The following is a 57,671-nucleotide window of genomic DNA, read 5'->3' on the forward strand; positions in this document are numbered from 1 at the left end:
CCGAGATGAGCTCGATCAACCCGGTGTTCCTGCTGCCGGAAGCGCTGAACAACCGCGGCCGCGATCTCGGCGAGGCCTTCATCGGCTCGCTGACCATGGGCGCCGGCCAGTTCTGCACCAATCCCGGGCTGGTGATCGCCGTGAAGGGCGAGAGCCTGGACGCCTTCGTGGCGTCCGCCGCCGAGGCGGTGAAGGCTTCCGCGGCCCAGACCATGCTGACCCCGGGCATCCATGAGGCCTATACCCAAGGCGTCGACGGCCTGGTGGCCAGCAGCAAGGCCCGCGAGGTCGCCCGCGGCAACGCCGGCGAGGGCCCCAACGCCTGCCAGAGCGGGCTGTTCGTGGCCTCCGCCGAGGACTTCATGGGCGACGAGGCGCTGCAGGCCGAGGTCTTCGGCGCCACCTCGCTGGTGGTCGAGTGTGCCGACCTCGACGAGGTCAAGCGCGTGGCGGAATCCCTGGAAGGCCAGCTCACCGCCACCCTGCAGATGGACGACGCCGACCTGGACGCGGCCCGTGCGCTGCTGCCGACGCTCGAGCGCCGCGCCGGCCGGGTGATGGCCAACGGCTGGCCGACCGGCGTCGAGGTGTGCCACGCCATGGTGCACGGCGGCCCGTACCCGGCCACTTCGGACTCCCGCACCACCTCGGTGGGCAGCGCGGCGATCCATCGCTTCCTGCGCCCGGTGTGCTACCAGAACCTGCCCCAGGGCCTGTTGCCCGAGGCCCTGCGCGACGGCAATCCGGCCGGCGTCAGCCGCCTGGTCGACGGCCGGCGCGAGGCCTGAGGAGATGCCCATGCCCGATAGCATGACCTTCGCCCTGCCCGAGGATGCCGACCGCGCCCTGCTGGTCGGCCGGGTCTGGCGCGATGCGCCCCACCCGGGCCCGGCCCTGGTCGTCGTCCGCGACGGCCGGGTGGTCGACATCTCGGCGAGCGTCGCCTGCATGGCCGACCTGCTCGAGCGCGACGATGCCGCCGCGCTGGTGGCCACGGCCGAGGGCGAGGACCTGGGCCCGGTCGAGGAACTGCTGGCGCGTTCGCTGGCGGAGACGCCCGAGGCGCCCTACCTGCTCGCGCCCTGCGATGTGCAGGCGATCAAGGCCTGCGGCGTGACCTTCGCGGTCAGCCTGATGGAGCGGGTGATCGAGGAGCAGGCCGGCGGCGATCCGGCCCGCGCCGGCGAGCTGCGCGAGGAGCTCAGGCAGGTGATCGGCGGCGACCTGTCGAAGATCGTGCCCGGCTCCGAGGCGGCCATGGCGCTCAAGGCCGAGCTCCAGGCCCGCGGCGCCTGGTCCCAGTACATGGAGGTCGGCATCGGGCCGGACGCCGAGGTGTTCACCAAGGCCCAGCCGCTGTCGGCGGTGGGCTTCGGCCGCGGCGTGGGCCTGCATCCGGCCTCCGCGTGGAACAACCCGGAGCCGGAGATCGTGCTGGCGGTGGACGCCGCCGGCCGGGCCCGCGGGGCGACGCTCGGCAACGACGTCAACCTGCGCGACGTGGAGGGCCGCAGCGCCCTGCTGCTGGGCAAGGCCAAGGACAACAACGCGTCCTGCGCCATCGGCCCCTTCATCCGCCTGTTCGACGACGACTTCACCCTGGACACGGTGCGCGAGGCCACGGTGTCGCTGCGCATCGAGGGCGCCGACGACGCCTTCGTGCTGGAGGACTCCAGCGACATGCGCCAGATCAGTCGCGATCCGCTGGATCTGGTGGGCCAGACCCTCGGCGCGCATCACCAGTATCCGGACGGCTTCCTGCTGTTCCTGGGCACCATGTTCTCGCCGATCCAGGACCGCGACGGCAAGGGCCAGGGCTTCACCCACCACCTGGGCGACGTGGTGACCATCGCCACGCCCTCGCTGGGCGCGCTGGTCAACCGCGTCGACCGGTCGGACCGGCTGCCGCCCTGGACCTACGGCATCCGCCAGTGGATGGCGGATATGGCGAAGCATCGATAAGCCGTAAACACTCCGCCGGCACACAAAAAGGGGCGGCCCCGCCGGGTCGCCCCTTTCTTCTTTCTCTATTTATCTTTCCTCTCCCGTCTTGCCAGACACGGCTACCCGCTTTCCCGCCACACCTGCGCTGCTTCCTCGACGTTCACCCGGAACGGCGTGGCCGCCAGCCCCCGCACGCCGGGATCGACCCGGAACAGCCCGCCGGCCAGGCCCTCGGCGTCGCGGTCCTCCGCCGCGGTGGTGATATAGAGCGTATCGAGATCCGGCCCGCCGAAGGCGCAGGAGGTGACCCGCGAGGCCGGCAGCGGCAGCGTCTCGTCGAGGCGACCGTCGGGGGCGAAGCGGCTGACGCGCCCGCCCTCCCAGTGGGCCACCCAGAGTCCGCCCTCGGCATCGCAGGCCATGCCGTCGGGAAAGCCCTGGGTCTCGCCGAAGCGGATGTGCGCGCGCTTGTTCGCGAGGCTTCCGTCGGCAGCCAGGTCGAAGGCGTGGATCACCCGCCGCGGGGTGTCGCTGTGATAGAGGGTACGGCCATCGGGGGCGATCGCCGGGCCGTTGGCCACCCGATAGCCCGCATCGAGGCGCCGCAGGTGACGGCCTTCCAGGCGATAGAGCGCGCCGCTGGACTCCTCGGCGGCGTCGTCCATGGAGCCGAACCACAGCCGCCCCGCGGGATCGACCTTGGCGTCGTTGAAGCGGTTGCCGGCCGGCTCGTCCTGCGGCGTGGGCCAGGCGGCGACGATGCGCGGCCCGTTTTCCTCCAGGCGCAGATGGACCAGGCGCGAGCGCAGCCCGGCGATGAAGCCGTCGCCGTCGTCGCGGGGCGCCAGCCAGCAGCAGGCCTCGTCCAGCGGCCAGACGCGGGTCTCGCCGCGAGCCGGATCGAAGGCCTGCAGGCGAACGCCGAGGATATCGACGAACAGCAGCTGGCCGGCGTCGCCGCGCTCGGGGCACCACAGCGGCCCTTCGCCGAGTCGGGCACGACCGGCCCAGACGCATTCCAGTGTCGAGGCATCGACCATGGGAATCTCCGTGCTCGAGAGTCAGCCAAGCGCGGCCCCGCCGGACGACGGGGCCGCGGCGGGTCAGGCGCGCTGTCGGCGGGTCTGCTTCCAGCGGTCGAACATCACCGCCAGCAGCAGGATGGCGCCGCGCACCAGGTACTGGTAGAAGGTCGGCACGTTGAGCAGGCCCATGGCGTTCTGCACGCAGCCCATGATCAGCACGCCCACCAGCACCCCGGTGATCGAGGCGATGCCGCCGGACAGCGCCACGCCGCCCAGCACGCAGGCCGAGATCACGGCGAGCTCCAGCCCCTGAGAGGTGTTGGGATCGCCGAGGCCCATGCGCGAGGTCAAGAGCACCCCGGCGATGCCGGCCACCACGCCCTGCAGGCCGAAGACGATGATCTTCAGCCGGCGCACGTTGACCCCGGCCAGGGCCGCGGCCTCGGCGTTGCCGCCGGTGGCCAGCACGTTGCGGCCGAAGGCGGTCATGTTGAGCAGCACGCCGAAGATCACGAAGCAGGCGATCATGGTCCACACCGGCAGGGTCAGGCCGAGGAAGGAGGCGCTGCCCAGCTCGAAGAAGGCCGGCACGGTGATCATCACCGCGTCGCCGCCGGAGGTGATGTAGGCCAGGCCACGCACGAACTCCATGGCCGCCAGGGTGGCGATCAGCGAGTTGATGCCGAAGCGGGCCACTACGAAGCCATTGAAGGCCCCGACGGCGCCGCCGGCGACCACGCCGCCCAGCACGCCGATGATCACGCTGCCCGAGGCCGAGGTGGCCACGGCGGCGACCACCCCGGCGAAGGCCACGATGGAGGCCACCGAGAGGTCGACCTCGCCCAGCGCCAGCACCAGCATCATGGTGGTGGCGATGGTGCCGATCAGCGTCACCGAGAGCAGCAGGCCGACCATGTTGCGGCCGGTCAGGAAATCGGGGATGAATACCGACAGCGCCACGAACAGCACGGCGAAGATGGCGATCAGCCCCGAGGTGTCGAGCAGGGTGCGCAGCGGCTTGGTCAGCCCCTGGCGGCCCTCGGGGCGCGCCGGGGCGCCGCCCTCGTCCTGCGCGATTTTTTGCGTCGTCATAGCGATTTCTCTCGCGATTGTTGTGATATCGAAAGGCGCTCGTTCAGGCCGGCAGCGCCAGGCCCAGCAGGCGTTCCGGGGTGGCCTCGTCGCGTTCCACCACGTCGACCAGGGCACCGTCGCGCATCACCCCGATGCGGTCGCAGATCGAGCTGACCTCGGCCAGGTCGCTGGAGATCACCACCACGCTCTTGCCCTGGTCGGCCAGGTCGTAGAGCAGGGTGTAGATGTCGCGGCGGGCGCCGACGTCGATGCCGCGGGTCGGCTCGTCCATGACGAACAGCTCGATCTCCTCGGACAGCCAGCGGGCCAGGATCACCTTCTGCTGGTTGCCGCCGGACAGCGTGCTGATGCGGGTGCGCGGCCCCGGCGTCTTGATGCTCAACCGATCGATGTACTCGCGGGTGTTGGCCAGCTCCCGCGCCGGCTGGCGGAACAGCCCCCAGCGCTTGTAGAAGCGTCGGCAGCTGACGTTGAGGTTGTCGGTAACGCTGGCAATGGGAAAGATGCCCTGGGACTTGCGGTCCTCCGGGCACATGGCGATGCCGGCGCGGATCGCCTCGCCGGGCGTGCGGAAGCGCCGCGGCGCGCCGGCGAAGCGCACCTCGCCGGCGCGCGGCTTCTCCACGCCACACACCAGCCGCATCAGCTCGCTGCGCCCGGCACCGACCAGGCCGAACAGCCCGAACACCTCGCCGCGCCGCACGCTGAAGCTGACCGGCTCGCTCAGCCCCTTGCCGTCGATGGCGTCGATGGCCATCAGCTCGTCGCCGGCCTCGCGGGCGCGGTAGCCGTAGACGTCCTCGATGTCGCGGCCGACCATCTCGCTGACCAGGGTGTCGTGATCGAGCGTGGCGAGGCTGTCGTGGGTGCGAATGTGCTTGCCGTCGCGGAACACCGTGACGGCGTCACACATCTCGAACACCTCCTCCATGCGGTGGGTGACGTAGAGCACCACCCGGCCCTCGTCGCGCAGCCGCTGGACGATGCGCTTGAGCTGGCGGGTCTCCTGCACCGACAGCGAGCTGGTCGGCTCGTCGAAGGCGATCACCCTGGCGTCGCGCAGCAGGGCGCGGCCGATCTCGATCATCTGCTGCTGGCCGATGGACAGGTCGCGGACCTTGGTCGACGGGTGGATCTCGTCCTCGCCCAGCTCGCGCAGGATGCGCAGCGCCTCGTCGCGCAACCGGCGGCGGTCGACGAAGCCGCGCCGGGCCGGCAGCTGGCCGAGCAGCAGGTTCTCGGCCACCGAGAGGTTCGGCGACAGCGTCAGTTCCTGGTAGATGATCGCGATGCCCTGGCGCAGCGCCTGGCGGGCGTTGGCGAAGACGTGGCGCTCGCCGCCCAGCCACAGCGCGCCCTCGGTGACGCGATTGACGCCGCTGAGCACCTTGAGCAGGGTCGACTTGCCGGCGCCGTTCTCGCCCATCAGGGCATGCACCTGGCCGGCATGGGCGGCGAAGCTCACCCCGTCCAGGGCGCGAACGCCGGGGAATTCGACGCTGATGCCGTCGAAACGCAGGTAGGGGTCTGACATGGCAGATGACTCCTGGGCGGAAGACGCGCCCGGCCCCCCGCGGCCCGGGCGGGCGGGATCAGAGGCCGAGCTCATCGCGCACGTCCTGCCAGTTGTCGCGGGTCATCAGGGTGCCGGAAGTCACGGTATTCTCCGGCGGCTTCTCGCCCTCGGTGATCCAGGCGTAGAGGTCCTCCGCGGTCTGGCGGCCGTGCATGGTGGAGCTCACCGCCACGGTGCCGTGGAAGCCGGTGGGTTTCTCGCGGGAGAACTCGGCGAAGGCCGCGCCGGAGCCGTTGATACCGACGCCGATCACGTCCTCGGCGCCCAGCCCGTACTGCTCGCTGGCGCGCACGCCGCCCAGCACGCTCTCCTCGTTGAGGGCGTAGATCACCCAGTGCTCGTAGTCGCCGCGCTTGGCGAACACCGGTGAGGCGGCCGAGAAGGCGCTGCTGGTGTCGGTATTCTGCTGGGGCGCGTCGAAGATGTTGTCCTCTTGGAACCCGGCATCGAGCAGCGCATCGGTGGCGCCGTCGGTACGTTCCTTGGCGGTGGGCAGCTCGTAGTTGGTGATGCGAAGCGCGGCGACCTCCTGCGGGTCCCAGCCGCGGGCCTTCATCTCGTCGGCGATCGCCTCGCCCACCTGCTGGCCGATCTTGTAGCCGGACATGCCCAGGTGCGGCACGCCCTCCATGGGCTCGCCATCGGGGCCGACGAAGCGGTCGTCCACGGTAACCACCTTCATGCCGTACTGCTCGGCGCGGTTCATGATCGCCGGCCCCAGGCGCACGTCCGGCGGGCAGATCACGAAGCCCTGGGCGCCCTGGGAGTTGAGGTTGTCGATGGCGCTGAGCACCTGCTGGCCGTCCTCGCCGGCCAGGCGCACCACCTCGAAGCCCTTTTCCTCACCGACGGCGGTGGCGGCCTGCTGCTCGTTGATGAACCAGGCCTGCTCGGGCTTCTTGACGATGAAGCCCATGGTGACGTCGTCCTGGGCCTGGGCACCGCTGAGGGCGGCCATGGCGATGGCGCCACCAAGCGCCAGACGTGCGAATCGAGACGTGAGAGTCATGCCGTGCTCCTTTCGCCCCTGTCGGGGTCATTGTTGTTGGAGGTCGTTGTCGTGGGAAATCGAGTCGGTCGAAAGACGCCTTCACCCTAGCCAGCTCACGGCATAACCCTCTAATACCCAAACCCAGCGATAGCGATACAAGTTTTGCTATCACGACGCGGCAAACGACGCCGTCAGGCGACACCGATGCCGGCCGGCGCTCCTTCCGGGCGAGACTAAAGTTGCGTTTGCCCTACCCTGGCACCGCGGCCGCAAACGAAAGAAGCCGCCCACCGGCGGCTTCACATCGAGCATGAAACGGCGGCAATGCCTCAGTCGTCGTCGGCATCCGTCGAGAAGCGGTAGACCGTCAGCGAGCGATAGGTCTCGTCGGGTTCGAGAATCGTCGAGGGGAAATCCGGCCGATTGGGCGAGTCGGGAAAGTGCTGGGTTTCCAGCGCGAAGCCGGAACGTTTCAGGTAGGGCTCACCGCCCTTGCCAGTCACGCTGCCGTCGAGGAAATTCCCCGAATAGAACTGCAGGCCGGGCTCGGTGGTGGCGATCTCGAGCACGCGGCCGCTGTCGGGATCGACGACCCGGGCCGCCGATCGGGGCGCGTCCAACGGGGCGTTGTCCATGGCCAACACGAAGTTGTGATCGTAGCCGCCGCCGCGGGCCAGCTGACGATTGTCGTCGCCGATGCGCCGGCCGATCGGGGTCGGCTGACGGAAGTCGAAGGGCGTGCCCGCCACGTCGCGGATCTCGCCGGTGGGAATCAGCGTCTCGTCGACCGGTGTAAAGGCATCGCCGTGGATCGTCAGCACGTGATCGAGAATGCTGGGATCGCCCTCGCCGGAGAGATTGAAGTAGCTGTGCTGGGTCAGATTGACCGGCGTCGCCCGGTCGGTCTCGGCGCGATAGCTCACCTCCAGGGCGTTGTCGTCGGTCAAGGTATAGGTGACCGTTGCCTCGAGCCGGCCGGGATAGCCCTCCTCGCCGTCCTCGCTGACATAATGCAGGATCACGCCCTCGCCATTCTCGTCGCTGAACGGCTCGGCCTGCCACAGCCGCCGGTCGAAGCCCTCTTCGCCACCGTGCAGATGGTTGTCCCCGTCGTTGGTGGCCAACTGGTAGGTCGTGCCGTCGAGGCTGAAACGCCCCTGGTCGATGCGGTTGCCGTAGCGACCGATCAGGGCGCCGAAGTAGGGGTTCAGCCGACGGTAGGCCTCGGACAGATAGCCGTCGAGGGTGTCGAAACCGAGCACGATATCCTCGACATTTCCCTCTCGATCGGGTGCCTTCAGCGAGACGATGATCCCGCCATAATTCATGACCTCGACCGTCATGCCGTCGGCATTGGTGAGGCGATAGAGCGTGACCTCTCGGCCGTCGGGCAGTTCGCCGAACGGCGCCGCCTCGACGCCCCTGTTCCCCACATGGTGCGCCATGTCGTCTCCTCTTCCCTGTGATATGTCGTCGGCCATGGCAGCGCCACCGCCGATCATGAACAGGCCGATGGCCCCGCCAAGGGCCCGGCATCGTGTCGCGTCGAACATAGCAGAAAGTCCACTTTTTCCGGGTCGGCACGTTGCGTTAGAACGGAGCTAGTGCAACGGGAGGGCGCCGGATGCGCCCTCCATCGCCAACCTAGGCAAGGCCCATCGGAAAGGACCAATAATGTTCGCCACGACAGTCGATATACAAAGCGTTATCGCCCCATGAAGGCATCGCACGCTCCCGACGCCCTGCCCCCGGACTGGTTCCTGCGCGTTCGACTAAAGTTCCGCCATCTACAGCTGTTCGTCGCCCTCGACGAACAGCGCAACCTGCATCGCGCCGCTGAGAGCCTGGGCATGAGCCAGCCGGCGGCCTCCAAGCTGCTCGGTGACCTGGAGTCGCAGCTCGGCGTGGCGCTGTTCGAGCGCCACTCCCGCGGCCTCACGCCCAACTGGTACGGCGAGTGCCTGATCCGCCATGCCCGGGGCATCGTCTCCCAGCTGCAGCACGCCGGGGAGGAGCTCAACGCCCTGGAGGCAGGCAACGCCGGGGTGGTCTCGGTCGGCACGGTGATGGCGCCGGCGGTGACGCTGTTGACCAGTGCCATCGAGCGCGTGCATCGCGACCTGCCCGGCCTCAAGATCGGCGTCGACGTCGGCGTCAGCCGGGGCCTGGTGTCGCGACTGCTGGAGGGCGAGCTCGACTTCGCCATCACCCGCATCCCCGCCGGCTTCCCGGCGGAGCGCTTCGTGTTCGAGGAAATCGGCGAGGAGGCGCTGTGCTTCGTGTGCCGCGAGGGGCATCCGCTGACCGGGCAGGCGCCGCTGACGCTGGAGGCGATGGCCGCCTATCCCTGGGCGCTGCAGCCGCCGGGGGCGCTGATGCGCCAGCGGGTCGACGGGCTCTTCCTGCAGCACGGCGTCGTGCCGCCGCGCCAGATCGTCGACACCGCCGACGTGCTGGTGGCCCTGGCGCTGGTCGACAAGTCGGATACCCTCACCGTCACCACCCGCGAGACCGCCGACTTGCTGTGCGCACCCCAGCGCTTCCGCCGGCTGCCCTTCGAGGAAGCGCTGAGCGTGCAACCCTACGGCCTGGTGAGCCTGCGCGACCGGCGCCTGTCCCCCGGCGCCGCGGCGCTGATGGCCAGCCTGCGCGAACTGGTGGCGCATCAGCGCCGGCTAGTCGAACCTCAGCCCTCGAACGGCTCGACGCTCTCGCGACGCCCGTAGAGGAAAACATCCGCCACCTGGCGCAGCGGCGCGACGTCGACGTCGGAGCGGCCGGCGGCGGCGAGCTCGGCGAAACGCGCGTAGAGCCCGGCGTATTCCTGGCCGACCATGGCCGCCAGCCGCGACGGCTCGTCATCGCCGTCGCCGGTGGGCGCGTCCACCATCACCTCATCGTCGATCAGCAGACGATTGCCGCCGTGGGTCAGGCGCAGCCGGCCGGCGTCGGTCGTCACGCGTACCTCCCAGGTCACCTCGCCGGTCTGGCGGAAGTCGAAGTCGGCCTCGATCGGCGTCTCGTCGGCGTCCATGAAGGCCAGCTCAGCGGCGATCGGCGTCTGGCAGTTGGCCGGCACCTCGAGGGTCGCCCGGCGCAGGAAGAACGGCCGCGGCAGCACCTTGGTGACCACCGAGAGGGCGTTGATGCCGGGGTCGAACACACCCATGCCGCCGGGCTCCCACAGCCAGGACTGACCGGGGTGCCAGACGCGCACGTCCTCCTTCCACTCGATCTCGACGCTATCGATGCGGCGCTCGGCCAGCCACTCGCGCGCCCTGGCCACGCCGGCGGCCTGCTGGGAGTGCCAGGCGGCGAACAGCGTGCCCGGGCAGCGCTCGGCGAGTTCGACCAACGCCGCGACCTCGCTGAGCGTGGCGCCCGGCGGCTTCTCCAGCATCACGTGCTTGCCGGCCTCCAGCGCCTGGCGCGCCTGGGCGTAGCGCAGGTGGGTCGGGGTGCAGATGGCCACGGCATCGAGGTCGGGCTCGGCGGCCAGCATCGCCTCGAGCGAAGAATAGTGCGGCAGGCCGTCGATGCCCGCCACGGGGTCGGCACCGGCAGTCAGACGCAGGGTCGGATGAGCCTGGATGGCCGGCAGGTGCTGGTCTCGGGCGATCTTGCCGAGGCCCACGAGACCGATGGAAAGGGTAGACATGGCGATTCCTGAACGAAGGGGAAACGATGAGCGGACCATACCAGAGCATATGTAGAACATACAGTCTCACCCGGCGCCGGGCTCAGTGCGGCCCCGGCGCCTCCGCCCGACGGGTGCCGACATCGGTCGTGTCGGCATCGGCGGTTTCGCTCCCGGCGGTCTCCTCGATCAGCTCGCGCTCGTCAGGCGCGCCGGCGGCGGCCTTCTGGCGCTGGCGGCGCAGGTCGCGCAGGGTACTGATCAGCATCGCGGCGACGATGATGCCGCCGCCGATGAAGGCCGCCACGGTCGGCACCTCGCCGACCCAGACCCACACCAGCAGGGTGCCGACCAGGGTCTCGAGCAGCATCACCAGGCTGACCTCGGCGCCCGGCAGATAGCGCGGCCCGGTCTGGATCAGGAAATAGGCGATCGGCAGCAGCACGCCCATGGCGGCCAGATAGCGCATGTCTTCCGCCGAGGGCAGCTGAATTCCGCCCATCAGCGCGCCCGGTATCAGCATGGCCAGGCAGCCCAGCGGCAGGATCACCGTGGTGTCGACGCCGCGCCGACGCTGGCCCTTCTGGGCGCTGGCCACGGTGGTGTTGATGGCGATGCACAGCGGCACGCCCAGGGCCACGGCGAGCCCGAGCAGACTGCCGCCGCCGATCTCGCCCGAGGCCATCAGGCAGGCGCCGGCGACGCAGAACGCGATCACCACCCAGGTCTGGCGGCGCAGCCGCTCGCCGAACACCACCAGGCCGATCAGCGCGGCGACCAGCGGCGCCAGGTTCATCATCACCAGCACGTTGCCGGCGGCGGTGAGGCGGCTACCGATGACGAAGGCCCAGGCGCTGGTGCCGAAGGCCAGCGGGCACCACCAGGCCGCTGGGCCGCAGGCCTTCACCGCCGCCGGCAGCTCGCGGCCGTAGCGCAGCAGGGCGATGGCGAGCAGCACGACGCCGAGCAGCAGGCCGCGCCAGAACATGAAGGTGGCCACATCCACCGAGGTGGCCTTGATCAGCAGGGCATCCGGCGACAGCAGCAGCACCCCGGTCATGGTGATCAGGTAGCCCCGCAGGCGAAACGGCAAACGCTGCCACATCTTCGCTTCCCCCCTCGGCGCAAGCGCCGACGACACAGTGATAAACAGGCGGTAAAAACGACGAGCAGGCCGGGGTTTCCCCCGGCCTGCTCGGCTTGGCGATGCGAGCGACGCTCACTCCTGGGTCAGGAGCGACGCCTCACGCTGGCGAGATCGCCTCAGGCGCGTTCGCGACGCGGCACCGGACCGTCGTCGTCGCGACGGCGACGCGGCGCACGCTCGGCGGGAGCGCGGTCTTCGCTGATTTCCAGCGGACGACCGGCGACGCGGGCACGCCCCATCTTGTCGAGGATGCTCGACGGCAGGTTGTTCGGCAACTCGACGACGGAAAACGCATTGCGGATGTCGATCCGGCCGATGCGGTTGCCCTCGATGCCGCCTTCGTTGGCCAGGGCGCCGACCAGCTGACCCGGCTTGACGCCGTCCTTGTGGCCCACGGAAACGCGGTAGCGGGTCATGCCCTCGCGCGGCGCACGGTCGCGGGGACCGTTCTCGCGACGCGGCTTGCCGTCGCGGCGGTCGTTGCGATCGTTACGCTCCTTGCGCGGCGCCTGGAGGCGACCGATCGGCGCCTCGTCGGCGCGGGCCAGGGCGGAGAAGGCACAGGCCAGCTCGACCGGATCGTAGCCTTCGCCGATCAGCTGCTCGATCAGGGCGCGCTGCTCCTCGGCGCCTTTGGTCACGGCGGCGACGGCGCGCTGGTGGAAGACCTGATCGCGATGGGCGCGGATGGCGGCCTCGTCGGGCAGTGCCATCTCGCTCATCTTCTGGCCGGTGGCCTGCTCCAGCCAGCCCACCTTGCGGCTCTCGCGGTTGCCGGCGAAGGTGATCGCCACACCGCTGCGACCGGCACGACCGGTACGGCCGATGCGGTGGGTGTAGGCCTCGCTGTCCTGGGGCAGGTCATAGTTGATGACATGGGTGATGCGCGGCACGTCGAGGCCGCGGGCGGCCACGTCGGTGGCGATCAGCACGTCGACCTTGCCGCGCTTGAGGCGGGTGATGGTGCGCTCGCGCAGGCTCTGGTCCAGGTCACCGGACAGGCTGGCCACGTTGACGCCACGGGCGGAGAGCTGCTCCATCAGGGTGGTGCAGGCGGCCCGGGTGCGCACGAAGACGATAGCGGCATCGACCGGCTCGACCTCGAGGATGCGCGCCAGCGCCTCCTGCTTGGCACCGCCCTCGATGCGCACGCGGCGCTGCTCGATGTTCTCGCCGGTGGTGGTGCGCGACTCGATGGTCACCTTGACCGGCTCGACGAGATAGCGGTTGACGATGCGCTCGATCTCGGTCGGCAGGGTGGCGGAGAAGAACACGCGCTGGGCGTCCTGCGGGGTGTCGGCGACCACGCGCTTGACGTCGTCGATGAAGCCCATGCGCAGCATCTCGTCGGCTTCGTCCAGCACCAGGGCGGAGAGGCCATCGAGCTTGAGGCTGCCACGATCCAGGTGATCGATGATGCGACCCGGGGTGCCGACCACCACCTGGGCGCCGCGGCGCAGCGCCTGCAGCTGGTCGCGATATTCCATGCCGCCGCACAGGGTGGCGACTTCCAGGCCCTTGAGGTTCTGGCCGTACTTGGTGAAGGAGACGGCCACCTGCTGGGCCAGCTCGCGGGTCGGCGCCATCACCAGCACCTGGGGAGCGCGCTTGTCGAGGTCGAGGCGCGAGAGCAGCGGCAGGGCGAAGGCGGCGGTCTTGCCGGTACCGGTCTGGGCCTGGCCCAGCATGTCGCGGCCTTCCAGCAGTGCCGGAATGGTCTGTGCCTGGATCGGCGACGGAGTCTGGTAGCCGAGGGTCTCGATGGCGGAGAGAACGGCAGGCAGCAGGGCCAGATCGCCGAAACTCGGCGAGGCGACGGAAGTCGAGGTCATGAATCACACCTTGGTAGGCCGGCATCGCCGGCAAGAAACATCATGGCGCCCCTGACGCGGTCACACGGTCAAGGTTCCTGCACGAGGGCAGGTCGTCGTCAACATCGGAGTCGGGGACGCCGGTCGCACCTGGCATCGGTTCGAGCCCGCCATGGCAGGCGAACCGTCGTGGCGACCGTTTGCGCCGAATTCGCCCGGGTGGCGAACTCTCGGCGGCGCTCCATCTTCACAGTTCGAACGCATTGGGCGGTAGGCCCGGCGTCTTCGCGAGCGTCGCGGTCACGATGCGTGACGCGGCGCTGAGTAGGATGGTGGGGTCAGCACATGCGAGGAGCGCGCATGCTACCATCGTCCCGTTGATCTGGCCAATCTTTTCCGGCGAGACGCCGCATCGACATCGGGGCTGACCCGGCGACAGGTCTCCGAAGGGGCGCTGTAAACCCGTCCCTGGGCGCTACCGACGCCATCCCTGGCGTAGGCCCCCTTCTGCGACCTGTCCCCGGCGCCCCTCGCATGGCCAGAGATCCCCGCCCTTTTTCTTTCTTCAGGAGCCTTCATGCCGAACCTCTGGGTCGACGCCGATGCCTGCCCGCGGATCGCCCGCGAGATCATCGTGCGCGCCGCCGAACGCACCGCCACCCCGACCACCTTCGTCGCCAATCACCAGGTGCCGCTGCCGCCCTCGAAATGGGTGAAGGGGCTGGCGGTCAGCCACGGCTTCGACGCCGCCGACGACGAGATCGTCGACCGCCTGGCAGCCGGCGATCTGGTGATCACCTCGGACCTGCCGCTGGCCCTGGCCGCCATCGAGCGCGGCGCCAGCGTGATGACCAGCCGCGGCGAGGCGCTGAACGAGAGCAACATCCGCGCCCGCGTGCAGATGCGGGACTTCATGGAAACATTGAGAGCCAGCGGCGAACACACCGGCGGGCCCAAGGGTTATTCGGACGTCGACCGGCGGGAATTCGCCAACGCGCTGGATCGGTGGTTGGCGAAGAGAAAGTAAGGAGTATGGAGTGAGGGGTAAGGAGTGAGGCGTTACCCCCTCACACCTCGTCTCCTCACGCCTCACCGACCTGATCGCGAATCCCCTGCCCCGGCAGCCGCTCGCGGTCGTGGGGACGGTCGAGGCCGAGCAGCGGGCCGGCCGGCACGATACCGTTGGGATTGATGGTCTTGTGGCTCATGTAGTAGTGGCGCTGGATATGGTCCATGTTCACCGTCTCGGCCACGCCCGGCCACTGATAGAGCTCGCGCACGTAGTTCGAGAGGTTCGGGTAGTCCTCGAGGCGGCGCAGGTTGCACTTGAAGTGGCCGTGATAGACGGCATCGAAGCGCACTAGGGTGGTGAACAGGCGGATGTCGGCCTCGGTGAGCCACTCCCCGGCCAGGTAGCGCCACTCCGAGAGCCGCGTCTCCAGCCGGTCGAGGGCGGCGAACAGCGCCTCGACGTGGCGTTCGTAGACGTCCTGCTCGGTGGCGAAGCCGGCCTTGTAGACGCCGTTGTTGACGTTGTCGTAGACGTCGGCGTTGACGGCGTCGATGGTCTCGCGCAGGTCCTCCGGGTAGAGGTCCAGGCGGTTGCCGGTCAGCTCGTCGAAGGCGTCGTTGAAGATGCGCACCAGGTCCGCCGACTCGTTGCTGACGATGCGGTCGTCACGGCGATCCCACAGCGCCGGCACCGTGACGCGGCCGGTGTAGTGCGGGTCGGTCAGGGTATAGAGCTGGTGGTGAAAATCGACGCCGTTGAGCGGGTCGCCGCTCGAGCCCTCGTCGCGATGATAGCTCCAGCCCTGATCGAGCATCAGCGGGCTGGTGTGCGAAACGCCGATCAGCGACTCGAGCCCCTTGAGGCGACGCATGATCAGCACGCGGTGCGCCCAGGGGCAGGCCAGCGAGACGTAGAGATGATAGCGGTCGGCCTCGGCGGTGCGCGCCGGCCGGCCGTCGGGGCCGGGACTGCCGTCCGGAGTGATCCAGTCGCGCAGCTTGGCGGATTCGCGCACGAACTCACCGCCGTGCGCCTGGGTGTCATACCACTGGTCGTGCCACTGGCCGTCGATCAGCAAGCCCATCTCGAATTCCTCTCTCAGAACGTTTACGCCTAGCGTAAACCGAGAAAATCGAAGCTCAAGCGCAGTTTTTGGCCGTTGTCATTCGTTTTCTTCGAACGGTTAACTGGCGTTGCGCCCTCGCACGCTGTCGCGCAGCTGCTGGGCCATGGCGCGGGTGGCCGGCCCGGCACGGTCCTGATCGCGGTGAATGAGCTGAATGGGGACCTCGCGCACCCCGCCGGCCGACAGCGGCAACGGCTTGAGACGCCCGGCCTCGAGGCTGTCGCCCAGGCGCGTCTCCGGCACCCAGGCGAAGCCGAGGTTGCGCTCCAGCATGCCGATGGAGGTATCGAGATGGCTCACCGTCCAGCGCTGCTCGGCCTTGAGCCAGCCGGAATCCTGCGCTCGTCCCTGGGCGGAATCGCGCACCACCAGCTGGCGATGCTGCTCCAGGTCGCGCAGGTCGAGCGGGCGGCCCAACCGGTGCAGGGCGTGATCGGGATGGGCCACGGCGATGAAGCGCACCGTCACCAGCGGCTCGCCGAGGAAGCCCTGGGCGCCGAGCCCCGAGATCAGCAGATCGGCCTCGCCGTCCTTGAGCATCTCGACGCCGCCGTTGAGCACCGTCTCGTGAAGCTGCACGCGCACGTAGGGGAAGGCCGCGGAGAAGGCATCCAGCGCCCGCGCCAGGGCATCCGGCGGAAAGAGCTGGTCAATGGCCAGCACGATCTCGGCCTCCAGCCCCTCGCCCAGGCGTGCGGCGACATCTTCCAGCGAGGCGGCGCTGTCGAGCAGCTGGCGGGCGCGCCGCAGCAGCAGCTCGCCGGCTTCGGTCAGCCGCACCTGTCGCCCCACCGGCTCCAGCACCGCCACACCGAGCTGTTCTTCCAGCTTGTGCACCGCATGGTTGAGCGTCGAGGGGCTCTTGTGAATGGCCTCGGCGGCGCGTGAGAAGCCGCCATGGTCGACCACGGCGGCCAGCATCTGCCACTGGGCGAGGGTGACGCGAGACATGTTCGATTTCCTCGAATATAACAGGCGAAAAGTTGCGCTTAATCTTCGAAAAAATCGGCCTAGAATGCCAGACATTCCATCACCGCCAGGGAGATAGAAACGATGCCCCAGCCCCTCGACCGCCGCATCCAACGTCGCCTCAGGAGTCAGCCCAGCCAGGACGGCGACGGCGTCGCCATTCGCCGCCTGCACGACTTCGGCGGCGGCCTGGACCCGTTTCTGATGCTCGACGAGCTCGAGGCAGCGCCTCACGACGAGGCGATCGGCGGCTTTCCGCCCCATCCGCATCGCGGCATCCAGACCCTGACCTACGCCCTGCACGGCGGCCTACGCCACGAGGATCACCTCGGCCACCATTCGAGCATCGGCGCCGGCGACGCCCAATGGATGCATACCGGCCGCGGCATCATTCACGGCGAGACGCCCTTCGCCGACGCCCGGGGCCTGCATGCCTTCCAGCTGTGGCTCAATCTTGCCGCCGCCGACAAGCTGAGCCCCCCCACCTATCGCGACGTGCGCCGCAATGAGATGCCGCGGCTGGACCGGCCTGGCGTGAGTCTGACGGCACTCGGAGGCGACTGGCAGCTGGCCGACGGCGAGCGCGTCAGCGGCCCGCTCGAGGCCCTGGCCGGCCAGGGCAGCGTGGCCCATGCCACGTTTGACGCCGGCGGCACACTGTCACTCGCATCAGACGCCACCACCCTGCTGGTCTTCGTCTTCGACGGCGAACTGACGGTAGGCGGCGACGGCGTCACCCAGGGCGAGCTGGTACGCCTCGGCGAAGGCGGCCGCTTGACCTTGACCAGCGCCGGCGGGGCCCAGGCGCTGCTGCTGGCGGGAGAGCCTCACAATGAGCCGATCGCCCACTACGGGCCCTTCGTGATGAATCATCGCCATGAGCTCGACCAGGCGCTGCGCGACTATCAGAACGGGACCTTCGTCGACTGATCCCGCTCGTGGCGGGTTGCCAGACGCCCGCGGCGCATGGCAGAGTCAATTAACAAACACTGTTCACCATGCTGGGCCCCGTGTCAGGGGGGCCGAGCATGGCCTTGCTGTATAGGTGTACAGCCTAGGCACCCTCAGCATCATGGGTTAAGGTTCTACTGCCTTTTTATGCGTTATACACCTATTCACCACGGCCGAAACCATCATGCGAATCCTTAATTCGCTGCCCCGCACGCACAAGTTGCTGCTGTTGCCCGTTGCCACCATGGTCACCGTGCTGGGCGCTCACAAGATTCTCACTTCCATCGAGGATGCCCATCAGGATGGGCAGCGTCAGGACACCGTTCTGGTCCCCCTCGGTGAAGACGCCAGCCCCGGCGTACCCTCTCTCGCCTTGGACCGCGCCCCGGTCGCCGAAGCCATCGCACTCGCCTCGCGGGCCAAGGACGCCACCCAGGATGCCATTCCGCTCTCCCAGCTGAAGCCCTCCGAGATCGTCGACGTCTCCTTCGCCAAGGCCGCTCACGCCGATGTCGACGTCGACACCTCCGACGCCCCGCAGCTGGACGACGCCGCGCGTCATCTGGCGATCGTGATCGGCACGGTCGCCAGCGGCATGCTGAACGACGACGAGCGGGTGGTGGCCGATGCCACCTCCTACGAGAACGTGTCCTCCGACGAGCTGGAACTGTTCGACGACGGCCCGATCGTCCTCGACCAGGAGATCGACGCCGAAGAGCCTTACGTGCCCGAATGGCTGACCTATACCGTCGAGTCCGGCGACACCTTCGCCCTGATGGCCCAGAACACCCTGGGGCTGGGCTACAGCGAGGTCACCGCTCTGCTCGACAAGCTGCCCGAGCCGGAGCTGCTGACCCGCTGGCGGGCCGGTGACCATTTCGAGTATCAGCTCGACGAACAGGGCAAGCTGCTGTCTCTGCGGCTGATGAAGAACGCCCGCGATGGCTACCTGATCGATCATGACGACGACGGCCAGCTCGAGGTGGCCACCATCGAGCGCGCCGGCGAGGCGACACAGCGGCTCTATGCCGGCACGGTCAGCGGCAGCTTCGCGCGCTCGGCCCAGGCTACCGGCCTGAACAGCGCCGAGGTCGCCGAACTCTCCCACGTGCTGGAGAAGAAGCTCGATTTCCGCCGCGACACCCGTCGCGGCGATCGTTTCAGCGTGCTGGTGGAATCCGACATCATCGACGGCGAGAGCCTCGACCCGCGCGTGCTGGCGGTCAGCTACGAAGGCTCCCGCATGGACCTGACCCTGGTACGCAACGCCGAGGACAACCGCTTCTACACGCCGAACGGCGAGAGCCTCGATCCGGCCTTCGACCGCTACCCTTTCACCGGCCACTACCGCATCAGCTCGTCCTTCAACCTGCACCGTCGCCACCCCGTGACCGGCCGCATCAGCCCCCATAAGGGCACCGACTTCGCCATGCCGAGCGGCACGCCGGTCGACGCCCCGGCCGACGGTCGCGTGGTGCGGGTCGGCAACCATCCGCTGGCCGGCCGCTACATCGTCATTCAGCAGGACAACGGCTACAAGACGCGCTTTCTGCACCTCTCGAAGCCGATGGTCAGCCGCGGTGACCGCGTGACCCGCGGCGAGGAAATCGGCCTGTCCGGCAGCACCGGCAGGGTCACGGGGCCGCACCTGCACTACGAGATCCTGGTCAACAATACCCAGGTGAACGCCATGACGGTCGACCTGCCACAGAGCAAGAGTCTTAGCGGCGATGCCCTGGTCGCCTTCAAGCAGGAAGCCCAGCCCATGCTGGCGGCCCTGCAGAGCGGCGAAACCGGTACCACCTCGGTGGCCAGCACCGACACGCAGCCGGCCGACGCCTCCGACGACGAGAGCTGATCGCCCGAGCTTTCCGCTCGGCCGACACGACGACGCCCCGCCCCGTGCGGGGCATCGTCGTGTCGTCACTCTCTTTCGTCGGCCGCGTCCTCCGCTAGACTGGGGCTCTCTCGCCGACACGGAGCCCGCCCTTGTCCTCGCGCGCCGTACCGCCCTCCTCCGTCTCTTCGCCCCTGGCCATGCTCGGCGTCTTTCGCTACAGCCATCGGGCCCTGGGGCTGGTGTGGCAGACCTCGCGCCGCCTGACCCTCGGCCTCGCCCTGTGCACCCTGGTCGCCGGCGTACTGCCCGCCGTGGCCGCCTGGGTCGGCCAGCTGATCGTCGACGGGATGGTGGCCGCCATGGATCGACACGAGCAAGGCGCGGCGCCGCTGACCGACCTGCTGTGGCCGGTGCTGCGCTATGTGCTGCTGGAAGCCGCGGTGGTGGCACTCATCGCGCTGGCCCAGCGCGGCCTGGCGGCCCAGCAGTCGCTGCTGCGGGCGCTGCTCGGCCAGAAGGTCAACGTCATGATCCTGGAGAAGGCCGGCACCCTGTCGCTTGCCCAGTTCGAGGACTCGGAGTTCTACGACAAGCTGACCCGCGCCCGGCGCGAGGCCTCGACCCGCCCGCTGGGGCTGGTCAACAAGACCTTCTCGCTGCTGCAGAACGCCATCTCGCTGGCGAGCTTCGGCGTGCTGCTGGTCGGCTTCTCGCCCTGGGCGCTGCTGGTGCTGGTGGTCGGCGCCCTGCCGGTGTTTTTGTCCGAGGCGCGCTTCTCCGGCGACGCCTTCCGGCTGTTCCGCTGGCGCTCGCCCCAGACCCGCATGCAGATGTATCTGGAAACCGTGCTGGCCCGCGAGGACAGCATCAAGGAGGTCAAGCTGTTCGGCCTCGAACCGCTGCTGCTCGACCGCTACCGGCGCATCTTCGAGACCCTCTACGCCGAGGATCGACGGCTGACGATCCGCCGCGAGACCTGGGGCTTCCTGCTCGGCCTGCTGGGCACCCTGGCCTTCTACGCCGCCTACGCCTGGGTGGTGGCGGACACCGTGGCCGGCCGGCTGACGCTGGGCGAGATGACCATGTACCTGATGGTCTTCAAGCAGGGCCAGGCGGCACTGTCGGCGAGCCTGACCGCCATCGGCGGCATGTACGAGGACAATCTCTACCTCTCCAACCTCTACGAGTACCTGGAGCAGCCGGTGCCCGAGGAAACCGGGCATCTCACCGAGGGCGACAGCCCCGGTGACGGCATCCGCTTCGAGGACGTGGGCTTCACCTATCCCGGCGCCGAGAAGGCCGCGCTCTCCGGCATCGACCTGCATCTGACGCCCGGCCGCAGCCTGGCGCTGGTCGGCGTCAACGGCTCGGGCAAGACCACCCTGATCAAGCTGCTGACCCGCCTCTACGATCCCACCGTGGGGCGCATCCTGCTCGACGGCAGCGACCTGCGCGACTGGGACCGGGCGACCCTGCGCCGGCGCATCGGGGTGATCTTCCAGGACTTCGTGCGCTATCAGCTCAAGGTTGGCGAGAACCTGGGCGCCGGCGACGTGGCCGCCTTCGAGGACGAGACCCGCTGGCAGGAGGCCGCCCGCCGCGGGCTGGCCGAGGACTTCATCGCCGACATGCCGGGCGGCTATCACACCCAGCTGGGGCGCTGGTTCAAGGGCGGCCAGGAGCTCTCCGGCGGCCAGTGGCAGAAGATCGCCCTGGCCCGCGCCTACATGCGCGAGGAGGCCGACATCCTGGTGCTCGACGAGCCCACCGCAGCCATGGACGCCGCCGCCGAGGCGGCGGTCTACGCCGACTTCCGCGACCACGCCCGGGACAAGATGACGGTGCTGATCTCGCACCGCTTCTCCACCGTCCGCGCCGCCGACCAGATACTGGTCATCGACGGCGGACGCATCCTCGAGCGTGGCGACCATGCGAGCCTGATGGCGCTCGACGGCCGCTATGCGCGCCTGTTCCGGCTGCAGGCCCAGGGCTACGAATAGCGCCGAAGGCAGACGCCGTCAGATGGCCGGCGCACTGGCCAGCGCGGCGATCAGCGCCGGATCGCGGCCGTAGACGTCCGGGCGGAAGCTCGCCAGACCGCCCGCCTCGCCCCAAGCGGTCCAGTAGGTCAGCGCCAGCGGCACCGGACGAGCCAGGGAGACGTTGTCGGTCTCGCCGCCGGCCAGCCGTGCGTCGAGATCGATGCGCGAGCCGCTGTCGGCGATCAGCAGGCGCGCCAGCTCGGCGACGTTCTCCACGCGGATGCAGCCGGAGCTCAGCGCCCGCTGCGACTGCTGGAACAGCCCGCGGGCCGGCGTATCGTGCAGATAGACCAGGTGATCGTTGGGGAAGCGCAGCACCAGCCGCCCCAGCGGATTGTGGGCACCGGCACGCTGACGCAGCATCACCGCCCCCGGGCGACGCCAGTCGATCTCCCGGGGATCCAGCCGCCGTCCCTGCGGGTCGAGCACCTCCATGTCATGCTCGGCCAGATAGCCGAGATCGCGACGTACCCGGGGCAGCACGTCCTCGCGCAGGATGGTCGGCGGCACCGTCCAGGTAGGGTTCAGGGTCAGGTAGGTGATCTCGGAGCGCAGCACCGGAGACTCGCGGCCCGGCTGGCCGACGATCACCCGCGCCTGCCAGCGCTCGCCGTTCGGACGGCGGTAGTCGAGCCGCTGCCCGGCCAGATCCACCGTCAGGTGCCAGTCGGGCAGCCCGCCGGACAGCCAGCGGGCCCGCTCCAGATTGGCGCGCAGGGTCTCGAGACGCGCGCTGGCCGGCACGTTGAGCGCCGCTCGGGTGCGCGGGCCGATCACGCCGTCGTCGGCCAGCATGTGGCGGCGCTGAAAACGCCTGACCGCGGCCGCCAGGGCATCGTCGTAGCGGTTCCGGGCCGGCGCCTCCAGCGCGATACCCGGCAGCTGAGCGGCATAGTGGCTCGCGTCGGCGGCCATCACCTCGAGCTCGCCGATCATCGCCAGGCGCCGGCGCAGCAGCGCCACCTCGTCGTCGACGTCGCCCGGGCGCAGCGGTTCCTGGCGCGCCGGAAGCGTCGGCCACCCGCCCAGCAGGACGATATGACGATAGCGCGCCAGCGCCTGACGCAGGCCGGCATAAGCCTCGCCCTCGGGGCGCGCCAGGGCCAGCGCCGCGCCCGCGTCACCGTCCTCGAGGGCCCGCTCGATGCCGGCCAGATCCAGGCGCGGCGGCGCCACCGGGATCTCCCAGTCGGGATAGACGTCACGCGGGTCGAGACGCCCGCGCTGCAGCTGGGTCAGGGCGGCCAGCAGGGTGCGGCTGGCCTCCAGGTCGAAGCGCATCCGCTCGGCCTCGCCGGCCGCCGGATCCAACGCCGCCTCGGCCCGCTGCGAAAGCCGCGTTGGATGATAGTCGGCGGGTACCAGCCCGTCGCCATCGAGGGACTCGAGCAGCTCGACCAGGGTGGCCAGCGTCTCACGGTCCTGCCAGAACGGCGCGTCATCGTTCAGCGCGTAGAAGCGCGCCAGACGCGGCGAGGTCGAGGCGAGCCGCTCGCTCAGCGGTGCCGTAGAAGCCGCAGACGGCGACGAAGCCATGGCCAGCGATGACGTCGCGGCGGCCGCTTCGAGCGGCAGCCATGCCGCCAGCAGCAGCATGCCGCCGTACCATAGACCTCGGGTCAGTGTTTCCGCATGCCGCATGACGTGCCTCCTGCATCGAGATGACGGGGCTGAACTTCCTGTCCATCATGCTCATAATACGTCAGGCTTTCCGCCTCGCACGGCCACGACCGACATCGGAGGCCCGCACGCCGACAGACAACGCCCCTCGTTCACTTCATGAGACGCCCTATGCCACCGCTGCGTTCCAGACGCCGATGCCTGCCCCCGCTACTCGCCGCGGCCCTGTTGCTGCTCGCCCTTCCCGCTTCGGCGCGGGACTTCCTCACCCAGGCCGTGACGCCGCACTTGCCGCCGTCGCCGCTGGCGAGCCGCCTGACGCACCTCGCCCCTACCGCCGACCCTCGGATGCTGCGCCTGGCCGCCCGGGCCCTCACCTGCGCCGACTCCGGCGCCGAGCGGCTGGCGGTGATCGACTTCTCGCTGCCCTCCACCGAGCCGCGACTATGGGTGTTCGATCTGGCCCGCGACCGCCTGCTGTTCCGCGAGCTGGTCTCCCACGGCCAGGGCTCCGGTGACGCCCTGGCCAGCCAATTCTCCAACGTGCCGGACAGCCATCAGTCCAGCCTCGGCCTGTTCCGCACCCTCAACAGCTACGAGGGGAGCAACGGCTATTCGCTGCGCCTGGAAGGCCTCGAGCCCGGCATCAACGACAAGGCCTTCCAGCGCGCCATCGTCATGCATGGCGCCGACTACGTCAGCGAGTCCTTCATCGAGCGCACCGGACGGCTGGGACGCAGCTACGGCTGCCCCGCCGTGCGCGAAGCGATCGCGGTACCGCTGATCGACAGCCTCAAGGACAGCCAGTACCTGTTCACCTACTATCCCGATCCCGAGTGGCTGGCCGAATCCACGTTCCTGAGCTGCCCCCGCAATGACCGGCGACTGGCGGCCATGACACGCTGATCCCCCGTTCGCGGGCACCATATCGGGGCATGGCCGGGCCAGCACGACCCGACCATGCCCCACAGCGCGTCGCCCTCGGCGCCCCTCTCCTCCCGTTAAATACCTAACACGCTGAAAAAGCGGAATTCCCGGCATCCTGGCAGCGCGTATGCATTAACATCGGCAGTGAGCGCCAGACGTGGACCAGGCCCCTCGGGGTACGAGTGCGTCGGACCCGACCTTCAACGGCGAAGGCCCAAGAGATCGCGTGTTCGACCGTCATTCGACGAGGTACCCCCATGGAAATCCGCCACAAGGCCAACAGAATTCGTCTGCTCAGCGGGAAGATGCCGCAGATGCGCGCCTTCCACTTCTCCTGGTTCGCCTTCCACCTCTGCTTCTTCGGCTGGTTCGGCATCGCCCCGCTGATGGCGGTGGTGCGCGACGACCTCGGCCTGACCAAGACCCAGATCGGCAACACCATCATCGCCTCGGTGGCCATCACCGTGATCGTGCGCCTGGCCATCGGCGTGCTGTGCGACCGGATCGGCCCGCGCCGCGCCTACACCTGGCTGCTGTGCCTGGGCGCACTGCCGGTGATGTCGATCGGCCTGGCCGACAGCTTCGAGACCTTCCTGCTGGCCCGCCTGGCCATCGGCGCCATCGGTGCCTCCTTCGTCATCACCCAGTACCACACCTCGGTGATGTTCGCGCCCAACGTGGTCGGCACCGCCAACGCCACCTCGGCCGGCTGGGGCAACCTGGGCGGCGGCACCACCCAGATCCTGATGCCGCTGATCTTCTCCGGCATCCTGATGCTCGGCGTCAGCGAGACCCTCGGCTGGCGTCTGGCCATGGTGGTGCCGGGCGTGGTGATGCTGCTCACCGGCATCGCCTACTATCGCTTCACCCAGGACGCGCCGGACGGCAACTTCGACGAACTGCGTGCCCGCGGCGAGCTGCCGCCGGCCAGCGGCGAGCACGGCATGGGCGCCAGCTTCAAGGCCGCCGCCAAGGACGTTCGCGTGTGGGCCCTGTTCGTGGTCTACGCCGCCTGCTTCGGCGTCGAGCTGACCATCAACAACATCGCCGCCATCTACTACTTCGACAACTTCGACCTGAGCCTGGCCACCGCGGGCATGATCGCCGGCCTGTTCGGGCTGATGAACCTCTTCGCCCGCACCCTGGGCGGCATCTTCTCCGACCTGTTCGCCAGGCACGGCGGCCTCAAGGGCCGGGTGCGCTGGCTGTTCATCGCCATGCTCTGCGAGGGCGTGGCGCTGATGTTCTTCTCGCAGATGCAGGTGCTGGCGCTGGCCATCGGCATCATGCTGGTGTTCAGCCTGTTCGTGCAGATGGCCGAGGGCGCGACCTTCGGCGTGGTGCCCTTCATCAACAAGAAGGCGCTGGGCGCGGTGGCCGGCATCGTCGGCGCCGGCGGCAATGCCGGCGCCGTGGCCGCCGGCTTCCTGTTCCGCTCCGAGTCGCTCTCCTACCAGCAGGGGCTGTTCTATCTCGGCATCGCGGTGATCCTCGCCTCGCTGTGCGCCCTGGTGGTGCGCTTCTCGCCCGCGGTCGAGGCCGAGGAGCAGGCCGCCTATCGCGACGCCGCCCGCGACACCGGCGAAGGCGCGCTGTCGCTGCGCTGATGCCCGCGGCACGCCGGCCCGTCGGCGCCCCCGTCGTTCCGCGACGGGGGCGCCGCCGTTTACAGGCCGCGGGTTTACAGACCGAAAGGGTTATGGCCATTCTGAAAGCGACTCTGTCCCGACAAGGAGTGCGGAATGGAACAGGTACTGTTGATCACCGGCGCGTCCAGCGGCATCGGCGCGGCCACCGCGCGGGCGGCGTCACGCGAGGGCTACAAGCTGGTGCTGACGGCCCGGGCGCGCGAGCGCCTCGAGCCCCTGACCCAGGAACTGGGGCCGGAGAACGTGCTGAGCGTGGCCATGGACGTGACCGACATGGACGCCCAGCAGGCCATGGTGGAGCAGGCCCTGGAACGCTTCGGCCGCCTCGACGCGGTGTTCGCCAACGCCGGCCGCGGCGGCTCGCCCGGCGGCTTCAGCGGCGCCGACCACGAGGCCTGGCGCGAGATGATCCTGACCAACATCTACGGCGTGGGGCTCACCGTCCAGGCGACGCTGCCGGCGCTGCGCAAGACCCGCGGCCATGTGCTGCTCACCGGCTCGGCCGCGGGCCGTGCCACCATCCCCGGCTCCATGTATGGCGCCACCAAGTGGGCGGTGACCGGGCTCGGCTACAATCTGCGCGAGGAGTTGCGCGGCAGCGGCATCCGGGTGACCCTGATCGAGCCGGGCATGGTCGACACGCCGTTCTTCGACGAGGCACCCGAGCATGCCCTGGCGGCCCGCGACATCGCCTCGGCCGCGCTCTACGCCCTCGGCCAGCCGGCCCACGTGGACGTCAACGAGATCCTGGTGCGCCCCACGCCGCCGCTGGACGCGCCCTGAGCCCGACTTCAACCGACCGACAAGGAGTTTCCCCATGACCATCGCCATCGGTGACCGCCTTCCCGACGTCACGATCAAGACCAACGGCGACAAGGGTCCCGAGGACCTCGCCACCGGCAGCTTCTTCGCCGGCCGCCGCGTGGTGCTGTTCGCCGTGCCCGGCGCCTTCACCCCGGGCTGTTCCAACACCCACATGCCCGGCTTCGTGGTGCATGCCGACGAGATCCTCGCCGCCGGCGCCGACGCCATCGCCTGCATGGCGGTCAACGACGCCTTCGTGATGGGCGCCTGGCAGCAGGACCAGAACGCCCAGGCGATGACCATGCTGGCCGACGGCAACGCCGAGTTCACCCGCGCCCTGGGCCTCGACATGGACGCCAGCGCCGGAGGCATGGGCACGCGCAGCAAGCGCTTCGCGCTGATCGCCAACGACGGCGTGGTGGAATACCTCGGCGTCGACGCCAAGGGCGTGCAGGAAAGCAGCGCCGAGACCGTGCTCGCCCAGCTCAAGGGCTGATCCGCCCCGAGGAGGCACACCATGCAAGACGCCATGACCCTGACCGGCAACTGCCTGTGCGGCGCCGTGGCCCTCGAGGTGCAGGCCTCGCGCCAGAACATCGGCGCCTGCCACTGCCAGATGTGTCGCACCTGGGGCGGCGGGCCGCTGCTGGCACTGGAGTCGGTCTCGAGCGTCCGTCTCGAGGGCGAGGACAGCGTCACCGTCTTCGCCTCCTCGGACTGGGCCGAACGCGCCTTCTGCCGCCACTGCGGCACGCACCTGTTCTACCGCCTCAGGACCGGCGATCACTACGCGGTGCCGGCGGGACTGGTCGACGCAGGCCAGGCCTGGACCTTCGACAGCCAGATCTTCATCGACGAGAAGCCGCCCTGGTACGCCTTCGCCAACGACACCCGCAACCTGACCGGCCGCGAGGTGTTCGAGGCCTTCGAGCGGGGCGACGACTGAGGCCCCATCCAGGCCGCCGTCGCCCGCCCGACGAAACGAAGCGCCCCCGGCAGATGCCGGGGGCGCTTCGCATGGTGGGCGGGAAACGCGAGACGATCAGGCGCCGATGGTGCCGCCGTCCTCGCGCTGGATCACCACGGTGGAAGCCCGCGGCCGCACCCTCCCCTGAGTCTCGGCGGTGGCGTCGTCGCCGGCCGGCCAGTTGCCCGGATGCTGGATGTTGATGAACATCGCGGTCTTGTCCGGGGTGATGACGATGCCGGTCACCTCGCAGCCGTTGGGGCCGACGGCGAAGCGCCTGAGCTGGGCCTGGTCGCCGGCGCCGATCACCGAGGCATCGCCCTCGGCGCGGCCGACGTTCTGGGGCACCACCGCCAGCACCTGGTCGTTGGTGTACTCCGTCACGTTGGCGTAGCCGTTGTCGGTCTCGATCCACAGGATGCCCTGGCCGTCGCCACGATCGTCGTAGTGCAGACCATCGGGGCTGGCGAACTGGTTGAGCTCGGTCAGGCCGGAGACGTTCCCGGCATCGCCGGCCGCCGCGCCGAACACGAACACCTCCCAGTCGAAGCGGTTCGCCCCGACGCGTTCACGCCAACGAATCACCTGGCCGCCCTCGTTCCCGGCCCGCGGATTGGCGGCGTTGGTCGGCGCCGTGGCATAGCCGACGCCCAGGTCCTCGATCTCGGTGCCGTCGTTGTTGAAGGTCGGCGCGGTGCCCTCGGCGGTGCGGTCGGAGTTGTTGGTCAGGGTCATGTAGACCTCGCCGGAGGCCGGATCCACCGCCCCCCATTCCGGGCGATCCATGGGCGTGGCGCCCATCAGGTCGGCGGCGTCGCAGGTGTGAATGATCACGCCGGCCTGATCGTCGGCGGCCAGGCCCAGGGCCTCGGCCAGGGTGCGGCCGTCCCGGGTCTCGGCATCCGGGGTCAGCGGCAGCCATTCGCCGGAGCCGTCCGCATCGAAGCGAGCGACGTAGAGGGTGCCCTTGTCCATGTACTTGTCGCCCAGCGCCAGGCGATCGACCTCGGCGCCGGGACGATTGGCATCCGCCGGATCCCAGAGGGCCTCGGAGACGAACTTGTAGATGTACTCGTTGCGCGAGTCGTGACCGGTGTAGAACACCACCGGCTCACCGGCCACCAGCTTGCCCGGCCAGCAGCCTTCGTGGCGGAAGCGGCCCAGGGCGGTGCGCTTGACGGCGCGCGCGCCGGTATAGGGGTCGATCTCGACGATGTAGCCGAAGGTGCGCGGCTCGTTACGGTAGTCCTCGGTGGCCGAGGCGCCGGCCGGGGTGGCATTGAAGCGGGCGAACTCGTCGTTGCGCTCGCCGGCATCGCCGGCGGCGGTTTCCCAGCCGTAGCGGCCGCGTTCAGTGGCCACGCCGAGACGGTCGTCGTCCCGCTCGCGCCCCTCGTCCTTGACGAAATAGCCCGGCCAGTTCTCCTCGCAGGTCAGGTAGGTGCCCCAGGGGGTGTAGCCGTTGGCGCAGTTGTTGTTGGTGCCGCGGGTCAGGGTGCCGTCCTTCGAGAACCGGGTCCTGACGTAGTCGCTGCCGGCCACCGGGCCGCTCAGCGCCATCTCGGTGGCGCTGGTGTAGCGACGGTTGTAGGCGGAGTCGGCCACGTGCCGCCAGCGGCCGCCGTCGTCCTTCGCGAGCTCGACCAGGGTCACGCCGTGGGCGTTGATCTCGGTGCGCACCTCGTCGGCCGGGCGCTTGCCTTCCTTGGCGTTGGTGGCCCCGCCCTGCGGCGCCCAGAGGGCGTCCTGGTCGATGTATTCGTTGTTCATCGCCAGCACGAAGCGGCGCGAGGCGGAGGCCTCGTCCAGGGCGAAGTGGTGCATGCCGTCGTGGTGCATGCCGACGCTGTTGGCCTGGATCTCGGGGGTGAAGGCGAGATCCTCGCGCCAGCCCGGCGCCTGGCCGTTGAGCGGCGTGCCCCAGGGAATCAGCACCTGGGCGGTGTAGCCTTCCGGCACCACCACCGCGTCGGTGCGCGAACCGCGAATGGCATCGAAGGCCAGCGACAGCGGCGTCTTCTCGGCGCCCGCGGCCTCGGCGCGCCCGGCAAGCCCGCTCAGACCGAAGCCGCCCAGCATCGCCATGGCGGCCATGCCGAGCCCACCCTGCATCACGCGGCGGCGCGAGACATGCGTCTCCAGCACCGAGGAGAACGGCTCGTTGGCACTGCGGTTCAACAGGCGATGGTCTTCGATTTCCTTGCTCATCCTGGTCTCCTCACGGTCAGACGTCATTATCCGTCCGGCATGTCGGCGCCTTCCTGCGCGTCGCTGCCGGCCTCGGTCAGCCATGGGAGGATGCGCGACAAGGGTGACAGAACGATGACGCACGACTCGCCGTCGCGCCACCCCAGTCGCGTGAGTGCTAGGGCATCAGCGCCTCGCACCCGCCGGTGACCGCCGGGGTCGTCTCGACCATGCGCACCACGCTGCCCACCACGATCAGGCACGTCGACGGCAGCGGCGTCTCGGCGAGGCGTGCCGGCATGTCCGCCAGGGTGCCGGTCAGCGCCGCCTGCTCGGGCAGGCTGGCGTTGGCCACCAGCATGATCGGCCAGTCGCCGGGCAACCCGGCGCCGCGCAGCCCGGCGCAGATCGCCTCGACCTTGGCCAGGCCCATGTAGAACACCAGGGTCTCGTCGCGGCGGGCCAGTGCAGTCCAGTCCGGCGCCCCGCCCTCGCGGCATAGCTGGGCGGTGATGAAGCGCAGCTGCTGGGCGTGGCCACGATCGGTGAGCGGAATGCCCATCGAGGCGCAGGCCGCCGAGGCGGCGGTGATGCCGGGGACGATCTCCGCCGAGACGTCGGCCTCGGCCAGGGCGGCGAGCTCCTCGCCCATGCGGCCGAACACGCCGGGATCGCCGCCCTTGAGGCGCACCACCGACTTGCCCTGCCCCGCCAGCGAGACCAGCAGCGCGCCGATCTCGTCCTGGGGCACGCTGTGGTGGCCGCGGGCCTTGCCGACATCGTAGCGCTCGCGGCCGGCGGGGATCAGCGCCAGCACCTCCTCGCCGACCAGCCGGTCGTAGACCACGGCATCGGCCTGGGCCAGCAGCCGCGCGGCCTTCAGCGTCAGCAGCTCGACGTCGCCGCTGCCGGCGCCGACCAGATAGACGCGGCCGGGACGGCACTCGCCGCCCCGCGAAGGGCCGCTGGCCCTGCCGGCCGGCTGGCCTGCCGGACGCCACGATCTGCCCCCCGCGACATGCTGGACCAGCCGGGCCAGGGCAGAGAACGCGCGGCGCAGGGCGTCAGGCGACGCGAACGGTTTTCTTGGCTTGCTCAGAGCGCGCATGGCCACTCTCCTCGTGTGGGATATGGGAATCGTCGGCTGCCGGAGCATGCTCCTCGACCAGCGACTTGAGCTCGGGGATGCAGCTGCCGCACTGGGTACCGCAGGCGAGCCGCGCGCCCAGCGCCTCGACGCTGGCGTCGCCGGCGCGGATGGCGTCGACGATGGTCGTCTGGCCCACCTGATGGCAGCTGCACACCAGCGGGCCGACATCGGCCTCGCCGGCGTCGCAGCCGGCCAGCAGACGGCGGCGCACCTCGCCCCCGAGCGCCGCTTCGGCGAAGCGCGCATCGAGCCAGGCCAGGCCCGGCAATTCGGCGGGCGGCGCCACCATCAGCCACCAGCGCAGCCGGCCGCCTTCGTCGAGCCCCGCGGCGCGCAGCCGGCCAGCAGCGGGGTCGTCGCTCCACAGGTTCGGCGCCGTGGGCAGCCATTGCTGCACCCAGGCCAGCCAGTCGCGTGGCGTTTTATCGCCCCCGCCGCAGGCGCTCCGCGGTTCGCCGCCGGCCAGCTGCCAGCGCTGGCAGTGGGCGAGCGGGATGCGCGCCCAGTAGGCGCCGTCGTCGCGGCCCTCGAAGTCGCCGGCTTCGCCGGGGGCGATCAGCAGGGTCGCCTCCCAGCCCACGTCGAGGGGCGCCAGGCTCACCGCGCCGTGCTTGGCTTCCGGCTGGCCGGAGATCGGATCGAGATGGGCGGCGAGCAGGCCGCCGGTGCGCGCCGCGCCGGTGAAGCGGTCGGTCCAGTGCATGGGCACGAAGGCCTCGCCGCGGCGCTGGCCCCTGGTCAGTCTTACCCGGGCGCGGTACTCGCCGTCGGCGCCGGTCAGCTTCGCCAGCTGCTGGTCGCCCACGCCGAACGCCGCCGCGTCTTCCGGAGAGATCTCGATGAACGGCTCGGCGCGGTGGTTCATCAGCCGCGGCGCCCGGGCGGTGCGGGTCATGGTGTGCCACTGGTCGCGCACCCGGCCGGTGTTGAGGCGCAGCGGGCGCTCGGCGCTGAGCGCCTGCTCGGGGCCGCGTGGGCGCACCGGCAGCAGCCGGGCCCGGCCGTCCGCAGTGGCGAAGCAGCCGTCCTCGAACAGCCGTGCGGTGCCACGGGGCGATGCGGCGGTCACCGGCCACTGGATCGGCGCCAGGGCGTCATAGCCGGCGCGGTCGAGCTCCGCCAGCGCCGAGATGTCGAACAGCCGCGCCTCGCTGCCCGGCTGCCCGGGGGCGTTCTCGAAGCCGGAGAGCCTGGCGTGCTCGGCGAAGATCTCGCCGGGATGGGCGTAGTCGAAGGCCTCGCCGAAGCCCAGCCGGCGCGCCGCCTCGCACACGATCCACCAGTCGTGGCGCGCTTCCCCGGGCGGCGGCAGCATGCCGCGCTGGCGCGAGATCCGCCGCTCGGAGTTGGTCACGGTGCCGTCCTTCTCCGACCATGACGTGGCCGGCAGCACGATGTCGGCGTAGGGCAGCAGATCGGTGTCGGCCATGCATTCGGAGACGATCACCAGCGGGCACTTCTCGAGCGCCGCCCGCACCCGATTGGCGTCGGGCAGGCTGACCGCGGGATTGGTGGCCATCACCCACAACGCCTGGATCTCGCCGCGCTCGATGGCCTCGAACAGCGCCACCGCCTTGTGCCCCGGCGCCTCGGGCAGGCTCGGCGTCAGCTGGTCGGTAGACCAGAAGCGCGTCACGCGGTCGAGGGCGCCGGGCGAGTCGTAGTCCATATGGGCGGCGAGCTGGTTGGCAAGCCCCCCCACCTCGCGGCCGCCCATGGCATTGGGCTGGCCGGTGATCGAGAAAGGTCCGGCGCCGGGCAGGCCGATCTTGCCGCCGGCCAGGTGGCAGTTGATGATCGCCTGGCACTTGTCGGTGCCGCTGGACGACTGGTTGATGCCCTGGGAATAGAGGGTCACCACGTGCAGCTGACTGGCGAACCAGTAGAAGAAGGTCTCGAGGCGCTCGGCGTCGACGTCGCAGTCGGCGGCGATGGCCTCGATGGACACGTCATCCTCGCGGGCCGCGGCCAGGGCGTCCTCGAGCCCGTCGGTGTGCTGCGCCAGATAGACGTCGTCGAGCCGGCCCTTGTCGGCCATCCACGCCAGCAGGCCGGTGAACAGCCGGGCATCAGTGCCGGGCTTGAGCCCCAGGTACAGGTCGGCGATCTCGCAGCTGTCGGTGACCCGCGGATCGATCACCACCACCCGCATCAGCGGATTGCGGCTCTTGGCGGTGCGCAGGCGCTGGTAGAGCACCGGATGGTTCCAGGCCAGGTTGGAACCCACCAGCACCACCAGCTCGGCCTCCTCCAGGTCCTCGTAGTGGCACGGCACGGCATCGGCCCCCAGCGAGCGCTTGTAGGCGGCCACCGCCGAGGCCATGCACAGCCGCGAGTTGGTATCCAGGTGCGGCGTGCCGAGAAAGCCCTTGAACAGCTTGTTGGCGACGTAATAGTCCTCGGTCAGCAGCTGGCCGGACAGATAGGCCGCCACGGCGTGATCGCCGGCGGATGCGCTGGTGGCCTGGAGGCGCTCGGCCACCGCCTCGAGGGCGGTGTCCCAGTCGACCTCGACGCCGTCGACCCGCGGCCGGGTCAGGCGGCCATGATCGCCCAGGGTCTCGGCCAGCGCCGAGCCCTTGACGCATAGCCGCCCGTAGTTGGCCGGGTGGTCGCCGTCGCCCTCCACGCCGGTGATGCGCCCGCCCTCGATGTCGGCCGTCACGCCGCAGCCGACGCCGCAGTAGGGGCAGGTGGTACGCGCCTGTTGCATGGTGCTCTCCTCGATCGCAGGTCCCGACACGACGACGCCCACCGCCACGCCGGAAGGGCATGGGGTGGGCGTCGTTGCCGTGGATCGCCGCCGTGGCGATCCGGGATGTCTGCCCAGTACCAAGCAAGCGGCGTGCCAGCCGGCAAGGAATCCCGCCTCGGCGGGACACCCGGCCGGCGAACGGACACGACTTGCACCACCTCATCGCATTTTGCGGCCCCGACTGCGCGATCCAGGTGCAGAACGCGGCGCCGTCGTGATGCCGATCACCCGATGCTGCGCCGCGACGGTGCTGGAACGGTTGTTGCATGACCCTTCCAGACCGTTCACGCCATCACGAGCCATGCCCATGACCCCATCCCCGCCCTTGCGCATCCTGCTGGTCGACGACGAGAGCGTCCGCGCCGCCATGGTCGAGGAGGCCCTCGGCCAGGAGGGGCACGAAGTGATCTGCCACCTGCAGAGCCCGGCCAGCCTCAACGACATGGTCGAGCGCCACGCGCCCGACGTGGTCATCATCGACATGGAATCCCCCGACCGCGACACCCTCGACAGCATGTCGCAGCTGCATCGCCAGAACCCGCGGCCGGTGGTGTTCTTCGCCGACCAGCACGATCCCGAGTCCATGCAGGCCGCCCTCAAGGCCGGCGTCAGCGCCTACGTGGTCGACGGCCTGGTGCCGACCCGGGTCAGGGCGATCCTCGAGGTCGCCGTGGCCCGCTTCGACGCCTTCCAGTCGATGCGCCAGGAGCTCGACCGCACCCGCAACCAGCTGGCCGAGCGCAAGCGCATCGAGAAGGCAAAGGGGCTGCTGATGAAGCACCAGAACTGTGACGAACCCCAGGCCTACCAGACGCTGCGCAAGCTGGCCATGGATCGCGGCCAGCGCATCGGCGAGGTGGCCGGCAACGTGATCGATATCCTCGAAGGACTGGAGAAAGGCCTATGAGCATGCCCCAAGCCGCCGAGCGGACCCATCTGGCGCTTGGCTTCGTCCCGCTGCTGGACGCCGCCCTGCCGATCGTCGCCCGGGAGGGCGGCTTCTTCGCCGCCGAGGGGCTCGAGGTCACGCTGTCTCGCGAGAGCGCCTGGTCGACCCTGCGCGACAAGCTGGCCGCCGGGCTGCTGGATGGCGCCCAGCTGCTGGCCCCGCTGCCGCTGGCCATGAGCCTCGGCGCCTCCGGGCCCGCCTGCGACACCCTCGCGCCGCTGGTGCTCGGCCGCCACGGCAATACGCTGGTGCTGTCGGCCTACTGGTCGGAGGGCATGGCCGCGCCCCTGGACGACTCCCCCGGCGGCCACGACCCGGCCGTCAACGCCCGGGACTTCGCCGAACGGCTGCGTCGGCGCGGCACCACACGCCCGCGGCTGGCCATGGTCCACCCCTTCTCCAGCCACCACTATCAGCTGCGCGACTGGCTGACCCTGGGCGGCCTCGATCCCGATCGCGACGTCGAGCTGGTCGCCCTGCCGCCGTCGCGCATGGTCGAGGCCCTCGAGCAGGGGCGCATCGACGGCTTCTGCGTCGGCGAGCCCTGGGGCAGCCAGGCCGCCCATCGCGGCGGCGGGCGCATCGTCGCCACCGGCGCTCAGCTGTGGCCCGACCACCCCGAGAAAGTGCTCGGCGTCACCCGCGACTGGGCCGAGCGGCATCCGGCCACGCTTCAGGCCATGATCCGTGCCCTGATCGCCGCCGCCGGCTGGCTGGCCGAGTCGCCCGAGCACCGGCGCCAGGCCCGCGACTGGCTGACCCTGCCGCCCTACCTGGACCGCGCCATGGATCACCTGCCGACTCTGCCGCTGGGCGAGGCGCCGGTGGATCAGCGCCTCACCGGGCTGCGCCCCGCGGCCGACGAGCTGGCCCCGGTGGTCGAGCACCTGGCCCGCCAGCTCGGCGAGCCGCTCGAGCGCGCCGCGGTCGAGGCCTGCTACAGCCCCGTGCATGTCGACACCGCCACGCACCAGGAGCGTGCATGACGGCGCTGCCAGGGACCGCCTCGCCAGCGATCATCGCCCGATGATGATTGCCTAACGTTCTGAGTTTTCTGATTTTCACCGCGTCCTGGCCCGAACCTTGATAGGTAAAGACCAGAACGGAGGGCGCGGCCCTCCGGCGGTCAACGGCGACCGCACCTCGAAGTCCAGACGAAGACGTCTCCACGCTCCCCAAAGTCGGGGAGCGTCGAGGCGTCTTCTGCGTTTATGGAGGGAATCCGAGATGAATCCCGATGACCCGACAGCCACAGAGGCAGTGCTCGATGATTCGGCGCCATTGCCCATCGGTCACCTGGTGATCGTCGGCAACGGCATGGCCGGCCAGCGGCTGGTCGAGGCGCTGGTCCAGCGCCACGGCGCACCCCGCCGCATCACCCTGATCGGCGCGGAACCCTGCCCCGCCTACAACCGCATCCTGCTGTCGCCGCTGCTGGCCGGCGAGATGGAGCGCGAGGCGCTGACCCTGCGCGCCGCCGACTGGTACGCCGAACGCGGCGTCGAGCTGATCCTCGGCGAGCGGGTCGAGCGCATCGACCGCGCCGCGCGCCGCCTGACCACCGCCGGCGGCCGCGAGATCGCCTACGACCGCCTGGTGCTGGCCACCGGCTCCACCCCCGCCCTACCGCCGGTCGATGGCCTCGAACTCGACGGCGTGCATGCCTTCCGCGATCTGGACGACGCCGCCGCCCTGACGGCGGCCGCCGAACGCGGCGGCCGCGCGGTGGTGATCGGCGGCGGCCTGCTGGGCCTGGAAGCCGCCGAGGGGTTACGTAAAAGAGCGCGTGCCGGCATGTCCGTGAGCGTGCTCCAGCGCGCCTCCCGGCTGATGAACCGCCAGCTCGACGCCACCGCCGCCGGCCTGCTCGAGGCCGAGCTCGCGGGCCGCGGCCTCGAGATCATCACCGGCGCCGACCTGGAACGCCTGGAGGACGACGGCCGGGGGCGCGTCTGCGCCGTGCGCCTGGCCGACGGTCGCCGGCTGGCCGCCGACTGCGTGGTGCTGGCCATCGGCATCGCGCCCAGCGTCGAACTGGGTCGCCAGGCCGGTCTCGAGGTGGAGCGCGGCATCGTCGTCGACGACCGGCTGACCAGCAGCGATCCCGCGATCCACGCCCTGGGCGAATGCTGCGAGTTCGAGGGCCGCACCTATGGCCTGGTCGAACCGATCTGGCGCCAGGTCGAGGTGCTGGCCGCTTGCCTGTCATCACGCTCGGCCGACGACACGACGCCCGACGACGAGACGCCGCGTTACGTCGAACAGCCATGTGCCGCCAAGCTCAAGGTCAGCGGCATCTCGCTGTATGCCTTCGGCCCCATCGAGTCCGACGACGACCACGAGACGCTGACCTACCACGACCCCGAACACGGCGACTATCGCCGGGTGCTGCTGCGCGACGGCCACCTCGAGGGCGCCGTGCTCTACGGCGACACCGCCGCCGGCCCCTGGTACTTCGAGCAGTCGCTGGCCGGCCGGGACCTTAGCGCCTGCCGTCAGGCGCTGCTGTTCGGCCAGGCCGATGCCAGGGCGCTGCTCGACGCCACGCATTCCGCGACACCGCATCCCGCCACGCCCCACGCCCAGGACCGCTCCCCGCAGGAGGAAGCCGCATGAACACGCCCACCCAACGTCCCCCGCTGATCATCATCGGCAACGGCATGGTCGGCCATCATCTGGTCGAGCAGCTGATCGAACGCGGCGCCACCGAGCACTACCGCATCACGGTGTTCGGCGAGGAGCGCCACCGCGCCTACGACCGCGTGCACCTGTCCGAGTACTTCGCCGGCCGCGATGCCCAGTCGCTGGCCCTGTGCGACGCCGACTTCTACGCCGAGCACGGCATCGAGCTGCGCCTGGCCGAGGAAGTCACCGCCATCGACCGCGACGCGAGCGAGGTGGTCACCGACCGGGGCCGCTATCCCTATGCGCGGCTGGTGCTGGCCACCGGCTCCACTCCCTTCGTGCCGCCGGTGCCCGGCCACGAGCGCGACCACTGCCTGGTCTACCGCACCCTGGACGACCTGGACGCCATCCGCGCGGCGGCCGAAGACGCCACCACCGGCGTGGTGGTCGGCGGCGGCCTGCTGGGCCTGGAGGCGGCCAACGCCCTGCGCGGCCTGGATCTCGACACCGCCGTGGTCGAGTTCGCCTCCCGGCTGATGCCGATGCAGGTCGACGCCGAGGGCGGCGATCTGCTGCGCGAGAAGATCGAGGCGCTGGGCGTGCAGGTACTCACCGACCGCGCCACCCAGCGCATCGAGGACGGCCAGGCCAGCCGCCACCGCATGGTGTTCCAGGATGACAAGGTGCTGGAGACCGACCTGATCGTGTTCTCCGCCGGCATCCGCCCCCGTGACCAGCTGGCCCGCGACTGCGCGCTGGACATCGGCGAGCGCGGCGGTGTGATGATCGACGACCGCTGCCTGACCAGCGACCCGGCGATCCTCGCCGTCGGTGAGGTGGCGCTGTGGCAGAACAGCATCTTCGGCCTGGTGGCCCCCGGCTATCAGATGGCCAAGGCGGCCGCCGATACCCTGCTGGGCGGCGAGCTGACCTTCGAGGGCGCCGACATGAGCACCAAGCTCAAGCTGCTCGGCGTCGACGTGGGCGCCATCGGCGACGCCCACGGCAACCGGAATCCCGGCGCACGGACCTTCCGCTACCTCGACGAGCTCAAGCAGGAATACCGCAAGCTGGTGGTCTCCGGCGACGGCAGGAAGCTGCTCGGCGCCATGCTGGTGGGCAACAACGACGCCTACGACACCCTGATGCAGGTCTACAGCAACGGCCTCGAGCTGCCCGAGGATCCGGCGGCGCTGATCGTGCCGTCCTCAGAGGGCGCGCCGACCCTGGGCGCCGATGCCCTGCCCGACGACGCCACCCTCTGCTCGTGCCACAACGTCACCAAGGCCGCGATCTGCGAGAGCCTCGACGCCGGCGCCATGGACCTCGGCGCGGTCAAGGCCGAGACGAAGGCCAGCACCGGCTGCGGCGGCTGTGCGGCGCTGCTCAAGAACGTGGTCGACCACGAGCTCGAGGCCCGCGGCGTGGAGGTCGACTCGTCGATCTGCGAGCACTTCGCCCATACCCGCCAGGCGCTCTACGACATCGTGCGCGTCGAGGGCATCCGGACCTTCGGCGAGCTGATCGACAAGCACGGCCACGGCTCACCACACTCGCCAGGCTTAGGCTGCGATATCTGCAAGCCGGCGGTGGCCTCGATCCTGGCCTCCTGCTTCAACGAGCCGATCACCGACGCCGCGCACATCCCGCTGCAGGACACCAACGACACCTTCATGGCCAACATGCAGAAAAACGGCACCTACTCGGTGGTGCCAAGGGTCCCCGGCGGCGAGATCACCCCGGACAAGCTGGTGGTGCTGGGCCAGGTCGCGCAGAAATATGACCTCTACACCAAGGTCACCGGCGGCCAGCGCATCGACCTGTTCGGCGCCCGGCTGGAGGACCTGCCCGACATCTGGGGCGAGCTGATCGCGGCCGGCTTCGAGACCGGCCACGCCTACGGCAAGTCGCTGCGCACCGTGAAGTCCTGCGTCGGCAGCACCTGGTGCCGCTACGGCGTGCAGGACAGCGTGGGCATGGCGATCCGACTCGAGCATCGCTACAAGGGCCTGCGCTCGCCGCACAAGCTCAAGTTCGCGGTCTCCGGCTGTACCCGCGAGTGCGCCGAGGCCCAGAGCAAGGACATCGGCGTGATCGCCACCGAGCACGGCTGGAACCTCTACGTCTGCGGCAACGGCGGCATGCGCCCGCGCCACGCCGAGCTGTTCGCCACCGACCTCGACGACGCACAGCTGATCACGATCATCGACCGCCTGCTGATGTTCTACGTGCGCACCGCCGACCGCCTGCAGCGCACCTCGGTATGGCGCGAGAATCTGGAGGGCGGCCTGGACTACCTCAAGGCCGTGGTGCTCGAGGACAGCCTGGGGATCAATGAGGAGCTCGAGGCCCAGATGCAGACCGTGATCGACGCCTACGAGTGTGAGTGGGCGGGCGCCATCAACGACCCGGAGAAGCTCAAGCGCTTCCGCAGCTTCGTCAACGACGCACGGCCCGATCCGGACATCATCGTCACCGAGGAGCGCGGCCAGCTACGACCGGCCTAAATCGGTTGTGCTCGACACCGGGATGAGCTGATCCGGCGACAAGCCCCGCGAGGGCGCTATGAACCCATCCTTGGGCGCTACTTTGGCCATCCATGGCCAAAAACCCCTCGCTTGGCCTTGTCCCCGGCGCTCATCCCTCCAGAGATCCGGAAATACGTTCTCGAGGAATCCTCCATGACCACCGCAACCGCAGCAGCCCCGACCATGACCCAGACCTGGCAGACCCTGTGCACCAAGGCCGACCTGGTCGCCCACTCCGGCGTCGCCGCCTGGATCGAGACCGCCGAGGGCACGGCCCAGGCAGCCCTCTTCTACCTTCCCGGCCACGCCACCGAGTTCTACGCCGTGGATCATCGCGATCCCTTCTCCGGCGCCAACGTCATCGCCCGCGGCATCGTCGGCGATATCCAGGGCGAGCCGGTGGTGGCCTCGCCGCTCTACAAGCAGCACTTCCGTCTCAAGGACGGCCAGTGCCTGGAGGACGAGGCGGTGCGCCTGCGCACCTGGCCGCTGCGCCTCGAAGGCGACGAGGTGCAGATCCTGATCTGAGGACCGCGCGGGCCACGAGCACGGCCGGTGCCGAATGCACCGGCCGTGCTCGTCGAGACGTTGACAAAACGTCGATTGTGCAAAGCAACAGCATTGGCCCATGCTGGAATCGAAATCTGCCTGTGACGGTCTGATGAACAGACCGCTATCCAACACGAGGAGGTGAGCGCCGAGCCCAGGCCTGCACGTCGCGTCTGTCACGGAACCGACATCCCGCGCTGACAGTGTCGACATCGAGGCGTCATCTGTTTTGACGTCGTCCCGGTGACAATCAGGAGAGCCGCGCCGATGGTACGCATCGACAAGAAAGCCACCCGGCTTTACGTGCTGGACACCAATGTCCTGATCCACGACCCCGCCGCCCTCTACCAGTTCGATGAGCACGAAGTGGTCATTCCCATGACCGTGCTCGAGGAACTCGACAAGCACAAGAACGGCATCCGCGAGATCGCCCGCACCGCCCGGCAGGTCAGCCGGACCCTCTCGGACCTCACCGCCAACGTCGATCTCGGCCAGATCCGCGACGGCATTCCCATCCCGCGCCTCAACGGCCCCGAAGGCCGCCTGCGCCTGCTCTGCTACGACGACCTCGAGACCCCGGACCACCTGGAGAACAGCCCCGACAACCGTCTGCTCACCGAGACCTGCCGGCTCCGCGACGAGCGCCCCGACGCCTCGGTGATCCTGGTCACCAAGGACATCAACCTGCGGGTCAAGGCCGCCGCCGTCGGCGTGCCGGTGGAGGACTACCTCACCGACCGCGCCTTCGACGACAGCGACGCCATGCTCGGCGGCGCCCGCATCTATCCCGACGCGGGCCACGACGGCCGCGGCCTGTGGGAAAGCCTCAAGGCCGACGTCAAGGTCGAGCGCGACGACAGCGGCAAGATGGTCTATCGCCTGAGCGGCGAGATCCCCACCGACTGGCACCTGGGCATGCTGGTCTCCGACAGCGACGATGAGGCCAGCTTCGAGGCCATCGTGCGCGAGCTGGGGCCGAATCACGCCCACCTGGAGCTGCTCACCAACTATCGCCACGGGGCCAGCGTGTGGGGCGTCCACGCCCACGACAGCCGGCAGAACTTCACCCTCAACCTGCTCATGGACGACGATATCGACCTGGTCACCATCGCCGGCAGCGCCGGCACCGGCAAGACCTACATGACCCTCGCCGCCGCCTTCCAGCAGACCCTGGACACCAAGCGCTTCGAGCGCATCGTCTTCACCCGGGCGCCGATCTCGATGAGCGAGGACATCGGCTTTTTGCCCGGCACCGAGGAAGAGAAGATGTCGCCCTGGATGGGCGCCTTCCACGACAACATGGACAACCTGCTGCGCGACGAACACGACGGCAGCACCACCTGGAACCAGGAGGCCACCCGCCAGCTGCTGGGCTCGCGGGTGCAGATCCGCGCCCCGGGCTTCATGCGCGGCCGCACCCTCAACGATACCTTCCTGATCATCGACGAGGCGCAGAACTTCACCCCGAAACAGCTCAAGTCGCTGCTGACCCGGGCCGGGCGCAACACCAAGATCGTCTGCCTGGGCAACGTGGGCCAGATCGACACGCCCTATCTCACCGCCAACACCTGCGGCATGGCGGCGGTGGTGCAGCGCTTCCGCGACTGGCCCCATGCCGGCCACGTCACCCTGAAGAGCGTGGAGCGCTCGCGCCTGGCCCTGGCCGGCGAGGAGCTGCTCTGATCCCCTGAGACATCACCCGGAACGACACGGGCCGGCACCTCTCGGTGCCGGCCCGTTTGATTCGTGCCGACGTGATCAGCTACCGCGGTGGAAGGCCTTCTCGATCAGCGCCTCGCTCTCGCTGCCGGGCCCCTTCTTCAGCACCTTGCTGGCCTAGTGGTGGTGATGATGGAGACACACGAAGCGCTGGCAGGAGGCACAGCGCACGCGATCGTCGGGGTTCCGGGTCAGCCGATGCCGAGAACTGCATCAGCTGCCGCGATTGAAGGCCTTCTCGATCAGCGCCTCGCTCTCGCTGCCGGGCCCCTTCTTCAGCACCTTGCTGGCCTCGTGGTAGAGGCACACGAAGCGCTGGCAGGAGGCACAGCGCACGCGATCGTCGGGGTTTCGGGTGCTGGATACCCGCATCAGCCGGCTCCCGCAGCCGGGGCAGCCCACCGGCAGGCGAAGGTCTTCGGACAGGGACATCGGTTTCTCCTTTCCGTTGGATTCCATGCCGATATCCTGACGCACTCGCCGGGCATGTGCCAGGGGCAGACGCCGACGCATCAGGGTCCCACCACGCGATTGCGCCCCGCCTGCTTGGCGCGATACAGGGCCAGGTCGGCTCGATTCAGCGCCTCGTCCAGATCCCCACCGGGCGGCACCAGCGCCAGCCCCAGGCTGACGGTGACGTGCAGACACTCCTCGCCCAGCACCAGCTCGGTGTCGGCCACCGTCTCGCGCAGCCGCTCGAAGATGCCCTGCGCCTCGTCGGGGTCGCCGTCGGACAGCATGACCGCAAACTCCTCGCCACCGATCCGGCCGATCAGGTCGTAGGGGCGCAGGCAGTCGCGGCAGATGTGGGCGAAGGTCTGCAGGGTGATATCGCCGGCGGCATGGCCGTAGGTGTCGTTCAAGGCCTTGAAGTGATCCAGGTCGAGCATCGCCACTACCACCGGGCGATGATGACGCTCGGCACGGGCCAGCACCGCGCGGCCGTTGGCTCGGAAACCGCGGCGATTGAGCACGCCGGTCAGCATGTCGGTACTGACCAGCGCCTCGGTGCGCGACTCCACGCGCTTGCGCTCGGTCGCATCCAGCCACCAGCCCTCCCAGACGGTCTCGCCCTCCGCGACGCGGCGCGCCTCGGCGCGTGCCTCCAGCCAGCGTTCGCCGTCAGACAGGCTCAGGCGGAAGGACTGATGCCAGGGCGTCAGCCCTATCGCCGAGCGGGCCAGCTCGCCTTCCACCGCCTCGCGATCCTCCGCGGCCACCCGCTGAAGCCAGCGCCTCGGCTCGGCGCTCAGCGTCTCCGGCGACAGGCCACACAGCGCCTCGACGCCGGCGCTGAGATAGTCGAAGCGCCAGTCTCCCCGCGGCGTCTGGCGCAGGCGAAACACCGCCCCGGGCAGACGCCCGAGGGTCGCTTCCAGCAGGCGCAACCGAGCGTGTTCGTCACGGGCCGGCCCCACCAGGTGGTCGACATCGCAAAGCGTCACCAGCCAGCGCGGCGCAGCGCCAGCGGGCAGTGCCCGGATGTGCGCCAGCTGATAGCGACGCTCCCCGCCGATGCGACAGCGGACCTCGCCCTGCCAGTCGCCCCCCGCGGCCACGCAGCCGGCCAGGCCACGCACCAGGGCACCGCCCAGCGGGTCTTCGTCGAGCTCGTGGCAGCGGCGCCCGACCCGCGCCTCGCTGCCGACACTGGCCTCAAGCACGATCCCCTGGCGGTCCACCACCAGGGCGATGCCAGGAAAGTGCTCCAGCAGTGCGCGTGAAAGAGCGCCGGGCGCGGCGTCACGCCGCCGGCGCCAGCGGTTCGGAATCCATGACATGCCCCGCATCCTTGGGGCCTCCATTGCGATGCGATGAGAGAAGAACGATGACTCTTCCCCTAGCGTAGGGCATCACTACCGCCTTGCCTCACCCTCGCTTCCGGCACCGCCGGTGCGGCACAGTCTCAGCGCGCCAGCCGGGCGGCGAGCCAGCGGCCGATGTCGGCCACCTGCTGCGGGCAGACGGCATGGGCCATGGGGTACTGACGATAGTGGACCGGATGGCCCTGCGCCTCGAGTCGGTCGCGGGCGGCCTGGCCCAGCGCCTCGGGTACCACCGGATCGACGTTACCGTGATGGATCTCGATCGGCAGCTCGCGGTTGGCCTCGGCAGGCTCGAGGCTGTCCGCGGTGGCCAGGTAGGTGGACATGGCGAGCAGCCCGCCCAGCCGCTCGGGAAAGGTCAGCGCCGCCTGATAGGCCACCGCCCCGCCCTGGGAGAAGCCGGCGACGATGATGCGCTCGGCGGGCACGCCCTGGGCGATCTGCGCGCGGATCAGGTCCTGGATGCGCTCGGCGGAGGCCTTGAGCTGCGCCTCGTCGACGCGACGATCGAGGTTGGCCTCGAGGATGTCGTACCAGGCCGGCATGGTCATGCCGCCGTTGATCGTCACCGGCAGGCGCGGCGCATGGGGCAGGATGAAGCGGACGTCGAGATCGTCCGGCAGGCCCAGCGCCGGCACCAGCGGCTCGAAGTCGTGGCCGTCGGCGCCCAGGCCGTGGAGGATGAACACGCAGGCGTCGGCGGGTCGCCCGCTGCGTGGCTCGATGATCAGCTCGTCGGTTACGCTCATGGCTCGTCTCCAGCACAAAAGCGACACCCTAGCGCAAAGCGCCGCGGTCGGCGAGAGGCGCCCGGCCAGGCGTCAGAACGGCCAGATCAGGGGAATCAGGCCCAGCGCCACCGCGGCGGTCAGCAGGTTGAGCGGCGCGCCCACCCGCAGATAGTCGCCGACACGATAGCCGCCGGGTCCATAGACCATCAGGTTGGTCTGGTAGCCGATCGGGGTCAGGAAGCTGGCCGAGGCGGCGAACATCACCGCCACCACGAAGGGCATGGGGTTCACGCCCAGGTGCTCGGCGGCGGCCACTACCACCGGAAAGCTGATCACCGCCGCGGCGTTGTTGGTCACCAGCTCGGTGAGCAGCGCCACCACCAGATAGGTGCCGATCAGCAGCCACCAGGGGTTGCCGTCGGCCCAGCCCATGGCCGTCTGGGCCAGCGCCGCCGCCGCGCCGTTGGCCTCCAGCGCGGCGCCCAGGCCGAAAGAGGCGGCGATGGTCAGCAGCACCTGGGTGTCCAGGCCGCGCTTGGCGGCGCCGATCGAGCAGCAGCCGGTCAGCACCGAGGCCGCCGCCCCCAGCATGGCGGCACTGAGCAGGCTGGTCACGCCAGTGGCGGCGAGCAGCACCACCAGGGCGAGGATGCTCCAGGCCAGCCAGGCGCGCTCATGCACCGGCCGCGCCGAGCCGTTGACCTGGCTGATCAGCAGGAAGTCGCGGGACTGGCGGTGGCGCTCGATGAACGGCGGGCGTGCCTCCAGCAGCAGCACGTCGGCCGGCTGCAGGCGGATCTGCCCCAGGTTGCCGGCGACCCGCTCGCCGCCGCGGCACACCGCCAGCACCGCGGCGCCGTAGAGGGTGCGGAAATGACCGTCGCGGATGCGTTGGCCGATGAACTGGCACTGGTCCGAGACCACCGCCTCCACCAGGCGGCGCTCCTTGAAGTCCTTCTGCAGGCTGGACTCACCGTGGTAGGAGGGAATCAGCCCGCGAATCTGCTGCAACTCCACCGCACCGGCGGAGGTGCCGGCGAATACCAGCCGATCGCCGCCCTTGAGCCGCTCGCCCGGCCCCACCACGCTGACCACGTTACCGTCGCGCTCGATCTCGACCAGGAACAGCTCCCGCAGGTGGCGCAGTCCGGCCTCCTCGACGCTGCGGTCGACCAGCGGGCCGCTCGGGTCCACCTCCATCTCGATGGTGAATTCGCGGGGATTCTCGAACGCCTCGGCGGCGCCGGTGCGCGGCGGCAGCAGGCGTCGCCCCACCAGCAGCAGATAGGCCAGCCCTACCGCCGCCACCGGCACGCCAACCCAGGCGATATCGAACAGCCCCATGTCCAGCGACGGATAGCGCTCGATCATCAGCCCATGCACCACCAGGTTGGTGCTGGTACCCATCAGGGTGATGGTGCCGCCGAGGATGGAGGCAAAGCTGAGCGGCATCAGCAGCCGGTGGGCCGGCAGGCCGAGGCGGCGACTCCAGCTCAGCACCGCGGGAATGAAGGTGGCGACCACCGGGGTGTTGTTGAGAAAGCCGCTCAGCGAGGCCACCGGCAGCACCAGCCGCGCCAGGGCGCGCTGCTCGCCCCGGGGGCGCCCCAGCACGTAGCGGATGATCAGATCAATGCCACCGGTCTCGCGGATGCTCGCGACCAGCACGTACATGAAGGCCACGGTGAACAGCCCGCTGCTGGAGAAGCCGGCCAGCGCCTGGTCCGGGGCCACCACGCCGAGGCCGATCAGCAGGATCAGGGCGCCCATCAGCACCATGTCGGGGCCGATGCGGGTCAGCGCCATCATCGGAAAGACGGCGGCAACGACGACAAGCGAGATCCAGGCGTCCGGGGACATGAGGGGCATTCCAGGGAGAGTACGAACCATCCCATTGTGCCGGCCGCCGTTTATTCTAAAAAGTTATTTTTAGAAATTCATTTAGAAGAAAATGGAATTTATAGGGCGAGGGGCAAAGAGTGAGGTGTGAGGTGTGAGGTGTGAGGTGTGAGGTGTGAGGTGTGAGGTGTGAGGTGTGAGGTGTGAGGTGTGTGGTGTGTGGTGTGAGGTGTGAAAAAGGTCGCCCCACCGTGGCGGTGGGGCCAACCGTTATGCAACGTCTCAGCCGATGGCCTTGATGTTGGACGCCTGCAGGCCTTTCTTGCCCTGGGTGACGTCGAAGGAGACCTTCTGGCCTTCCTGCAGAGACTTGAAGCCATCAGCCTGAATCTCGGAGAAGTGGGCGAACAGGTCGTCCCCGCCGTCGTCCGGAGAAATGAAGCCGAAGCCCTTGGTGTCGTTGAACCACTTGACGGTACCAGTCGCCATTTTGCATGCCTCGCATTGCTGTTGAATCCGCGCGGTGGGGGCGCCTCGCCGCTCCACGGCACACGGTCTGCTCCCCGATGGGCGCAGCCCTGACACTATACACGAGAGATGACGACACCGTTACAACGCTTCTTCACGCAGCCAGCCGGCCGCCTTCTCGGCGATCATCAGTGTCGGCGAGTTGGTATTGCCGCTGGTGATGGTCGGCATCACGCCGGCATCCACCACCCGCAGGCCGTCCACGCCGCGCACCCGCAGGCGCGAGTCGACTACCGCCAGCGGGTCGTCGTCGCGGCCCATGGCGGTGGTGCCCACCGGATGGAAGATGGTGGTGCCGATCTCGCCGGCCAGCCGCGCCAGGTCATCGTCGCTCTGATAGTGCACGCCCGGCTTGACCTCTTCCGGCGCATAGCGGGCGAAGGCCGGCTGGGCGACGATGCGCCGGGTCAGGCGCAGCGACTCGGCGGCGACGCGACGATCCTCCTCGGTGTCCAGATAGTTCGGCGCGATGCGCGGCGCCTCGCTCGGATCCGACGAGGCGATGCGCACCGTGCCGCGGCTCGTGGGATTGAGGTTGCATACGCTGGCGGTGATCGCCGGGAAGTCGTGCAGCGGCTGGCCGAAGGCCTCCAGGCTCAGCGGCTGGACGTGATACTGCAGATTCGGATGAGGGCGGTCCGGTGAGCTGCGGGCGAAGGCCCCGAGCTGGGAGGGCGCCATGCTCATCGGCCCCGTGCGCTTGAGCAGGTATTCCAGGCCGATGCGAGCCTTGCCTCCCCAGCTGCCGGCCAGGGTATTGAGCGTGCTGGCCCCGGTGACCCGATAGACGGCGCGGATCTGCAGGTGATCCTGAAGGTTCTCGCCCACGCCCGGCAGCTCGTGAACCAACGGGATGCCATGCTCGGCGAGCAGCCCCGCCGGCCCGATGCCGGACAGCTGCAGCAGCTGCGGCGAGCCGATGGCCCCGGCACACAGCACCACGCCGCGCCGCGCCCGGGCCTCGACGACCTCGCCCTGACGAGCGACGACAACGCCCTCGCAGCGCGGCCGACCGCCCTGCCCCGCGGCGAAGGCCAGCCGCTGCACCTGGCTGGAGTGCCACAGGGTCAGGCCGTCGCGCTCCTCGGCCTCGCGCAGGAAGGCCTTGGCGGTGTTCCAGCGCCAGCCCGCGCGCTGGTTGACCTCGAAGTAGTCGACGCCCTCGTTGCAGCCGCGATTGAAGTCATCGGTGCGCGGGATGCCGGCCTGGACGGCGGCCTCGGCGAAGTCGTCGAGCACCGGCCAGGTGAGCCGCTGGCGCTCCACCCGCCATTCGCCGCCGTGGCCGTGGAAGTCGCGGTGGCTGGCATCACCGTTGCCGCCGGCATCCAGACGGTAGTGGTCCTCGTGGCGCCTGAAGTCCGGCAGGCAGCTGGCCCAGCGCCAGGCGTCGTCGCCGGTGCGCTCGGCCCAGTGATCGTAGTCGCGAGCCTGGCCGCGCATGTAGATCATGCCGTTGATGCTCGAGCAGCCGCCCAGGGTGCGCCCGCGCGGATAGATCAGCGAGCGGCCGTTGAGGCCGGGCGTCGGCTCGGTGCGAAAGCACCAGTCGGTGCGCGGGTTATCGATGCAGTAGAGATAGCCCACCGGGATGTGGATCCAGGGATGGCGATCGCGGCCGCCGGCCTCGATCAGCAGCACCCGGACGCCCGGATCGGCGCTCAAGCGGTTGGCGAGCAGGCAGCCGGCGGTGCCGGCCCCCACGATGACGTAATCGAAGGTCGCGACGACGCTCACGGGCAACGGTCTCCTTGTCGACTCCAGTGCCCAGCGTCGCGCGCCCCCGATCGGATGTCATTGCGGCCTTGGTCGAGGGCAGGCCGCGCCCTTACAGCTCGTGGCCCAGCACCACGCGGCAGATATCGGAGAAGCTGCGTGCCTCGGGCAGCTTGGCCACGTCGGTGCCCAGCGCGCGGCCGATGTCGGCGGCCGAGATCATGCCGCGGATCCGCCGCTTGCCCTGGTGATCGGCCTCGGTCACCAGCAGGTGCTGGTCGCCGTAGGCCTCGAGCTCGCGCACCAGCTGGCCGATGGACAGCGCCGCCAGGCGCTCCATGCCCAGAGCATGCAGCTCGGCGCAGGGCGTCTGCACCATGCGCGCGGTGACGTCCTCGCGGTCGATGCCGCGGCGCTGCATGGCCTGGGTGATCAGGCGGCCGCCGATCACGTCGCGGGCGTTGAGCACGCCGACGCAGTCGCCGTCGTTGTCGACCACCAGCAGCAGCCGCACGCCACCGTGTTCCATCACCTTGCGGGCATCGACGATGGAGGTGTCGGCGGGCACGGTGAGCGGCACGACGTGCTGGAAGTCGGTCAGCACGGTCAGCGCCGGGCTGTCAGGCGAGAGCCGCGGCGGCACCGGCTTGGTGATCGGGGTATGGGCCGGCAGCACATCGAGGCGTTCGGGGGATGCGGTCAGGGTAGGCATGAGGGTGAGACTCCTTTTTCGGTCACGACCGGCTGTTCACGCCGGATACCCCCACACTGCGCCCGCGCAGATTAAGAGAACCTTAAGGGATCTGTCGCCGCCGCTCGCGTTTGACAGTGGCCCGGCGGCAGCATGCAATGACTTCCTCCCCCGCCGCAATGGAGTGCGAAGATGTCCCGACCGCCACGCCGCTTTCTCGTCTACGCCCTGACGCTGATCGGCCTCGCCGCCTGCCTGATCGGCCTGGCGCTGACCCCCGGCTGGGGCTGGGCCCTCGGCATTCTCGCCTTTGCCGCGCTGGCCGCGCTGGGCACCCACGACATCGTCCAGCGCCGCCACACCGTCAGCCGCAACTACCCGGTCACGGCACACCTGCGCTACCTGCTGGAGTCCTTCGGCCCCGAGATCCGCCAGTACTTCATCCAGCGCGACACCGAGGAGGTGCCCTTCTCCCGCGAACAGCGCAGCCTGGTCTACCGGCGCGCCAAGGGCACCATCGACAAGCAGCCCTTCGGCTCCCTCGAGGACATGCAGGCCCCCGGCTACGAGTGGATGAACCACTCCCTGGCCCCGGCGACCATCGACGACGACGATTTCCGCGTCACCGTCGGCGCCGACCGGGCCCGGCCCTATGACGTCAGCGTGTTCAACGTCTCGGCGATGAGCTTCGGCGCGCTGTCGCCCAACGCCATCAGCGCCCTGAACGACGGCGCCCGGCGCGGCGGCTTCTACCACGACACCGGCGAGGGCGGCATCTCGCCCTACCATCGCCGCGGCGGCGACCTGGTGTGGGAGATCGGCTCCGGCTACTTCGGCTGCCGGGACGCCAACGGCCGCTTCGACGCCGACCGCTTCGCCGAGCGCGCCACCGACGAGGCGGTGAAGATGATCGAGATCAAGCTCTCCCAGGGCGCCAAGCCGGGCCACGGCGGCATCCTGCCGGGGGCCAAGGTCACCGCCGAGATCGCCGCCACCCGCGACGTGCCCGAGGGCCAGGACGTGGTCTCGCCGGCCGCCCACAGCGCCTTTTCCACCCCCCGCGAGCTGATCGACTTCGTCTGCCGGCTGCGCGAGCTGTCCGGCGGCAAGCCGGTGGGCATCAAGCTGGCGATCGGCCATCCCTGGGAGTGGTTCGCTCTGGTCAAGGCCATGCGCGAGGAAGGCGAGCACCCCGATTTCGTGGTGGTCGACGGCGGCCAGGGCGGCACCGGCGCCGCGCCGCTGGAGTTCGCCAACCGCCTGGGCATGCCGCTCACCGATGCCCTGCTGCTGGTGCACAACGCCCTGGTCGGCGCCGGCCTGCGCGAGAAGGTCCGCGTGGCCGCCGCCGGCAAGGTGATCAGCGCCTTCGACGTCGCCCGCACCATCGCCCTGGGCGCCGACTGGTGCAACTCGGCACGGGGCTTCATGTTCTCGCTGGGCTGCATCCAGGCCCGCAGCTGTCACAACGACCGCTGCCCCAGCGGCGTGGCCACCCAGAATGCCCTGCGCGGCAGTCGGCTTGACGTGCCGCTCAAGGCCGAGCGGGTGCAACGCTTCCAGGCCGGCACCCGCGAGGCGCTGGCCGAGATGCTCGGTGCCGCCGGACTGCGCCATCCCGACGAGCTGGGCCCCGAACACATCATCCGCCGCGTCTCGCGCCACGAGGTGAGAACCCTGGCGACGCTGTTCGACTTCGTGGCGCCCGACGCCCTGCTCCAGGGCGGCGCGGCCCGCCACGCGATCTTCGCCGACTACTGGGACGAGGCCACGCCCGACAGCTGGGCGCCGCCGGTACGCCTTCAGCAGCTGCGCGAGAGCAAGCTGGTGTGAGCGACGCCCGGGCACCCAGGCGCGACGCTCGGGATGCATCCGCTCCCCGGCGATGATAGGCTACCGCTCTCTCGGTCATGGGTTCTGACTATCGACACGCTCGATTCGATACGTCGCCCGGGCCGAACGACCCTCGCTGGGGAGTAGCTGGCTCACGCCCGATGCGTGAGAGCGCCTGTCAACATAGTCGGCCAGATGCCGTGGCAGGTGCGCCGGCGCGTCGCTCGATACGCTCAGTATCGCGACAGCGCCAGGTCGGCGAGACCATCGACGGTACGACGCCCAAGGCCGGGCGCGTCGTATCGTCGTGGTAAATCGCCCGGCCGGACCCGTGACTCCCATGACCCTGCTGTCCACCACCCTGCTGGCCTTCTCGATGTCGACCGACGCCTTCGCCGCCGCGATCGGCAAGGGCGCCGCCGTCGACCATCCACGTTTCCGCGAAGCCCTGCGCACCGGCCTGATCTTCGGCGTCGTCGAGGGGCTGACCCCGCTGATCGGCTGGGCCCTCGGCCTGGGCGCCTCGAAGTACATCGCCAGCTGGGACCACTGGATCGTGTTCGTGCTGCTGTTCGCCCTCGGCGTGCGCATGATCCGCGCCGGCCTCGAGACGCCGGAACCCGACGAGGAAGCCCCCGCTGCCAAGCGCGGGCGTCAGGCCTGGTGGCTGATCGCCGCCACCGCGGTGATCACCAGCATCGATGCCCTCACCGTGGGCATCGGCCTGGCCTTCATGGAGGTCAATATCGTGCTGACCGCGCTGGCGATCGGTGCCGCCACCACCCTGATGGCCACGCTTGGCGTGATGCTGGGCCGCCGCCTCGGGGTGCTGATCGGCCAGCGCGCCGAGGTGCTCGGCGGCGTGATCCTGATCGGCATCGGCACCGTCATCCTCACCGAACACCTGGGCCTGTGGTAAAGGGATGTGATAAGGGCTGTGGCAAGGAGACCGTGGCGAGCCCGGCGTGATCCACCGGCCTCAGTGGCGATGCTCGCCGGGGGCCGACGCTTCGACGTCGTCGGCGCAGCGGTCACGGGCCTCCAGCTGGATGGTGGCGTGGGCCACGTCGAAGCGCTCGAGCAGCACCGCCTTGATCGCCACCAGGGTCGCCTCGCGGTCGGCGCCCTCCTCCACGGCGGCGTGCAGCGACAGCAGATGACGCCCCGGCGTCAGCGACCAGGCGTGGACGTGATGCACGTCGCGCACCGCCTCCAGCCGCTCGGGTAGCTCCCGCTCGATGCGCGCCACGTCCAGCGACGCCGGCGCGCCCTCGAGCAGGATATGCCCGGACTCCCGGGTCAGCCGCCAGGCGCTGCGCAGGATCAGCGCCGCCACCAGCAGCGACAGCAGCGGGTCGATCGGCGTCCAGCCGGTGGCCAGGATCACCAGCGCGGCGACGATGGCGGCCACCGAGCCCAGCAGATCGCCGAGCACGTGCAGCGCAGCGCCGCGGATGTTGAGGTTGTCGCGGTCGCCCAGGTGCAGGATGGCGAACACCGCCAGATTGATCACGAAGCCCAGTCCGGCGATGACCAGCATCGGCGTGCCGGCCACTTCGACCGGCGACAGGAAGCGTCGCAGCGCCTCGATGGCGATCCACACCACGATGGCGATCAGCGTCAGGCCGTTGACGAAGGCGGCCAGGATCTGCACCCGGTCGTAGCCGTAGGTGCGGCGATGATCCGCCGGGCGTTGGCTGAGCCGGGCCGCGAACCAGGCCAGCATCAGGGAGGCGGTATCGGTGAGCATGTGGCCGGCATCGGCAAGCAGCGCCAGCGAACCGGAGAGGATGCCGCCCGTCACCTCGGCCACCATGAAGGCGCCGGTCAGCCCGATCGCCCAGGCCAGACGCCTCTGACTGTCGGTGCCGGCGTGATGGTGGCCGTGGTCGTGATCATGATCGTGTGCCATCCGTCCTCCTGATCGGTCGTTCCTTCGACAGAAGGCCAGCATAACCGCCCAGGGCGCACGGGCACACCTTTACCTTTTTGGTGCGCCCTGGCACCTTATTGCACCCATTTAGCGCACCAAAGCGACCATGAAGACCCGTTCATGAAGACCTATTTCAGCAAGATGCGCGGCGCCCGCTATCGCCGCAGCGACGTCGACTGGCGCGATGCCTGCTGGTCCTGGCTCGGCGCCTTCATCGGCATGAGCGCGGTGGCCTGGATCGGCCAGCAGTGGCTCGCCCATCACCTGCTGGTGGTCGGCTCCTTCGGCGCCACCTCGGTGCTGATCTACGCCGCCCCGGAGAGCCCCTTCGCCCAGCCGCGCAACGTGCTGCTGGGCAGCGTGCTGTCGGCGCTGATCGGCGTGGGCTGCTTCCAGTGGCTGGGCGCCACGGCGCTGGCCGTGGCCTTGGCGGTGTCACTGGCGGTGCTGGTGATGCAGCTGACCGAGACCGTGCATCCGCCGGGCGCGGCCTCGGCGCTGATCGCGGTGATCGGCGGCCCCGAGGTCCACGCCCTGGGCTGGTGGTTTCCGCTGGTGCCGGTGGGGCTCGGCTGCGCGGTGATGCTGATGGTCGCCATCCTGGTCAACAACCTGGCCCGCCACCGCCGCTATCCCCGGCACTGGTAGCGCCCTCCAGCGATCGACCGACGCCCCCTCAGCCGCCCCGGCACTCCCGCGTCAGATCACGTTCGGGCTGCCATACCGCCGTCTTCACGCCGAGCACGCCCAGCACCGTATGGAACAGGTTGGCGTGACTCGCCGGCCGGTCGGCGCGCGCGGCCAGGCAGCTCCCGTCCAGGCCCGCCGTGGCATCGAATCCGGGTGACGCCCACCACACCATCGGCACATGGGTCTGCTCGTCGGGGGCGATGGCATAGGGCAGGCCGTGCAGATAGAGACCGTGCTCGCCCAGCGACTCGCCGTGATCGGCGACGTACAGCATCGCCGTATCCAGCCCCGGCAGCGCCTGAAGGTCGCCGATCAGGCCATCGAGCAGCGAGTCGGTGTAGCGCACGCCATTGTCGTAGCTGTTCACCACCGCCTGACGATCGCACTGGCTCAGCTCGGCGCTGTCGCAGGTCGGCGTGTAGACGCGGAAGGCCTCGGGATAGCGGGCAAAATAGCTGGGGCCGTGGTTGCCGAGCTGGTGCAGCACCAGCACCGTGTCCCGGTCGATGCCCTTGGCCACCCGAGCCGCCTCCTCGAACAGCGCGCCGTCCCGGCAGTCGCCGTCGGGGCACTGGTCGGGATGCCGCTCGGCGCTGATCCGGCGCGTTTCCACGCCCTGGCACACGCCCTTGCAGCCCGATTGGTTGTCCAGCCACAGCACCCGGAAGCCGGCGTGGGACAGCACGTCGAGCAGCGATTCGTGGCTCTTGATGTCGCGCTCGCTCTGCTCTCCCCGGCCGCCCGGCGCGAACATGCAGGGCACCGAGACCGCGGTGCTGGTGCCGCAGCTGCTGACGTCCGTGAAGTTGACCAGCTCGCGCTCGGCCAGCCGCGGCGTGGTCTGGCGGCCGTAGCCGTCCAGCCCCCAGTCGGCGGCACGCATCGTCTCGCCGACCACCAGCACCAGCAGGCGCGGCTTGTCGCCCTCGACGGTCTTGACCGCATCCTCGCCGAGCGGCAGGCGCTCTTCGGGCAGCGGCTCGCTGGCCGCCATCACCTGCCCGGTCGAGACCAGCGCATTGCCCGGCGTGACCAGGTAGCGCAGCGCCGGCCGGTTGCGCATCTCCGAGGAGAGGCCCTGATAGCCAACCATCAGCGACGCCGCCAGCACCGCCACGGCGCCGATCAGATAGCCCGAGCGGCGCAGCAGCGCCCGAGGCCAGCGGCGCTTGACCAGGCGCACGCGCCACAGCAGCAGCACCGGCACGCCGGCATGCAGCAGCAGATAGCCGGCGAAGGCCGGCGTCAGCAGCTCGCCGGCCTCGCGGGTGTCGGTCTGCAGCACGTTGTCGATCATGGTGGTATCGAAGTGGGTGCCGTAGCGAGTGGTGAAGTAGTTCACCACCGCCGCGAGGATCACCAGCAGGCTCAGCAGCGGCCGCACCGTGTGACGCGTCATGAACGGCAGGAACACCACGAACTGCAGGGCGGTCAGGATCAGCGCCTCGACGGCCAGGCGACCCCAGGCGGCCATCGAATCGAGCGGCGCATCCGCCAGCATGCCGTGCCAGAACGGCCCGTTGTAGAACAGCGTGAAGACCACGCAGACCGCCAGGGTCAGGGTGTCCGGGGTCAGCCGGGGAGACGGCAGCCGGCGCCAGGCGCGGCGAAGGCCCAGGGTTTCGAGCAGTGACATCATGCGCGGGACTCCGCGAGCGTGAGGGTGGACGCGGCGCGGCCCGGCAGCAGCCAGTGGGCCAGCACGGCGCTGATCGTGGCGCACAGCATCAGCGTCCACAGGTCATGGGACAGGAAGTGCGCGCCGCGCAGCTGCTGGGCGACGCCGAAGGCGAGCCCCAGGCCCAGCCCGACGGCCAGCCCCCAGCCACGCCAGCGCGGGCGAACGGCCGCGAGGAAGGGATACAGCGCGATCCAGGCGTAGCCGGCGCTGGCATGGCCGGCGGGAAAGCAGGCGGTGTCGGGGAAATCGACGGGGCGCGTCTCGAACAGGCCGATGAACGGCGCCCAGCCGCCGTAGCGGGTCAGGTCCCAGGGGCACTCCATGGGGATCAGGTGCTTGAGGGTCGACACCGCCAGCGTCGAGCCGGCCACCGCCAGGAACAGGAACCACAGCGGGCGCCGCCAGGCACGCAGCGACGCCAGCCCATGGCTCAGCGCCAGCGACAGGATCACCACGCCGCCCATGGCCTGGCTGAGATTACGCCCGCCCTCGTGCAGCACGGCCTCGGTGATCACGTCGTGATGCAGCGACCACTCGCCGCCCTCGAGGCGATAGAAGAGATCGGCGAGGCGGAAGTCGAGCCCCAGCCGAGCGAAGGCCAGCATCAGCGCGGCGAAGCCCGCCCAGGCCAGCAGCAGGCGCGGCCAGAAGGAAGGAAGCGAAGAACGCAAGACAGGCGACATGGCGGCCCCGAGGCAAGTGAGAAGACGCCACGTATCCTGCGCCTTCAGACTTACCCAGGACTTAATCCAGGCTTAACCCCGCCTTAACATCGCCGTGAAGGGCGTCGCCGGGCGACGACTCCCGCCTGCGGCACCTTGTCGGCTACCATGGTCGGACCCGAGCAGGCCCGGACGAACGCCCGACTCGCGACGGCCCGGCCTATCCGCACACTCAGGAAGCGCCTCGACAATGACGTCTGCCGATACCGCCCGCCCCGACCCCGCCGAGCTGCCGGACGTGCTCGCCGGCCCGATCCTGCGCCGCCTCGCCCCGGACCGCCTGCGGATCTGGCTGGTCGGCACCCGGCCGCTGTCCGGCAAGCTGCTGCTGCATCCCGAGGGCCACGGCCCACGCCGGCTGGCGCTGAACGAGCGCCGGGTGCGCCATCTGCCGCTGGGCCGCCACGCGGTGCTGCACCTGATCGACGTGGCACTGGAGACGCCGCTGCCCGTCGGCGTGGCCATCGACTACGACCTGCGCCTGGCGTCCCCCGACGGCGGCGACGAGACCGGCATCGCCGACTGGGCCCCGCACCTGTTGCATGAAGGCGCCCGCCGCCCGCGCTTCGTGCTGGCCGGGAGCCACCGCCGGCTGCTGCACGGCTCCTGCCGGCGGCCCCACCACGACGGCCCCGATGCCCTGGTGCGCGCCGACGGCTGGCTCGCCGAGCGCCGCGACGACCCCGAGGCCTGGCCGGCCTGGCTGCTGATGACCGGCGATCAGATCTACGCCGACGACGTGGCCGGCCCCACCCTGGTGGCGATCCACGAGCTGATCCGCCGCCTGGGCCTGTTCGACGAGCCGCTCGAGGGCGCCACCGTGGCCGACAGCCAGGCCCTCTACGCCGCCGAGTCGACCTACTACCGCCGCGACGCCCTGCTGCCCGACGTGGAAAGCAGCGCCAACCTGCGCGAGCGCGTCTTCGCCGGCGCCCGCAAGCCGGTGTTCACCTCGGCCCACGCCCGCAACCACCTGATGACCTTCGCCGAGGTCATGGCCATGTACCTGCTGGTGTGGTCGCCGGTGCCCTGGCGGCTGGTGAGGGTCTACAAGCCCGGTCTCGGCGCGGACGACGCCGCGGCCTTCGACGACGAGGCCGCCATCCTCGAGCGCTTCGTCGACGGCCTGCCCGCCGCTGCCCGGCTGCTGGCCCACGTGCCGTCGCTGATGATCTTCGACGACCACGACGTCACCGACGACTGGAACCTCACCGCCGACTGGGAGGCCTGCGCCTACGGCCATCCCTTTTCGCGGCGCATCCTCGGCAACGCCCTGCTGGGCTACCTGCTGTGCCAGGGCTGGGGCAACGACCCCGATCGGCTGGCTGCGCCGATGGACGAGGCCGCCGCGCTGCTCGATGCCGCCCGGGCGGGCAACGGCTGGCTGCCCACCGAAACCCACGACGCCTGCCTGCATCACCTGCAGCGCTTCGAGGGCTGGGAGTTCCAGATCCCGGGCACGCCTCGGCTGGTGGTGCTCGACACCCGCACTCGCCGCTGGCGCAGCGAACGCAGCCCGCGCCGGCCCTCGGGGCTGATGGACTGGGAGGCGCTGTCGGACTTCCAGCAGCAGCTGCTCGACGCGCCCTCGGCGATCATCGTCTCACCGGCGCCGATGTTCGGCGTCAAGCTGATCGAGGGCATCCAGAAGCTGTTCACCCTGGCCGGCAAGCCGCTGCTGGTGGACGCCGAGAACTGGATGGCCCACCGCGGCGCGGCCAGCGTGATGCTCAACATCTTCCGCCACTCGCGCACCCCGGGGCACTACGTGATCCTCTCCGGCGACGTGCACTACTCCTTCGCCTACGACATCCGCCTGCGCCACCGGCGCGGCGGCCCGCGGCTGTGGCAGATCACCTCCAGCGGGCTCAAAAACGCCTTCCCCG

46 protein-coding genes (1 of these 46 running past the window's edge) are annotated in these 57,671 nt (G+C 69.6%); 22 read left to right on the forward strand and 24 right to left on the reverse strand.

What is annotated here, in order from left to right; genetic code table 11:
• On the forward strand, positions 1–788 hold a 788-nt coding region (locus MYL53_RS09475; RefSeq protein WP_247853545.1), incomplete at its 5' end, for an aldehyde dehydrogenase family protein.
• A 10-nt stretch (positions 789–798) separates the two neighbouring features.
• Positions 799–1,962, forward strand: coding sequence for a fumarylacetoacetate hydrolase family protein (locus MYL53_RS09480; RefSeq protein WP_247853546.1), 1,164 nt, complete (start codon positions 799–801; stop codon positions 1,960–1,962).
• Between the two features lie 101 nt (positions 1,963–2,063).
• On the opposite strand, the gene MYL53_RS09485 is transcribed toward MYL53_RS09480, so the two are convergent.
• The 5 genes from MYL53_RS09485 to MYL53_RS09505 form a co-directional block, all read right to left on the reverse strand.
• A complete protein-coding gene (locus MYL53_RS09485; protein WP_247853547.1) occupies positions 2,064–2,984 on the reverse strand; it encodes an SMP-30/gluconolactonase/LRE family protein in 921 nt (306 codons plus the stop codon).
• 63 nt (positions 2,985–3,047) lie between these two features.
• Positions 3,048–4,061 (reverse strand): L-arabinose ABC transporter permease AraH, encoded by a 1,014-nt coding sequence (gene araH, locus MYL53_RS09490; protein ID WP_247853548.1) that lies wholly within the window; start codon positions 4,059–4,061, stop codon positions 3,048–3,050.
• 43 nt (positions 4,062–4,104) lie between these two features.
• Positions 4,105–5,598: an L-arabinose ABC transporter ATP-binding protein AraG gene (gene araG, locus MYL53_RS09495; RefSeq protein ID WP_247853549.1), complete on the reverse strand. Its 1,494-nt coding sequence runs from the start codon at positions 5,596–5,598 to the stop codon at positions 4,105–4,107.
• 58 nt (positions 5,599–5,656) lie between these two features.
• Entirely contained in the window at positions 5,657–6,649 is a 993-nt protein-coding gene (locus MYL53_RS09500) for an arabinose ABC transporter substrate-binding protein (protein WP_247853550.1), read from the reverse strand.
• A 311-nt stretch (positions 6,650–6,960) separates the two neighbouring features.
• Positions 6,961–8,076, reverse strand: coding sequence for an aldose epimerase family protein (locus MYL53_RS09505; RefSeq protein WP_247853551.1), 1,116 nt, complete (start codon positions 8,074–8,076; stop codon positions 6,961–6,963).
• 270 nt (positions 8,077–8,346) lie between these two features.
• On the opposite strand from MYL53_RS09505, the gene MYL53_RS09510 reads away from it, so the two are divergent.
• Positions 8,347–9,357 (forward strand): LysR substrate-binding domain-containing protein, encoded by a 1,011-nt coding sequence (locus tag MYL53_RS09510; RefSeq protein ID WP_247853552.1) that lies wholly within the window; start codon positions 8,347–8,349, stop codon positions 9,355–9,357.
• Here MYL53_RS09510 and MYL53_RS09515 read toward each other — a convergent pair.
• The 3 genes from MYL53_RS09515 to MYL53_RS09525 form a co-directional block, all read right to left on the reverse strand.
• Positions 9,318–10,289, reverse strand: a complete 972-nt coding sequence (locus MYL53_RS09515; RefSeq protein ID WP_247853553.1) for a Gfo/Idh/MocA family protein — start codon at positions 10,287–10,289, stop codon at positions 9,318–9,320. The genes MYL53_RS09510 and MYL53_RS09515 overlap by 40 nt on opposite strands.
• Positions 10,290–10,371: 82 nt before the next feature.
• The gene (locus tag MYL53_RS09520; RefSeq protein WP_247853554.1) at positions 10,372–11,373 is read right to left on the reverse strand and encodes a DMT family transporter; all 1,002 of its coding nucleotides are present in this window, start codon (positions 11,371–11,373) and stop codon (positions 10,372–10,374) included.
• Between the two features lie 158 nt (positions 11,374–11,531).
• Positions 11,532–13,247 carry a DEAD/DEAH box helicase gene (locus MYL53_RS09525; protein ID WP_247853555.1) on the reverse strand — a complete coding sequence of 572 codons (1,716 nt, stop codon included), beginning with the start codon at positions 13,245–13,247 and terminating at the stop codon, positions 11,532–11,534.
• 556 nt (positions 13,248–13,803) lie between these two features.
• Here MYL53_RS09525 and MYL53_RS09530 point away from each other — a divergent pair.
• Positions 13,804–14,253, forward strand: a complete 450-nt coding sequence (locus tag MYL53_RS09530; protein WP_247853556.1) for a YaiI/YqxD family protein — start codon at positions 13,804–13,806, stop codon at positions 14,251–14,253.
• A gap of 55 nt (positions 14,254–14,308) precedes the next feature.
• Here the strand turns inward: MYL53_RS09530 and MYL53_RS09535 are convergent, their stop codons facing one another.
• Both MYL53_RS09535 and MYL53_RS09540 read right to left on the reverse strand, forming a co-directional pair.
• A complete protein-coding gene (locus MYL53_RS09535; protein WP_247853557.1) occupies positions 14,309–15,322 on the reverse strand; it encodes a glutathione S-transferase family protein in 1,014 nt (337 codons plus the stop codon).
• Positions 15,323–15,421: 99 nt separating this feature from the next.
• Positions 15,422–16,315 carry a LysR family transcriptional regulator gene (locus MYL53_RS09540; RefSeq protein ID WP_247853558.1) on the reverse strand — a complete coding sequence of 298 codons (894 nt, stop codon included), beginning with the start codon at positions 16,313–16,315 and terminating at the stop codon, positions 15,422–15,424.
• A gap of 102 nt (positions 16,316–16,417) precedes the next feature.
• On the opposite strand from MYL53_RS09540, the gene MYL53_RS09545 reads away from it, so the two are divergent.
• From MYL53_RS09545 to MYL53_RS09555, 3 genes are all read left to right on the forward strand, one after another.
• Positions 16,418–17,263, forward strand: coding sequence for a pirin family protein (locus MYL53_RS09545; RefSeq protein WP_247853559.1), 846 nt, complete (start codon positions 16,418–16,420; stop codon positions 17,261–17,263).
• 205 nt (positions 17,264–17,468) lie between these two features.
• The gene (locus tag MYL53_RS09550; RefSeq protein ID WP_247853560.1) at positions 17,469–19,142 is read left to right on the forward strand and encodes a peptidoglycan DD-metalloendopeptidase family protein; all 1,674 of its coding nucleotides are present in this window, start codon (positions 17,469–17,471) and stop codon (positions 19,140–19,142) included.
• Positions 19,143–19,321: 179 nt separating this feature from the next.
• Positions 19,322–21,124 carry an ABC transporter ATP-binding protein gene (locus MYL53_RS09555; RefSeq protein ID WP_247854003.1) on the forward strand — a complete coding sequence of 601 codons (1,803 nt, stop codon included), beginning with the start codon at positions 19,322–19,324 and terminating at the stop codon, positions 21,122–21,124.
• Between the two features lie 18 nt (positions 21,125–21,142).
• Here MYL53_RS09555 and MYL53_RS09560 read toward each other — a convergent pair whose 3' ends face one another.
• Positions 21,143–22,807: a L,D-transpeptidase family protein gene (locus MYL53_RS09560; protein WP_247853561.1), complete on the reverse strand. Its 1,665-nt coding sequence runs from the start codon at positions 22,805–22,807 to the stop codon at positions 21,143–21,145.
• A gap of 150 nt (positions 22,808–22,957) precedes the next feature.
• On the opposite strand from MYL53_RS09560, the gene MYL53_RS09565 reads away from it, so the two are divergent.
• The 5 genes from MYL53_RS09565 (at position 22,958) to MYL53_RS09585 (ending at position 27,112) form a co-directional block, all read left to right on the forward strand.
• Positions 22,958–23,692, forward strand: coding sequence for a murein L,D-transpeptidase catalytic domain family protein (locus MYL53_RS09565; protein WP_247853562.1), 735 nt, complete (start codon positions 22,958–22,960; stop codon positions 23,690–23,692).
• 278 nt (positions 23,693–23,970) lie between these two features.
• On the forward strand, positions 23,971–25,320 hold the full coding sequence (locus MYL53_RS09570; protein WP_247853563.1) for an MFS transporter: 1,350 nt from the start codon (positions 23,971–23,973) through the stop codon (positions 25,318–25,320).
• Positions 25,321–25,455: 135 nt separating this feature from the next.
• Positions 25,456–26,145 (forward strand): SDR family oxidoreductase, encoded by a 690-nt coding sequence (locus MYL53_RS09575; RefSeq protein ID WP_247853564.1) that lies wholly within the window; start codon positions 25,456–25,458, stop codon positions 26,143–26,145.
• 34 nt (positions 26,146–26,179) lie between these two features.
• The gene (locus MYL53_RS09580) at positions 26,180–26,662 is read left to right on the forward strand and encodes a peroxiredoxin (RefSeq protein ID WP_247853565.1); all 483 of its coding nucleotides are present in this window, start codon (positions 26,180–26,182) and stop codon (positions 26,660–26,662) included.
• Positions 26,663–26,683: 21 nt separating this feature from the next.
• Entirely contained in the window at positions 26,684–27,112 is a 429-nt protein-coding gene (locus tag MYL53_RS09585; RefSeq protein ID WP_247853566.1) for a GFA family protein, read from the forward strand.
• A 96-nt stretch (positions 27,113–27,208) separates the two neighbouring features.
• Here the strand turns inward: MYL53_RS09585 and MYL53_RS09590 are convergent, their stop codons facing one another.
• The 3 genes from MYL53_RS09590 to MYL53_RS09600 all read right to left on the reverse strand — a co-directional run bounded on the left by MYL53_RS09590 (position 27,209) and on the right by MYL53_RS09600 (position 33,183).
• Positions 27,209–29,341 (reverse strand): PhoX family protein, encoded by a 2,133-nt coding sequence (locus MYL53_RS09590; RefSeq protein WP_247853567.1) that lies wholly within the window; start codon positions 29,339–29,341, stop codon positions 27,209–27,211.
• A gap of 157 nt (positions 29,342–29,498) precedes the next feature.
• Positions 29,499–30,428 carry a uroporphyrinogen-III C-methyltransferase gene (gene cobA / locus MYL53_RS09595; RefSeq protein ID WP_247853568.1) on the reverse strand — a complete coding sequence of 310 codons (930 nt, stop codon included), beginning with the start codon at positions 30,426–30,428 and terminating at the stop codon, positions 29,499–29,501.
• The gene (locus tag MYL53_RS09600; protein ID WP_247853569.1) at positions 30,385–33,183 is read right to left on the reverse strand and encodes a nitrate reductase; all 2,799 of its coding nucleotides are present in this window, start codon (positions 33,181–33,183) and stop codon (positions 30,385–30,387) included. Before MYL53_RS09600 ends, cobA begins: the two co-directional genes overlap by 44 nt.
• A 349-nt stretch (positions 33,184–33,532) precedes the next feature.
• Between MYL53_RS09600 and MYL53_RS09605 the strand changes: the two genes are divergently transcribed.
• From MYL53_RS09605 to MYL53_RS09630, 6 genes are all read left to right on the forward strand, one after another.
• Complete coding sequence (locus tag MYL53_RS09605; protein ID WP_345740368.1) at positions 33,533–34,132, forward strand: ANTAR domain-containing response regulator; 600 nt, start codon at positions 33,533–33,535, stop codon at positions 34,130–34,132.
• Positions 34,129–35,160, forward strand: coding sequence for a CmpA/NrtA family ABC transporter substrate-binding protein (locus MYL53_RS09610; protein WP_247853571.1), 1,032 nt, complete (start codon positions 34,129–34,131; stop codon positions 35,158–35,160). Before MYL53_RS09605 ends, MYL53_RS09610 begins: the two co-directional genes overlap by 4 nt.
• A gap of 241 nt (positions 35,161–35,401) precedes the next feature.
• Complete coding sequence (locus MYL53_RS09615; protein WP_247853572.1) at positions 35,402–36,790, forward strand: NAD(P)/FAD-dependent oxidoreductase; 1,389 nt, start codon at positions 35,402–35,404, stop codon at positions 36,788–36,790.
• Positions 36,787–39,306, forward strand: coding sequence for a nitrite reductase large subunit NirB (gene nirB, locus MYL53_RS09620; protein ID WP_247853573.1), 2,520 nt, complete (start codon positions 36,787–36,789; stop codon positions 39,304–39,306). The genes MYL53_RS09615 and nirB overlap by 4 nt, the downstream gene beginning before the upstream one ends.
• 174 nt (positions 39,307–39,480) lie before the next feature.
• Positions 39,481–39,855, forward strand: a complete 375-nt coding sequence (gene nirD, locus MYL53_RS09625) for a nitrite reductase small subunit NirD (RefSeq protein ID WP_247853574.1) — start codon at positions 39,481–39,483, stop codon at positions 39,853–39,855.
• Between the two features lie 288 nt (positions 39,856–40,143).
• Entirely contained in the window at positions 40,144–41,559 is a 1,416-nt protein-coding gene (locus tag MYL53_RS09630) for a PhoH family protein (RefSeq protein ID WP_247853575.1), read from the forward strand.
• Between the two features lie 249 nt (positions 41,560–41,808).
• On the opposite strand, the gene MYL53_RS09635 is transcribed toward MYL53_RS09630, so the two are convergent.
• The 7 genes from MYL53_RS09635 to MYL53_RS09665 all read right to left on the reverse strand — a co-directional run bounded on the left by MYL53_RS09635 (position 41,809) and on the right by MYL53_RS09665 (position 48,947).
• Positions 41,809–42,027: a hypothetical protein gene (locus tag MYL53_RS09635; RefSeq protein WP_247853576.1), complete on the reverse strand. Its 219-nt coding sequence runs from the start codon at positions 42,025–42,027 to the stop codon at positions 41,809–41,811.
• 80 nt (positions 42,028–42,107) lie between these two features.
• A complete protein-coding gene (locus tag MYL53_RS09640; RefSeq protein ID WP_247853577.1) occupies positions 42,108–43,376 on the reverse strand; it encodes a GGDEF domain-containing protein in 1,269 nt (422 codons plus the stop codon).
• Between the two features lie 125 nt (positions 43,377–43,501).
• On the reverse strand, positions 43,502–44,170 hold the full coding sequence (locus tag MYL53_RS09645) for an alpha/beta hydrolase (protein ID WP_247853578.1): 669 nt from the start codon (positions 44,168–44,170) through the stop codon (positions 43,502–43,504).
• A 72-nt stretch (positions 44,171–44,242) separates the two neighbouring features.
• Entirely contained in the window at positions 44,243–46,012 is a 1,770-nt protein-coding gene (locus MYL53_RS09650; protein ID WP_247853579.1) for an SLC13 family permease, read from the reverse strand.
• A gap of 261 nt (positions 46,013–46,273) precedes the next feature.
• Positions 46,274–46,480, reverse strand: a complete 207-nt coding sequence (locus MYL53_RS09655) for a cold-shock protein (protein WP_035592907.1) — start codon at positions 46,478–46,480, stop codon at positions 46,274–46,276.
• 120 nt (positions 46,481–46,600) lie between these two features.
• A complete protein-coding gene (locus tag MYL53_RS09660; protein ID WP_247853580.1) occupies positions 46,601–48,256 on the reverse strand; it encodes a GMC family oxidoreductase in 1,656 nt (551 codons plus the stop codon).
• Positions 48,257–48,347: 91 nt separating this feature from the next.
• Positions 48,348–48,947 carry a CBS domain-containing protein gene (locus MYL53_RS09665; RefSeq protein WP_247853581.1) on the reverse strand — a complete coding sequence of 200 codons (600 nt, stop codon included), beginning with the start codon at positions 48,945–48,947 and terminating at the stop codon, positions 48,348–48,350.
• A gap of 171 nt (positions 48,948–49,118) precedes the next feature.
• Here MYL53_RS09665 and MYL53_RS09670 point away from each other — a divergent pair, with 171 nt between their 5' ends.
• Together MYL53_RS09670 and mntP are read left to right on the forward strand one after the other, a co-directional pair.
• Positions 49,119–50,759, forward strand: a complete 1,641-nt coding sequence (locus MYL53_RS09670) for an FMN-binding glutamate synthase family protein (RefSeq protein WP_247853582.1) — start codon at positions 49,119–49,121, stop codon at positions 50,757–50,759.
• 340 nt (positions 50,760–51,099) lie between these two features.
• Positions 51,100–51,678 carry a manganese efflux pump MntP gene (mntP, locus tag MYL53_RS09675; protein WP_247853583.1) on the forward strand — a complete coding sequence of 193 codons (579 nt, stop codon included), beginning with the start codon at positions 51,100–51,102 and terminating at the stop codon, positions 51,676–51,678.
• Positions 51,679–51,738: 60 nt separating this feature from the next.
• Here mntP and MYL53_RS09680 read toward each other — a convergent pair whose 3' ends face one another.
• Positions 51,739–52,671, reverse strand: a complete 933-nt coding sequence (locus MYL53_RS09680) for a cation diffusion facilitator family transporter (RefSeq protein WP_247853584.1) — start codon at positions 52,669–52,671, stop codon at positions 51,739–51,741.
• Between the two features lie 141 nt (positions 52,672–52,812).
• Here MYL53_RS09680 and MYL53_RS09685 point away from each other — a divergent pair, with 141 nt between their 5' ends.
• Positions 52,813–53,340 carry an HPP family protein gene (locus tag MYL53_RS09685; protein ID WP_247853585.1) on the forward strand — a complete coding sequence of 176 codons (528 nt, stop codon included), beginning with the start codon at positions 52,813–52,815 and terminating at the stop codon, positions 53,338–53,340.
• A gap of 28 nt (positions 53,341–53,368) precedes the next feature.
• Here the strand turns inward: MYL53_RS09685 and MYL53_RS09690 are convergent, their stop codons facing one another.
• The gene (locus MYL53_RS09690; protein ID WP_247853586.1) at positions 53,369–55,021 is read right to left on the reverse strand and encodes a phosphoethanolamine transferase; all 1,653 of its coding nucleotides are present in this window, start codon (positions 55,019–55,021) and stop codon (positions 53,369–53,371) included.
• Positions 55,018–55,734: a phosphatase PAP2 family protein gene (locus tag MYL53_RS09695; protein ID WP_247853587.1), complete on the reverse strand. Its 717-nt coding sequence runs from the start codon at positions 55,732–55,734 to the stop codon at positions 55,018–55,020. The genes MYL53_RS09690 and MYL53_RS09695 overlap by 4 nt, the downstream gene beginning before the upstream one ends.
• Before the next feature lie 241 nt (positions 55,735–55,975).
• Between MYL53_RS09695 and MYL53_RS09700 the strand changes: the two genes are divergently transcribed.
• Positions 55,976–57,671 carry the 5' portion of a metallophosphoesterase family protein gene (locus MYL53_RS09700; protein ID WP_247853588.1) on the forward strand. The gene runs 275 nt beyond the window's last position, so 1,696 of the gene's 1,971 nt are visible here — the first part of the coding sequence; it begins with the start codon at positions 55,976–55,978; the stop codon falls past the right edge of the window.

The organism is Halomonas getboli (assembly GCF_023094245.1).
Taxonomy (GTDB): domain Bacteria; phylum Pseudomonadota; class Gammaproteobacteria; order Pseudomonadales; family Halomonadaceae; genus Halomonas; species Halomonas getboli.

Coding starts and splice junctions, on each gene's coding strand:
- MYL53_RS09480 (WP_247853546.1), top strand. CDS start 799: ATGCCCGATAGCATGACCTTCGCCCTGCCCGAGGATGCCGACCGCGCC.
- MYL53_RS09485 (WP_247853547.1), bottom strand. CDS start 2,984: ATGGTCGATGCCTCGACACTGGAATGCGTCTGGGCCGGTCGTGCCCGA.
- araH (WP_247853548.1), bottom strand. CDS start 4,061: ATGACGACGCAAAAAATCGCGCAGGACGAGGGCGGCGCCCCGGCGCGC.
- araG (WP_247853549.1), bottom strand. CDS start 5,598: ATGTCAGACCCCTACCTGCGTTTCGACGGCATCAGCGTCGAATTCCCC.
- MYL53_RS09500 (WP_247853550.1), bottom strand. CDS start 6,649: ATGACTCTCACGTCTCGATTCGCACGTCTGGCGCTTGGTGGCGCCATC.
- MYL53_RS09505 (WP_247853551.1), bottom strand. CDS start 8,076: ATGGCGCACCATGTGGGGAACAGGGGCGTCGAGGCGGCGCCGTTCGGC.
- MYL53_RS09510 (WP_247853552.1), top strand. CDS start 8,347: ATGAAGGCATCGCACGCTCCCGACGCCCTGCCCCCGGACTGGTTCCTG.
- MYL53_RS09515 (WP_247853553.1), bottom strand. CDS start 10,289: ATGTCTACCCTTTCCATCGGTCTCGTGGGCCTCGGCAAGATCGCCCGA.
- MYL53_RS09520 (WP_247853554.1), bottom strand. CDS start 11,373: ATGTGGCAGCGTTTGCCGTTTCGCCTGCGGGGCTACCTGATCACCATG.
- MYL53_RS09525 (WP_247853555.1), bottom strand. CDS start 13,247: ATGACCTCGACTTCCGTCGCCTCGCCGAGTTTCGGCGATCTGGCCCTG.
- MYL53_RS09530 (WP_247853556.1), top strand. CDS start 13,804: ATGCCGAACCTCTGGGTCGACGCCGATGCCTGCCCGCGGATCGCCCGC.
- MYL53_RS09535 (WP_247853557.1), bottom strand. CDS start 15,322: ATGGGCTTGCTGATCGACGGCCAGTGGCACGACCAGTGGTATGACACC.
- MYL53_RS09540 (WP_247853558.1), bottom strand. CDS start 16,315: ATGTCTCGCGTCACCCTCGCCCAGTGGCAGATGCTGGCCGCCGTGGTC.
- MYL53_RS09545 (WP_247853559.1), top strand. CDS start 16,418: ATGCCCCAGCCCCTCGACCGCCGCATCCAACGTCGCCTCAGGAGTCAG.
- MYL53_RS09550 (WP_247853560.1), top strand. CDS start 17,469: ATGCGAATCCTTAATTCGCTGCCCCGCACGCACAAGTTGCTGCTGTTG.
- MYL53_RS09555 (WP_247854003.1), top strand. CDS start 19,322: ATGCTCGGCGTCTTTCGCTACAGCCATCGGGCCCTGGGGCTGGTGTGG.
- MYL53_RS09560 (WP_247853561.1), bottom strand. CDS start 22,807: ATGCGGCATGCGGAAACACTGACCCGAGGTCTATGGTACGGCGGCATG.
- MYL53_RS09565 (WP_247853562.1), top strand. CDS start 22,958: ATGCCACCGCTGCGTTCCAGACGCCGATGCCTGCCCCCGCTACTCGCC.
- MYL53_RS09570 (WP_247853563.1), top strand. CDS start 23,971: ATGGAAATCCGCCACAAGGCCAACAGAATTCGTCTGCTCAGCGGGAAG.
- MYL53_RS09575 (WP_247853564.1), top strand. CDS start 25,456: ATGGAACAGGTACTGTTGATCACCGGCGCGTCCAGCGGCATCGGCGCG.
- MYL53_RS09580 (WP_247853565.1), top strand. CDS start 26,180: ATGACCATCGCCATCGGTGACCGCCTTCCCGACGTCACGATCAAGACC.
- MYL53_RS09585 (WP_247853566.1), top strand. CDS start 26,684: ATGCAAGACGCCATGACCCTGACCGGCAACTGCCTGTGCGGCGCCGTG.
- MYL53_RS09590 (WP_247853567.1), bottom strand. CDS start 29,341: ATGAGCAAGGAAATCGAAGACCATCGCCTGTTGAACCGCAGTGCCAAC.
- cobA (WP_247853568.1), bottom strand. CDS start 30,428: ATGCGCGCTCTGAGCAAGCCAAGAAAACCGTTCGCGTCGCCTGACGCC.
- MYL53_RS09600 (WP_247853569.1), bottom strand. CDS start 33,183: ATGCAACAGGCGCGTACCACCTGCCCCTACTGCGGCGTCGGCTGCGGC.
- MYL53_RS09605 (WP_345740368.1), top strand. CDS start 33,533: ATGACCCCATCCCCGCCCTTGCGCATCCTGCTGGTCGACGACGAGAGC.
- MYL53_RS09610 (WP_247853571.1), top strand. CDS start 34,129: ATGAGCATGCCCCAAGCCGCCGAGCGGACCCATCTGGCGCTTGGCTTC.
- MYL53_RS09615 (WP_247853572.1), top strand. CDS start 35,402: ATGAATCCCGATGACCCGACAGCCACAGAGGCAGTGCTCGATGATTCG.
- nirB (WP_247853573.1), top strand. CDS start 36,787: ATGAACACGCCCACCCAACGTCCCCCGCTGATCATCATCGGCAACGGC.
- nirD (WP_247853574.1), top strand. CDS start 39,481: ATGACCACCGCAACCGCAGCAGCCCCGACCATGACCCAGACCTGGCAG.
- MYL53_RS09630 (WP_247853575.1), top strand. CDS start 40,144: ATGGTACGCATCGACAAGAAAGCCACCCGGCTTTACGTGCTGGACACC.
- MYL53_RS09635 (WP_247853576.1), bottom strand. CDS start 42,027: ATGTCCCTGTCCGAAGACCTTCGCCTGCCGGTGGGCTGCCCCGGCTGC.
- MYL53_RS09640 (WP_247853577.1), bottom strand. CDS start 43,376: ATGTCATGGATTCCGAACCGCTGGCGCCGGCGGCGTGACGCCGCGCCC.
- MYL53_RS09645 (WP_247853578.1), bottom strand. CDS start 44,170: ATGAGCGTAACCGACGAGCTGATCATCGAGCCACGCAGCGGGCGACCC.
- MYL53_RS09650 (WP_247853579.1), bottom strand. CDS start 46,012: ATGTCCCCGGACGCCTGGATCTCGCTTGTCGTCGTTGCCGCCGTCTTT.
- MYL53_RS09655 (WP_035592907.1), bottom strand. CDS start 46,480: ATGGCGACTGGTACCGTCAAGTGGTTCAACGACACCAAGGGCTTCGGC.
- MYL53_RS09665 (WP_247853581.1), bottom strand. CDS start 48,947: ATGCCTACCCTGACCGCATCCCCCGAACGCCTCGATGTGCTGCCGGCC.
- MYL53_RS09670 (WP_247853582.1), top strand. CDS start 49,119: ATGTCCCGACCGCCACGCCGCTTTCTCGTCTACGCCCTGACGCTGATC.
- mntP (WP_247853583.1), top strand. CDS start 51,100: ATGACCCTGCTGTCCACCACCCTGCTGGCCTTCTCGATGTCGACCGAC.
- MYL53_RS09680 (WP_247853584.1), bottom strand. CDS start 52,671: ATGGCACACGATCATGATCACGACCACGGCCACCATCACGCCGGCACC.
- MYL53_RS09685 (WP_247853585.1), top strand. CDS start 52,813: ATGAAGACCTATTTCAGCAAGATGCGCGGCGCCCGCTATCGCCGCAGC.
- MYL53_RS09690 (WP_247853586.1), bottom strand. CDS start 55,021: ATGATGTCACTGCTCGAAACCCTGGGCCTTCGCCGCGCCTGGCGCCGG.